54 protein-coding genes and 1 tRNA gene (2 of these 55 cut by a window edge) are annotated in these 57,671 nt (G+C 54.8%); 20 read left to right on the top strand and 35 right to left on the bottom strand.

Annotated features, from left to right (window positions below; genetic code table 11):
• Positions 1-172, top strand: partial view of a CheF family chemotaxis protein gene (locus tag N5098_RS11420; RefSeq protein ID WP_267638000.1) — the 3' portion only. 707 nt of this gene lie to the left of the window's left edge; 172 of the gene's 879 nt are visible here — the last part of the coding sequence; its start codon lies off the left edge, out of view; the stop codon is at positions 170-172.
• 63 nt (positions 173-235) lie between these two features.
• Here N5098_RS11420 and N5098_RS11415 read toward each other — a convergent pair whose 3' ends face one another.
• Complete coding sequence (locus tag N5098_RS11415; protein WP_267637999.1) at positions 236-1,105, bottom strand: CheF family chemotaxis protein; 870 nt, start codon at positions 1,103-1,105, stop codon at positions 236-238.
• A gap of 171 nt (positions 1,106-1,276) precedes the next feature.
• Complete coding sequence (locus tag N5098_RS11410; protein WP_267637998.1) at positions 1,277-3,550, bottom strand: heavy metal translocating P-type ATPase; 2,274 nt, start codon at positions 3,548-3,550, stop codon at positions 1,277-1,279.
• Between the two features lie 162 nt (positions 3,551-3,712).
• Between N5098_RS11410 and N5098_RS11405 the strand changes: the two genes are divergently transcribed.
• The 3 genes from N5098_RS11405 to N5098_RS11395 all read left to right on the top strand — a co-directional run bounded on the left by N5098_RS11405 (position 3,713) and on the right by N5098_RS11395 (position 6,242).
• Positions 3,713-4,138 (top strand): HIT family protein, encoded by a 426-nt coding sequence (locus N5098_RS11405; RefSeq protein WP_267637997.1) that lies wholly within the window; start codon positions 3,713-3,715, stop codon positions 4,136-4,138.
• Between the two features lie 116 nt (positions 4,139-4,254).
• Complete coding sequence (locus N5098_RS11400) at positions 4,255-5,019, top strand: SDR family NAD(P)-dependent oxidoreductase (protein WP_267637996.1); 765 nt, start codon at positions 4,255-4,257, stop codon at positions 5,017-5,019.
• Positions 5,020-5,078: 59 nt separating this feature from the next.
• Positions 5,079-6,242: a phenylacetate--CoA ligase family protein gene (locus N5098_RS11395; RefSeq protein ID WP_267637995.1), complete on the top strand. Its 1,164-nt coding sequence runs from the start codon at positions 5,079-5,081 to the stop codon at positions 6,240-6,242.
• A gap of 106 nt (positions 6,243-6,348) precedes the next feature.
• Here the strand turns inward: N5098_RS11395 and N5098_RS11390 are convergent, their stop codons facing one another.
• Positions 6,349-7,500, bottom strand: a complete 1,152-nt coding sequence (locus tag N5098_RS11390; protein ID WP_267637994.1) for a CaiB/BaiF CoA transferase family protein — start codon at positions 7,498-7,500, stop codon at positions 6,349-6,351.
• Between the two features lie 94 nt (positions 7,501-7,594).
• Between N5098_RS11390 and N5098_RS11385 the strand changes: the two genes are divergently transcribed.
• Complete coding sequence (locus N5098_RS11385; RefSeq protein WP_267637993.1) at positions 7,595-8,500, top strand: phosphotransferase family protein; 906 nt, start codon at positions 7,595-7,597, stop codon at positions 8,498-8,500.
• A 16-nt stretch (positions 8,501-8,516) separates the two neighbouring features.
• Here the strand turns inward: N5098_RS11385 and N5098_RS11380 are convergent, their stop codons facing one another.
• The 17 genes from N5098_RS11380 to N5098_RS11300 form a co-directional block, all read right to left on the bottom strand.
• Complete coding sequence (locus N5098_RS11380) at positions 8,517-9,371, bottom strand: amidohydrolase family protein (protein ID WP_267637992.1); 855 nt, start codon at positions 9,369-9,371, stop codon at positions 8,517-8,519.
• 87 nt (positions 9,372-9,458) lie between these two features.
• On the bottom strand, positions 9,459-10,496 hold the full coding sequence (locus N5098_RS11375) for a branched-chain amino acid ABC transporter permease (protein ID WP_267637991.1): 1,038 nt from the start codon (positions 10,494-10,496) through the stop codon (positions 9,459-9,461).
• Between the two features lie 72 nt (positions 10,497-10,568).
• On the bottom strand, positions 10,569-11,489 hold the full coding sequence (locus N5098_RS11370; RefSeq protein ID WP_267637990.1) for a branched-chain amino acid ABC transporter permease: 921 nt from the start codon (positions 11,487-11,489) through the stop codon (positions 10,569-10,571).
• Positions 11,482-13,494 carry an AMP-binding protein gene (locus N5098_RS11365; protein WP_267637989.1) on the bottom strand — a complete coding sequence of 671 codons (2,013 nt, stop codon included), beginning with the start codon at positions 13,492-13,494 and terminating at the stop codon, positions 11,482-11,484. The genes N5098_RS11370 and N5098_RS11365 overlap by 8 nt, the downstream gene beginning before the upstream one ends.
• Position 13,495: 1 nt before the next feature.
• Positions 13,496-14,329, bottom strand: a complete 834-nt coding sequence (locus tag N5098_RS11360) for an ABC transporter ATP-binding protein (protein ID WP_267637988.1) — start codon at positions 14,327-14,329, stop codon at positions 13,496-13,498.
• A complete protein-coding gene (locus N5098_RS11355; RefSeq protein ID WP_267637987.1) occupies positions 14,330-15,148 on the bottom strand; it encodes an ABC transporter ATP-binding protein in 819 nt (272 codons plus the stop codon).
• A 1-nt stretch (position 15,149) separates the two neighbouring features.
• Complete coding sequence (locus N5098_RS11350) at positions 15,150-16,412, bottom strand: ABC transporter substrate-binding protein (protein WP_267637986.1); 1,263 nt, start codon at positions 16,410-16,412, stop codon at positions 15,150-15,152.
• Positions 16,413-16,562: 150 nt separating this feature from the next.
• Positions 16,563-17,258 (bottom strand): class I SAM-dependent methyltransferase, encoded by a 696-nt coding sequence (locus N5098_RS11345; RefSeq protein ID WP_267637985.1) that lies wholly within the window; start codon positions 17,256-17,258, stop codon positions 16,563-16,565.
• Between the two features lie 6 nt (positions 17,259-17,264).
• A complete protein-coding gene (locus N5098_RS11340) occupies positions 17,265-18,302 on the bottom strand; it encodes a tyrosine--tRNA ligase (RefSeq protein ID WP_267637984.1) in 1,038 nt (345 codons plus the stop codon).
• Positions 18,303-18,361: 59 nt separating this feature from the next.
• A complete protein-coding gene (locus tag N5098_RS11335; RefSeq protein ID WP_267637983.1) occupies positions 18,362-22,753 on the bottom strand; it encodes a DUF7289 family protein in 4,392 nt (1,463 codons plus the stop codon).
• A gap of 208 nt (positions 22,754-22,961) precedes the next feature.
• Positions 22,962-23,825 (bottom strand): DUF7289 family protein, encoded by an 864-nt coding sequence (locus N5098_RS11330; protein WP_267637982.1) that lies wholly within the window; start codon positions 23,823-23,825, stop codon positions 22,962-22,964.
• Positions 23,822-24,286, bottom strand: a complete 465-nt coding sequence (locus N5098_RS11325; RefSeq protein WP_267637981.1) for a DUF7266 family protein — start codon at positions 24,284-24,286, stop codon at positions 23,822-23,824. Before N5098_RS11325 ends, N5098_RS11330 begins: the two co-directional genes overlap by 4 nt.
• The gene (locus N5098_RS11320; RefSeq protein ID WP_267637980.1) at positions 24,286-25,161 is read right to left on the bottom strand and encodes a hypothetical protein; all 876 of its coding nucleotides are present in this window, start codon (positions 25,159-25,161) and stop codon (positions 24,286-24,288) included. Before N5098_RS11320 ends, N5098_RS11325 begins: the two co-directional genes overlap by 1 nt.
• Entirely contained in the window at positions 25,155-25,778 is a 624-nt protein-coding gene (locus tag N5098_RS11315) for a DUF7288 family protein (RefSeq protein ID WP_267637979.1), read from the bottom strand. The genes N5098_RS11320 and N5098_RS11315 overlap by 7 nt, the downstream gene beginning before the upstream one ends.
• A 2-nt stretch (positions 25,779-25,780) precedes the next feature.
• Positions 25,781-26,236: a DUF7287 family protein gene (locus N5098_RS11310; protein ID WP_267637978.1), complete on the bottom strand. Its 456-nt coding sequence runs from the start codon at positions 26,234-26,236 to the stop codon at positions 25,781-25,783.
• 8 nt (positions 26,237-26,244) lie between these two features.
• Positions 26,245-28,437, bottom strand: coding sequence for a type II secretion system F family protein (locus N5098_RS11305; RefSeq protein WP_267637977.1), 2,193 nt, complete (start codon positions 28,435-28,437; stop codon positions 26,245-26,247).
• A 6-nt stretch (positions 28,438-28,443) separates the two neighbouring features.
• Complete coding sequence (locus tag N5098_RS11300; RefSeq protein ID WP_267637976.1) at positions 28,444-30,951, bottom strand: type II/IV secretion system ATPase subunit; 2,508 nt, start codon at positions 30,949-30,951, stop codon at positions 28,444-28,446.
• A gap of 319 nt (positions 30,952-31,270) precedes the next feature.
• Here N5098_RS11300 and N5098_RS11295 point away from each other — a divergent pair, with 319 nt between their 5' ends.
• The 5 genes from N5098_RS11295 (at position 31,271) to N5098_RS11275 (ending at position 34,731) form a co-directional block, all read left to right on the top strand.
• The gene (locus tag N5098_RS11295) at positions 31,271-31,582 is read left to right on the top strand and encodes a hypothetical protein (RefSeq protein WP_267637975.1); all 312 of its coding nucleotides are present in this window, start codon (positions 31,271-31,273) and stop codon (positions 31,580-31,582) included.
• Between the two features lie 89 nt (positions 31,583-31,671).
• Positions 31,672-32,259 carry a thioredoxin family protein gene (locus N5098_RS11290; RefSeq protein ID WP_267638131.1) on the top strand — a complete coding sequence of 196 codons (588 nt, stop codon included), beginning with the start codon at positions 31,672-31,674 and terminating at the stop codon, positions 32,257-32,259.
• 10 nt (positions 32,260-32,269) lie between these two features.
• Positions 32,270-33,079 (top strand): BtpA/SgcQ family protein, encoded by an 810-nt coding sequence (locus tag N5098_RS11285; RefSeq protein WP_267637974.1) that lies wholly within the window; start codon positions 32,270-32,272, stop codon positions 33,077-33,079.
• A 157-nt stretch (positions 33,080-33,236) separates the two neighbouring features.
• Positions 33,237-34,433, top strand: coding sequence for an SPFH domain-containing protein (locus N5098_RS11280; protein WP_267637973.1), 1,197 nt, complete (start codon positions 33,237-33,239; stop codon positions 34,431-34,433).
• 118 nt (positions 34,434-34,551) lie between these two features.
• Complete coding sequence (locus tag N5098_RS11275) at positions 34,552-34,731, top strand: hypothetical protein (protein WP_267637972.1); 180 nt, start codon at positions 34,552-34,554, stop codon at positions 34,729-34,731.
• A 313-nt stretch (positions 34,732-35,044) separates the two neighbouring features.
• Here N5098_RS11275 and N5098_RS11270 read toward each other — a convergent pair whose 3' ends face one another.
• The 4 genes from N5098_RS11270 to N5098_RS11255 form a co-directional block, all read right to left on the bottom strand.
• Positions 35,045-37,096 (bottom strand): sensor histidine kinase, encoded by a 2,052-nt coding sequence (locus tag N5098_RS11270; RefSeq protein ID WP_267637971.1) that lies wholly within the window; start codon positions 37,094-37,096, stop codon positions 35,045-35,047.
• 208 nt (positions 37,097-37,304) lie between these two features.
• Positions 37,305-37,379: transfer RNA gene (locus N5098_RS11265), tRNA-Met, on the bottom strand.
• A gap of 77 nt (positions 37,380-37,456) precedes the next feature.
• A complete protein-coding gene (locus N5098_RS11260) occupies positions 37,457-37,921 on the bottom strand; it encodes a GtrA family protein (RefSeq protein WP_267637970.1) in 465 nt (154 codons plus the stop codon).
• Positions 37,918-38,682 carry a glycosyltransferase gene (locus tag N5098_RS11255; protein WP_267637969.1) on the bottom strand — a complete coding sequence of 255 codons (765 nt, stop codon included), beginning with the start codon at positions 38,680-38,682 and terminating at the stop codon, positions 37,918-37,920. Before N5098_RS11255 ends, N5098_RS11260 begins: the two co-directional genes overlap by 4 nt.
• A 100-nt stretch (positions 38,683-38,782) precedes the next feature.
• Here N5098_RS11255 and N5098_RS11250 point away from each other — a divergent pair, with 100 nt between their 5' ends.
• A complete protein-coding gene (locus N5098_RS11250) occupies positions 38,783-40,096 on the top strand; it encodes a cobyrinic acid a,c-diamide synthase (protein WP_267637968.1) in 1,314 nt (437 codons plus the stop codon).
• Between the two features lie 20 nt (positions 40,097-40,116).
• Here N5098_RS11250 and leuS read toward each other — a convergent pair whose 3' ends face one another.
• The 3 genes from leuS to pyrH all read right to left on the bottom strand — a co-directional run bounded on the left by leuS (position 40,117) and on the right by pyrH (position 45,208).
• Complete coding sequence (leuS, locus tag N5098_RS11245) at positions 40,117-42,789, bottom strand: leucine--tRNA ligase (RefSeq protein ID WP_267637967.1); 2,673 nt, start codon at positions 42,787-42,789, stop codon at positions 40,117-40,119.
• A 74-nt stretch (positions 42,790-42,863) separates the two neighbouring features.
• Positions 42,864-44,516, bottom strand: a complete 1,653-nt coding sequence (gene lysS / locus N5098_RS11240) for a lysine--tRNA ligase (protein WP_267637966.1) — start codon at positions 44,514-44,516, stop codon at positions 42,864-42,866.
• On the bottom strand, positions 44,513-45,208 hold the full coding sequence (gene pyrH, locus N5098_RS11235) for a UMP kinase (RefSeq protein ID WP_267637965.1): 696 nt from the start codon (positions 45,206-45,208) through the stop codon (positions 44,513-44,515). The genes lysS and pyrH overlap by 4 nt, the downstream gene beginning before the upstream one ends.
• A gap of 317 nt (positions 45,209-45,525) precedes the next feature.
• Between pyrH and N5098_RS11230 the strand changes: the two genes are divergently transcribed.
• Both N5098_RS11230 and N5098_RS11225 read left to right on the top strand, forming a co-directional pair.
• Positions 45,526-45,771 carry a DUF7123 family protein gene (locus N5098_RS11230; protein WP_267637964.1) on the top strand — a complete coding sequence of 82 codons (246 nt, stop codon included), beginning with the start codon at positions 45,526-45,528 and terminating at the stop codon, positions 45,769-45,771.
• A 65-nt stretch (positions 45,772-45,836) separates the two neighbouring features.
• Positions 45,837-46,997 (top strand): site-2 protease family protein, encoded by a 1,161-nt coding sequence (locus N5098_RS11225; protein ID WP_267637963.1) that lies wholly within the window; start codon positions 45,837-45,839, stop codon positions 46,995-46,997.
• A gap of 1 nt (position 46,998) precedes the next feature.
• Here N5098_RS11225 and thiL read toward each other — a convergent pair whose 3' ends face one another.
• On the bottom strand, positions 46,999-47,865 hold the full coding sequence (gene thiL, locus N5098_RS11220; protein ID WP_267637962.1) for a thiamine-phosphate kinase: 867 nt from the start codon (positions 47,863-47,865) through the stop codon (positions 46,999-47,001).
• A 108-nt stretch (positions 47,866-47,973) separates the two neighbouring features.
• Here thiL and N5098_RS11215 point away from each other — a divergent pair, with 108 nt between their 5' ends.
• Positions 47,974-48,435, top strand: coding sequence for a 30S ribosomal protein S19e (locus N5098_RS11215; protein ID WP_267637961.1), 462 nt, complete (start codon positions 47,974-47,976; stop codon positions 48,433-48,435).
• A 2-nt stretch (positions 48,436-48,437) separates the two neighbouring features.
• Here the strand turns inward: N5098_RS11215 and N5098_RS11210 are convergent, their stop codons facing one another.
• The 6 genes from N5098_RS11210 to N5098_RS11185 form a co-directional block, all read right to left on the bottom strand.
• Entirely contained in the window at positions 48,438-49,571 is a 1,134-nt protein-coding gene (locus N5098_RS11210) for an NAD(P)/FAD-dependent oxidoreductase (RefSeq protein WP_267637960.1), read from the bottom strand.
• Positions 49,572-49,615: 44 nt separating this feature from the next.
• Positions 49,616-50,026 (bottom strand): DUF4440 domain-containing protein, encoded by a 411-nt coding sequence (locus N5098_RS11205; protein ID WP_267637959.1) that lies wholly within the window; start codon positions 50,024-50,026, stop codon positions 49,616-49,618.
• Between the two features lie 32 nt (positions 50,027-50,058).
• Entirely contained in the window at positions 50,059-51,018 is a 960-nt protein-coding gene (locus tag N5098_RS11200) for a phytoene/squalene synthase family protein (RefSeq protein ID WP_267637958.1), read from the bottom strand.
• Positions 51,019-51,158: 140 nt separating this feature from the next.
• Entirely contained in the window at positions 51,159-51,827 is a 669-nt protein-coding gene (locus N5098_RS11195; protein ID WP_267637957.1) for a translation initiation factor IF-6, read from the bottom strand.
• 1 nt (position 51,828) lies between these two features.
• Positions 51,829-52,107 carry a 50S ribosomal protein L31e gene (locus N5098_RS11190; RefSeq protein WP_267637956.1) on the bottom strand — a complete coding sequence of 93 codons (279 nt, stop codon included), beginning with the start codon at positions 52,105-52,107 and terminating at the stop codon, positions 51,829-51,831.
• The gene (locus N5098_RS11185) at positions 52,104-52,256 is read right to left on the bottom strand and encodes a 50S ribosomal protein L39e (RefSeq protein ID WP_267637955.1); all 153 of its coding nucleotides are present in this window, start codon (positions 52,254-52,256) and stop codon (positions 52,104-52,106) included. Before N5098_RS11185 ends, N5098_RS11190 begins: the two co-directional genes overlap by 4 nt.
• A gap of 359 nt (positions 52,257-52,615) precedes the next feature.
• Between N5098_RS11185 and N5098_RS11180 the strand changes: the two genes are divergently transcribed.
• Positions 52,616-53,119: a hypothetical protein gene (locus N5098_RS11180; protein ID WP_267637954.1), complete on the top strand. Its 504-nt coding sequence runs from the start codon at positions 52,616-52,618 to the stop codon at positions 53,117-53,119.
• Here the strand turns inward: N5098_RS11180 and thpR are convergent.
• The gene (thpR, locus tag N5098_RS11175; protein WP_267637953.1) at positions 53,116-53,667 is read right to left on the bottom strand and encodes an RNA 2',3'-cyclic phosphodiesterase; all 552 of its coding nucleotides are present in this window, start codon (positions 53,665-53,667) and stop codon (positions 53,116-53,118) included. The two genes, N5098_RS11180 and thpR, sit on opposite strands and share 4 nt — an antisense overlap.
• A gap of 53 nt (positions 53,668-53,720) precedes the next feature.
• Between thpR and N5098_RS11170 the strand changes: the two genes are divergently transcribed.
• The 5 genes from N5098_RS11170 to N5098_RS11150 form a co-directional block, all read left to right on the top strand.
• Positions 53,721-54,497: a tetratricopeptide repeat protein gene (locus N5098_RS11170; RefSeq protein WP_267637952.1), complete on the top strand. Its 777-nt coding sequence runs from the start codon at positions 53,721-53,723 to the stop codon at positions 54,495-54,497.
• Between the two features lie 3 nt (positions 54,498-54,500).
• The gene (locus N5098_RS11165) at positions 54,501-54,800 is read left to right on the top strand and encodes a DUF424 domain-containing protein (RefSeq protein WP_267637951.1); all 300 of its coding nucleotides are present in this window, start codon (positions 54,501-54,503) and stop codon (positions 54,798-54,800) included.
• Between the two features lie 114 nt (positions 54,801-54,914).
• Entirely contained in the window at positions 54,915-56,162 is a 1,248-nt protein-coding gene (locus N5098_RS11160) for an aminotransferase class V-fold PLP-dependent enzyme (protein WP_267637950.1), read from the top strand.
• Between the two features lie 117 nt (positions 56,163-56,279).
• Entirely contained in the window at positions 56,280-57,278 is a 999-nt protein-coding gene (locus N5098_RS11155; protein WP_267637949.1) for an aldo/keto reductase, read from the top strand.
• Positions 57,279-57,285: 7 nt separating this feature from the next.
• On the top strand, positions 57,286-57,671 hold the beginning of the coding sequence (locus N5098_RS11150) for a dipeptide epimerase (RefSeq protein ID WP_267637948.1). The gene runs 667 nt beyond the window's last position; only the first 386 of its 1,053 coding nucleotides appear in the window; the start codon lies at positions 57,286-57,288; its stop codon lies off the right edge, out of view.

The raw sequence follows: 57,671 nt of genomic DNA, 5'->3' as shown, positions 1-57,671 counted from the left end.
CGAAAAAGGATTGTCGCTCCCACAAGTCCTTGATATGGACCCATCAGAGGTGACGTACCTCCTAAACGAACTCCAAGAGCAAGAACTTGTGGTAGATTCGAGCGACGGCACGAAGCTTACGCCAAAGGGGCAAGTGCTTGTCAACCGCCACCTCGAAGACGTCAACGCCTGAAATAGCGTGTGACTGTGCCGACATGCTTCTATCACGTCACACACTCCGTGTTCGGACCACAGCTTACTCTTCGTCCATCGCTTCGCTTGCAATGTTTCGCCCGCGTGCTTTAAGCTGTACATCGCGACGAACTCGCTGTTCTTGGAGAATTCCGGCGTCGATGAGGTCGTCGTAGATTGCTTCGACAGTCTCGATTTCCATGCCCACAAACTCCGGAATCTGGAACGGTGAGACACCGGAGTACAATGCCATCAACACTTCGTTTTCCTCCTCGGTAAGCTCAACGTCAACCTCGTTTTGTTGCTCGTTCTTTCTGAGCAATTCTTTGAGTATTGTTACTTTCTGTTTAGGGCCCGAAATGTACGTCTGCACGGCGGCTTTCTCCTGTGTGTGTTCGACCTCGATAAAAAACCGCTCATCGCCGAGTACGTCTCCTTCGTTTTCTTCGACCATGCCAACATCGTTGAGTTCAACCTGGACAAACTGGCCACTGGTCATTGCCAGCGAAATTGTCTCTTCTTCAAGCTCGGGGACGAGACGAGCCTTCTCCCAGCCTGTATTCTGGACGACGCCCCCTTTGACTGCGGGGTGTTTGACAGCGATAACCTGTTGATCGAGGACAGCATTGTAGAGTATCTGCTCAAACTGCTGGTGGTGCTGTGGCGAGATGAGGGTAACATCGCTATCGACCTGCAACGAAATATAGCTCGATACTTTGGCTAGCGGGTTTTCAGCGTCCTCCCTGCTTTTGATGCTACTGAGCTTTGGGAGGGGAATCATCCGCTTTCCCTGCTTGCTCGCGAGGATAAGCCGCTTATTCGAGAGCAGAATGCGGCCCGGAACCCATTCGATGTCCGGGACTTTTCGGCCGTCATTGACGACCTGTGCGAACTTCCCTTTTTGATCTGTGAGCTGTGTTTCACCCTCTTTCATCGCTGTAGATAGTTACTCATGTGTTGGCTTGCCCGGGTATTAACGATTCGGCTCCTCGCCACAGCGTTCCGGACCTCCACTTGGCTCGGGTTTCCGTAACTGGTATTCGTTCTAGTCAACCAAGAGATGGGTCCTGTAGACGGTTTGTAGAGTGGCTGGCACTGGGTCGTACTAGGGTTCAATTTGAGAGAGACGCATCGCGTTTCCAGTGACGCTGACGGTCATCCCGGCGTCGCCGACCAGTACAGCGACCCATATCGGCACAATCCCGAATGGAACCAACACAACCAGCAACGCTTTCACCCCGAGGCTCGCCCAGATATTCTGCCTGATGACGCCGTTGGCTTGCCCCGAAAGCGAGCGCAGATAGCCGAGCTTCGATATCTCGTCACCCATCAGCGCGATATCTGCTGTTTCGATTGCTGTATCCGTTCCGGCAGCTCCCATAGCCACTCCAACGGTTGCGGTTGCTAGTGCTGGGGCGTCGTTGATTCCGTCACCGACCATGGCAATGCCGTCGTACGTCTCCGACAGCTCTTCGAGCACCACAGCCTTGTCTTCGGGGAGAAGTTCAGCCCTCACCTCGTCGACACCGACCTCGGCCCCGATTGCAGTCGCTGTCCGCTTGTTGTCGCCTGTGAGCATGACGACATGTTCGACTCCGTATTTACGAAGCTGGTTGACCATCTCTAGCCCACCTGGACGGATTTCATCAGCAACCGCGACGACACCCTCAATCTCGTCCTCGGTTCCGACGAGAACGACTGTCTTCCCGTCTTCCTGTAGCTGTGGCACCGTCTCGGCGAGCAGGTCGAGACAGTTGTTGTGCTCACATAGCTCCCGTGAACGCGTCGTGATAACACCGCCGTCGGTTGCGGCATGAACGTGTGTCAGATCGAAGCCTAACTCTTCGAACAGTGCGGGCTTTCCAGCGTAGTGCTGACGACCACGGACGGTTGCTTGCACGCCCTTTCCGGTCAGAGCCTCGAACTCGCTCACCTCCGTTTTCGGGACGTCTCTGTCGTCGGCGCGGTCGACGATTGCCTCACCGATTGGATGCTCGCTGCGCCGTTCGAGCCCGCTTGCACAGCGGAGGACATCTTCCTCGGAGTTCCCGTTGAGCGGAATCACGTCAGTAACAGTCAATTCGCCTTTCGTCAGTGTTCCTGTCTTGTCGAGCGCAACTGCATTGACCTCACCCATGGCCTCTAGATGCGAGCCACCTTTGATGAGGACGCCGTTGCGGGCAGCGCTGGTGATTCCCGAGACAACAGAGACGGGCGTACTGATGACGAAAGCGCAGGGACAAGCCAGAACCAACAGCGTGAGTCCCCGAACGAACCAGGTCTGCCATCCACCCAGTATGAGCGGTGCGCCAACGGCTGCGAGTATCGCGAGACCAACCACAGCGGGCGTATAATAGCCAGAAAAGCGGTCGACGAACTGTTCGCGCTCGGTCGTTCCGGTTCCCGAGTCCTCGACGAGGTCAACGATGCGAGCGAGGGTGTGCTCGCCTGCACCTGCTGTCGTTTCGACCTCGAGATACCCCGACTCAGCGAGTGTGCCTGCATAGACCTCGCCCCCGGTTGTCTTGTCGACTGGGACGCTCTCGCCAGTCACCGGTGATTGGTCGACAGCACTTTCACCGTCAAGTACCTCGCCGTCGACGGGGATTTTCTCTCCCGGCTTGACGATGACTGTCTCGCCGACTTCGACGTCCTCGGCCGGCACTGTCACGGCTTTCCCGTTGTGACGAACCCGTGCCTCATCGGGCGAGAGGTCCATCAGCTCCCGAAGTGAGTTCCGAGCGCGGTCCATCGAGTAGGATTCGAGCAACTCCGCGATATTGAACAGGAACGCAAGTGTCGCCGCCTCAAAATAGAGTGCTTCCCCAAAGCCGAGACTTGCTGTCACGGCACCGAGAAGGGCAACGCTCATCAAGAAGTCGATGTCGAGTTGCCGATTTCTTGCCGACACCACTCCGTTTCGAAGGATGACCTCGCCGCCGACGGCCGCCCCCACAACAAAGAGCATGTCACCGATCCTATGTGGCGTCCCAAGTACCGTCACCAGCTCGACATCGAGTGTAGGGATGACAACTGCAGCTAACCCTGCAAACAGGAACAGGCCACTCACCCACGTCTTAATGGCGCGGGGGCTCAGCCAGATATCCCTAAATCCCCGGGCCGCGTCCGTTCCCGATGCATCAACCACATTGTAGCCGGCTCCTTCGATGGCCGCGACGACTGTTTTCTCCTCGACGGTGTCGGCATCGTACTCGACAGTGACTCTACCGGTTGCAGCCGCCGGCTGAACCGCCAACACACCGTTACGGTCGACGAGGACTTCCTCTACTGTCTCGGCACAGGAGGCACAATCCATGTCAGGAACACTCATACGGACTGTTGTCACCTCCGGATCCGTTGTCTCGGCTGATTCTGTCATTACGAGAGGGTATGTTTTCCATAGTTATTAACTCAACTGTTTTAGAGGCGGATGTTTATGGTCATATTTGGTAAATACACCACTCTATTTTAATAACACACGCAGGTAACGCTGAGTCTCTCGGGGAAAATATTCATTGGGCCGGAGAGCGACCACCCGGATATGAGCGAAGAAACAATCTTTACACGGATAATCGAGGGTGAGATACCGAGCTATACAATCTACGAGGACGAGACAACCTACGCGTTTCTCGACGCGAACCCGCTCGCGCCGGGTCACACGCTAGTTATCCCAAAAGAACCCTACGAGCGACTGAACGACATGCCACCCGACGTTATCGGTGACGTGTTCTCAACAGCGGGCAAGATTGCTGACGCCGTCGAGGAAGCAACGGATGCAACGGCGACAACACTTGCTATCAACAACGGTGAGGATGCCGGCCAGGAGGTACCACACGCTCACCTTCACATCGTGCCCCAGAGTTCGGAAGGAGGTCCGAAATCAATCCACCGACTGTTCGATATGGAAGAAGTGCCTGACGACGAGATGGCTGCTATCGCCGAACGCATCAACGAGGCCCAGCAGTAACGACGTGTCTTCTGTCTTAATCTGGTGTCAGTATAGCAATAGCACAAGCTTTCGACCCAGACACAACCTCTCGTTGAGCCCGTAGGACTATATGATGACGCGCCGATATCGTGGGCATGCGCGGCTTAGACTCGAAAACAGCACTCGTAACGGGCGGTGGTGGTGGGTTTGGCACGGCAATTGCTCGTCGTCTTGCTGAGGAGGGTGTGACAGTTGCGGTGAATGATATCGACGAACAACGGGCCAACGAAACTGTCGACACCATCCGCGCTGAGGGCGGCGACGCATTCCCAGCAGTTGCTGACGTAACTGACCTCGATGCTGTCCAATCGATGGTTACAGATGTCTACGAAAAACAGGGGCTGGACGTACTGGTCAACAACGCGGGCTGGGACCGTATCTCTTGGTTTCTCGATCAGGACCCCGACAAGTGGAGACGGATTCTTGATGTCAACCTCAGGGGGCAGATTAACTGCGCTCGCGCTGCTGGTGAACTGTTTTCGGCACAGGGGGGTGGCACTCTCATCGCCGTCTCATCGGACGCTGGCCGGGTTGGCTCTTCGGGAGAAGCGGTCTACGCCGGGACGAAAGGAGGGGTCATCGCGTTTACAAAGACACTGGCCCGAGAACTAGCCCGTGACGGTGTCACCTGCAATGTTGTCTGTCCCGGGCCGGCAGACACGCCAATGACACGCAGAATGCGGGACGAATCTGACCTCGCTACGTCGATTTTTGACGCGATGGAAGACCAAACTCCGCTGGGCCGCATGACTGAACCCGACGATGTGGCTGGGGTTGTTGCCTTCCTTGCTAGCGATGATGCTGGCTTCGTGACAGGGCAGGTACTCAGCGTTTCTGGTGGGCTGACGATGGTCGGCTGAGCCGGCAGTGGTGTCTGGCCGGGGTGGTTTTAAGTACCGATTCGCCGTATGGCTGTGTAATGTACGATAGTAACGTGCTAGCTGACCTCACGGACCAGCTCGAACGGGCGTCCGAGCACGAACTGTATAGTCAGGCGTTTGCGGACGCTGGTATCGACCCGACAGATATCGAGAGCTGGGAAGACTTCCAGCAGGTCCCGTTCACTGAGCCGAGCGATTTGAAAGCAGATTTTGACGACTACGGACCGGAGGGATCCCTGTACACGGAGGGTGCGATGATTTCGTTCTCACCGCTGGGCGACGACCTCGCCCCGATGTTTGACACGCAGGCTGACCTCGACTACGAGGCTAAAGTTAACGCTGATGTGCTTGCGGATATCGGCATCGAGCCGGGAGATCGCGTAATCAACACCTTCGGGTATCACCTGTTCGGTACGGGGTATCTCCTCCACCGCGCGCTCGAAGAGTTGGGTGCCGAAGTGTTTCCTATCGGTCCAGGTGACTCCGAGCAGGCCGCCGGTACTATCGAGCAGTTCGACGTCGATGTTCTCATCGGCAATCCCAGCTTTGCAATGAAAATTGCCGAGGAAGGAGCCACCGTCGAGACGTTTGTCGGCGCGGGCGAACCGTTCACGTCGATTCCGGGCTTTCGCGAAGAGATGAAAGCAGCTCTCGACTGTGAGACGGCGGTGGATTATTTCGGTAGCCGACAGGTATTGCCAATCGCTAGTGAGACCGCCCAAGAGGACGGCCTTTCGGTCGTCGAAGAGTACGCTATTGTCGAACTCGTCGACCCGGATACTGGCGAGCCCTTAGAACTCGGCGAACGTGGCGAAGTTGTTGTCACACACCGTCATAAAGAAGGGTTCCCGCTTGTCCGGTACCGGACCGGCGATCTTGCGGAACTTGAGCGTCGCGACGGCGACCTCGTGTTACCAGACGGCGTCATCGGGCGGACCGATGACCGTCTCAAAATCAAAGGCGTGAAATTTTACCCCGAGGCGGTTCCCGCAGTACTGGCGGGATTCGACGGCTTAACCGGCGAGTACGCCGTCCGTGCTACTCGGCCCGACTCGACGGACCATCTAGAAATCACATGTGAAGGGAAAGCCGATGAAGACGACCTTGACGCGGCGCTGTCCGAACGGTTGCTCATCTCACCCGACGAGGTCACAGTCGTCTCCGAACTGGACGAGAGCGGCGTCGTCGACGAGCGGTACTGACGGGCTGTGAACAGTGCGATACCCACGCCAAAAGAGAGACACGAATACGTACGAGCGGACGTTTTTTTCAGGCCACGAGAGGCCGGTCCGGACGAGAGTGTAACTCCTACACAACTGTGCCGTTCTCGCGCAACTGAGAGATTATGTTCTCGTCGTACCCGGCCTCGTGGAGCACCTCGTCGGTGTGTTCACCATGGACAGGAATCGATTCGTCGCTTTCAGGAAGGCTTTTTCCACAGGCTGGAAAGCCGACACGTGGCGGCGCAGCTTCTGGACGATTCACGACTCGGGTGGCTATCTGTGGATGCTCAAGAGCCTCCGCTGGCGTGAGAACTGGTGCAGTTGTTGTGTCGTTGCTCAACCGTTTGACCCACTCGTCACGGGGCTGCTGGGCGAACAGGTCAGCCAGTTCGGCTCGTAAGGCCTCACGCTTGGCGGGGTCTTCGGTGCCGTGAACAGCGACGAGGTCATCGCGGTCGACTTCGTGACAGAACTGCTCCCAGAACACTGGTTCGAGCGCACCGAGAGTGACATACGCTCCGTCGGCCGTCTCGTAGCTGTCATACCACGGCAACGCGCCGGTGAGTGGCGTTTTGCCGGGGCGAGGATTCCCTTCGCTTAGTGCTTCTGCGGTAAGTGTCTGTGAGAAGGAAGCGACGACATCAGTCATCGACACGTCGATATAGCCACCACCGTTGCCAAGTGCCTGCGAGAGGATGCCTCCGAGAAGTGAAAACGCAGCAAACAGCCCACCAGCCATGTCGGCAACTTGGTAGCCGGGTATCTGTGGGTTCGCTGCCTCGTCCTCACGAGTCACGTCAAGGAGTCCCGCGAGGCCAACGAAGTTGATATCGTGGCCAGCACGGTCGGCGTAAGGACCTGTCTGTCCGTAGCCCGAAAGCGAGCAATAAACGAGATTGTCAGTGTGGTCGGTGAGCGTCCCGTAATCGATGCCAAGCCGGTCGACAACACCAGGACGGAACTGTTCAAGAACAGCGTCAGCGTTACCGACAAGCGAGTAAAATATCTCCTGCCCCTCTCTGGATTTGAGATCGATTGCGACGCTTCGCTTGCCGCGGTTGACTGTCTCGAATAGGCTCCGGTCTCCATCCGAAAACGACAGCGTCCGTGCCGGATCACCGGTTGATGGTTTCTCGATTTTGATTACGTCGGCCCCAAAGTCAGCGAGCAACTGGGTCGCGTATGGGCCCGGGAGCAGCTGTGAGAGGTCGAGTATCGTGACACCCTCCAAATCCATAGCGTAGCAATCGGGCGAGGGGGTAATAGAGCTTTGTCACACCCAGAGACGAGAATCACTAAGTAAGCGGTCGCCGTGGGTGTTATCACGCTCAATGGATTCGGTTCCAGCGCACGTCGAAAGCCTGATTGCAGCTTCGCTTGATTGCTCGGTTTCCTCCGTTGAGGTGCCAGCGGACGGCCGGATTGGAGAGACCTACCTGTTAGAGCTAGCTGACACCCCCTGGCAAGCCGTCTGCAAAATCGGTGGGCCGAGTGTTCGAACCGGTGACGTGATCGAACCGCTGGCAACGCAACTAGTGAATTCGACGACTGAGTTGCCGGTGCCGTCTGTCCTCGCAACGGGTGTCTTCGACGAAGAAACGGGGTTTCAAAAACACTGGGCGGTCTACGAGCATCGGGAAGGAGTGACACCGACGCCGTTTGATGCGCGTGCTGTCTCTGTTCGTCGCCGGATTCTCTCGGAGACGGGCGCGATACTTGGCCAGCTTCATGCGAAACACCAGTTCGACCGGCTTGGCGGACTCGGGCGGAGCGCCGACACGCTCTGTATCTGTGACCCTGACGGACTGAACTTCCCCAAGCGTGGGCGAGAACTGGTCGGCATCACTCCCACATATCGCGACCGCGACCGGGTACCTGTTCTGTCTCACGGCGACCTGTTTCCCGGAAACCTGCTTGTAGACAAAGACGGCACGGTGACGGCGCTTCTTGACTGGGGAAATGCACAGGTCACGACGGCTAGTTATGCACTAGCTCGCGCTGAGATGCGCTTCGTCGACTGGTTTCAGTTTCCCGCTAAGGAACGCAAGCGCCTTCGGAGCGCGCTTAGGAGAGGATACCGACAGCATCGGCCGCTCCCGGCCGAGTATCCCGAACTCGCGTCTTTCTACAAGGCTGTCTGGCTCGCACAGTCGGCCGACCGCGTCTGTCGACACCTGCTCTCACGTCGCGGTCGCCAGCAGATGAAACGCCACCTTGCCAGTCTCGTTCCCGTCTGAAGTGGGCTTTATGATGTTACTCGTCTAGTCCGAGATACTCGGCGGCAGTCCGGTAAAACAGATCTCGATACGTCTCCTTTTCAAGATCACGCGCCAGTAAGCCGGCGCGTTCCTCGCGGTACGGGTACGGAATGTTCGGCAAGTCGCTCCCGTACATAATCGACTCGGAGAGCTCGATAAGTCTCTCATCAGGTATCGAAGCAGGCTCAAAACTCATCGTTTCCTCGGCCCGAGTGGACATCGCGAATGTCGTATCCAGATAGGCGTTGTCGTACTCACGGGCAAACTCGATGAACCGGTCAGTTTCGTACGTGCCCATGTGGGCACAACAGACCCGAATCTCGGGATACGAATCGAGCAACTCTTCGAACAGGTCTGCACCAACATACGGATTATCCTCGAACATCGGAGCTGTGCCACCGTGATACGTAATCGGTGCGTTGTACTCGGCGGCGACCGACAGCGCAGGCTCGATACGCGGGTCTGCCGGGGCACACTCCTGTACCGGGCAGTGAAACTTCAACCCGCGAGCGCCGGATTCGAAGGCATCTCGGACGATTTGCTTGGTATTTTCGTCTTCTGGGTGGACCGTCGCGAAGGGAAGCAATCGTTCCGAGCCGGTAGCCTGCTTACAGAGCCATGTGTTCAGGTCGGCTGCCATGCCTGCTTCGTGGACGTACGGCAACGCCACGTAGCGTTCAACACCTGCAGCGGCCAGAATTTCTTCGATGCCAGCCCGTGTGACAGGGTGGTCGAACTCCCAGCCAGTTTCCTCGGTCAGTGACCCCCGAATCGCATCCATGAGTCGCTCGGGAAACTGGTGAGTGTGCGGGTCGATTGCGGGTTCGAATGGAGTTCTTTCTGTGGACATTGTGTGGCAATATTTAGTCTGCGCTTAGACCGTCACACTGGGTAGATCGGCCGTCTGAAAACTATACACTGGGTCGATGCCTACGTCTTAGTAGGCGTATGGCCACTTGCGTAAATACTCCTTTAATTGCCCGAGTGCGGCCATGATACCTTTCGGCTCAACGATAAGTACGACGATGATGATGACACCGAAGAAGACCGGTTCAAGCGCGGTCGCTTCGGGGAACGCGTTGATAAGCGTCTCTAAGAGGTAGTGGTTAAGCAGTTCGACGGTGGTGACACCGAGGATGACACCCCAGACCCGTCCCATCCCACCCAGCAACAACATCACGTACTGCAACAGGGTAATGTCAATAGAGTAGAACTCAGGCGTGATAAAGCCGATGTAGATGGCATAGAGTGCTCCGGAGACACCGACCATGAACCCGCCGATAGCGTAGGCCATGAGTTTGTTCCGGAAACGGTTGATGCCAAGCACCTGTGCCGAAAGGTCATTCTCGTGGAGCGCACGGAACATTCGGCCGATGCCAGTTCGACTGAGATTCATCGTCAGTACCGCAAAGACGACCATCACTACAAAGGCGAAAAAGTACTCTTCGGTCGCTGAACCGATTGTTATCACGTCAGTCACAAGACCGATGTTACTCGGTAGTGACTGTTGGGTTCCGCCGTGGATAACTGCGAACTCTGAGCGCCGGAAGAAAAACTGGATAGCGATAAACTGCAACGCCAGCGTCGAGATGGCGACGTAAAACCCTTTGACACGCCAGGCTGGCAGCCCGAATACGAGAGCGATAAACGCTGTAACGAGGCCGGCAATGAGCATCGCTGGCAGGATACCGAGCGCGAGTTCGTTGATAATACGCGAGGCTGTGTACGCGCCGATACCCATAAATACCCCTTGCGCGAGGACAATTTCGCCGGCGTAACTCAACATCACGTGTAACCCGAGCACGCCGATGATAAAGATAAACACCAGCGTGAATACTGAGACAAGCTGGCCCGTCATCACGAACGGCGCGAGCAACGGAATCGGCAACCCGAGCGCGAACGCGACGTACTCGATACGCCAGCGTAACAATCCCATCCGGTCTTCGTAGGAGGTGAAATACTCACCACTTGGCATCACACACACCTCCTGTTGGGACAGCGACAGTTGATTCCTGATTCGTCCATGAGCGATATCGTTCCTTCATGATTACAACCTCTCGATTCGTTCAGTTCCGAACAGTCCGTAGGGCATCACCATGATGACCACGAGCAGGAACACCATCGGCAACACAGAATCCAGCCCTGGCATCAGGAACTCTTCAAGATACACGCCAAACTGTCGGAGGACACCGACGACGAGGCCGCCGATGAACGCTCCTGGAATGCTATCGAGACCGCCAAAGACGACGGCCGCAAAGACGAGAATAGTCACGTCTCCGATGGTAAATCCGGCACCACCAGAAGACATCGCGAGCAGAATGCCGCCGATAGACGTGATTGCAATCGACAACGCCCACGCGACGACAATCGTTCGCTCGATGGAGACGCCAAGCACCATCGCTGCCTGCTGGTCGCTTGCGCTTGCCCGCAGAATTGAGCCCATGACGGTGTATCGGAAGAACGCCATCAGCCCGGCCACCGTTAAAAGCGCTAGCACGACACCAAGAACAAACGGTGCCTGCACCGCTGTATCGAACGGTAGCGATACACTCCAGTCCGGCTGGAGTGCATCAGGATACGCTCGGTACTGCGAGCTGATGAAAAACCGCACACCGCCGTCGATGATGCTGAGAAATGCTAGTGTGACGATGATGACCGACAGCACCGGTTCGCCGATGAAATACCGGAAGACGAACCGTTCGAGCAACAGGCCAAGAGCTGCACCGATGAGCACTGTCAGTATCAGCGCCGCAACCACTGGAACCTGCACGTCGAACATCCAGAGCGGCAGCGAGGTCGACAGTGTTACAACGAGAAACGCGCCGAGCAGAGCAAATTGGCCCTGAGCGAAGTTCAACACGCCGGTAATCTTGTAGATAAGCGAGAACCCAATCGCGATAAGAGAGTACAGCGCTCCGACACCGATACCGGTAACCAGCACGCTGAACAGCGCACCTACATCAACCATCGACACCACCTCCGTCGGCGATTGCCTCTGTAGCTATCGGGACGTCAACGACCGTCATTTCGCCATGCTCGACCGACTCTCGCCCGTCTTGGTAGGTGATTGTTACATCCATCTCGACTGTCTCCTGTCCGGCGTACATGCCGTCGATAATCTCTTGGTACCGGTTCGTGACGATTTCTCGCCGAATTTTTCCGGTTCGTGTCATTTCTCCGTCGTCGGCGTCGAACTCCTTGAACAGGATGACAAACCGTTCGATTTTGTGCTCGTCCAGTTTCTCGTTGGTCTCTTCGATGACCCCTTTGAGCAGGTCAAGCACTGGCTCTTTCTGTGTCAGGTCGCGATAGCCGGCGTACTGGATGTCTCGCTGGTCGGCCCACTCTGAAACGTTGTCGAAACGGATATTGAGCACTGTCGCCAGTGACTCTCGCTTGTCACCAACGACTAGTGCCTCCTTGATGTAGGGGTTGAATTTGAGCTTTGTCTCGACGCTGATTGGAGCAACAGCTGACCCGTCGTTTAGTTCAAGCACGTCGTCCATCCGGTCGAACACTTTGATGTGGCCATCGTCGGTGATTGCGCCGAAGTCATCGGTATGGAGCCACTCGCCTTCGAGAGCTTCCTCTGTCTTTTCGGGCTGATTGTAGTAACCCGAGGTGACGACTGGTCCTCTGACGAGCAACTCCCCGCCCGGCGTAATACCGACTTCGACGTTTGGGAACACCTCGCCGACGGTGTCGACCTGGATATCGTTGTCACGGTGCATCGTCACGAACCCACAGACTTCGCTTTGTCCCCATATCTGTTTGAGGGGGACACCCAGTGCGTGGTAGTACTGGAAGTGGTCCTCGCCGAGAGGACCACCGCCCGTGTAGACGTTCTTTGCCCGCTTGAGGCCGATTTTGTCGAGAATCGGGCGATACGCAACCCAGTACGAGGCCCAGTGTTTGAACTTGAGCCACGACGAGGGTTCCTCGTCGCGTTTGTCACCGCTTACGTACTCGGCGTACTGTTCGCCGATGTTCATTGCCGTCTCGTAGACTTTCCGTTTCAGCCAGGTGGTGTTCTCTATTTGGGCCTTAATATCAGCCACCCAGCCTTCGTAGGCACCCGGCGACGAGAAGATGATTTCTGGACCGATTTCCCGGAGGTCCTCGCTCTCTGTTTCAGGTTCTTCTGGGAAGTTGGCAGTCCAGCCGCCAAGGAAGGCAGCGGCCATCAATATCATCTGCTCGCCAATCCAGGCCATCGGAAGATACGAGAAATAATCTGAACCTTCGGGTAGCGGGTCGATTTCGATTGCCGCGTTCGCCAGATTGACGAAATTAAAGTGCGAGAGCTTCACTCGCTTTGGCATCCCGGTTGTCCCCGAGGTCGGGGGCAACATCGCTGGCGACTGGGGGTCGAGCGATCGGATACGCTCCTCGAACTCGGTGTCGGTTACTTCCTTGCCTGCTCGCTCCCGACCACGGTCTTCGATTTCCTCGTAGCTCATAACCGGAACGACCGTGTCGTCGTAGCGGAACATCCCCTTCTCGTCACGGTAAACGATTGCTTCGAGTGAGGGTGCACGGTCGGCAACCTGGAGTAGCTTGTCGACCATCTCTTGGTCCTCTGCGTAGGCGACTTTCGGCGACAACAGCTCAAGTTGGTCGCCAATACCTTCGGGCAGGGTATCCTCGTAGTTCGGAGCCGCCATCCCACCCATCGTCTGTGCGGCCAGCCATGCCCACAGTTGATGGGGACGGTTGTAGCCGATGGTAAAGAGGATGTCGTCGGACTCGAACCCGAGTGTCTCCAGTCCAAGCGTGATGTGCTTGACGCGCTCGTAGTATTCGTTCCAGTCGTACTCCTCCCAAATGCCGTACCGCTTCCACCGGAGTGCCACCTCATCCCCGTGTTCTTGTACGTGGTTGAGCATGATTTCAGGGAGCGTGGTATCGTCGATAATTTCGGTGTCTCCATCCGGTGCGCTCACAATCTGGTCAATTGAGATCTCTGTTGCCATCTTATTCTACCCCCGTGTAGATACGCTGGACCTCGGGGTCGTCGACCACACTGTCGGGTTCGCCCCGAGCGATAATCGCTCCTTGGTCGAGGACGATCATCCGCTGGGAGACATCCGTGACGACTTCGAGGTCGTGTTCAATCATGACGAGCGTTAGCCCCTCTTTCTCGTGGAGGTCGGCGAGAAACCGGACCATATCGTACTTCTCGTCGAAGGTTAGTCCGCTCATCGCCTCATCAAGCAACAGGACATCTGGCTCCAGTGCGAGCGACCGCGCGAGGTCGACTCGGCGTTGGATACCAAGCGGGAGGCTCCCGATGGTGCTGTGACGATATTCCCACAGCTCCAGATAATCCAGAATCTCCTCGACACGGCGCATGTTCTCGGCCTCGGTCCGCCGTCCACCGCCGACATAAAACAACAGTGCGGACAGCAGGTTCGGTCGCTGCTTGACCGCTCTTGTCGTCATGATGTTTTCGAGAACGTCTTCGTCTTCGAACAGCTCCAGTCCCTGAAATGTCCGACCCAAGCCCTTCCGGGCGCGCTTATACGAGGGTTCGGTTGTCACATCTTCACCACTGAGATAGATGTTGCCACCCGTATCAGGGTCGTAGAACCCGTTCAAGACGTTGAGTAACGTCGTCTTGCCGGCCCCGTTTGGGCCGACAATCGATACCCATTCACCTTGGTCGATGCCAATCGAGACATCGTCAACTGCTGTGATTGCGCCAAACGTCTTCGTTACGCTCTGACAACCAAGTGCAGCCACAGACGGGTCGATTGGCGGCCCAGTTCGGAGTCCCGTTTCGGGTGGTGGAGCGTGTTGTCCGCTCATCTATTTCCACCTCTTGCGGATTTTGTAGTGCCGAATCTCCGAGTACCGACTTTCTTCGGAACTCGTGCCAAGATAGAACTCCTTGATTTCCTCGCGGTCCATCAAGACCCCTGCCGGGTCGTGTAGTTCGACCTGCCCGTTTTCGAGAACATAGCCGTAGTCGGCGATTTCCAGCGTCTCCTTGGCGTTCTGGTCGGCGATAATCATCGTGATATTCTCCTCACGGTTTATCTCTCGAAGCGTATCGTAGATATCCACGACCAACTTCGGAGCCAGTCCCAGTGATGGCTCATCGAGCAACAGCAGGTTTGGGCGATGAATGAGTGCCCGCGCGATGACGAGCATTTGTTGTTCACCGCCGCTGCAGTAGCCCGCTTCGGTGTCGAGCAGTTCCTCTAGTTGCGGAAAGTACTCGAAGGCGATGTCATAATCTGACTTGCTATAGCGGACCCGCCGGCCGCCTCGATAGAGGCCACAGCGGAGGTTTTCTTCGACAGTCAGGTCCTCAAAGACACGCCGCCCTTCAAGGATGTGAGTGACGTTTCGGTCAACCATCTCGTTGGTATCGGCGTTTGTCACTCCCTCGCCTTCGTAGTAGACTGAGCCGCGAGTGACTTCGCCGCGCTCGCTGCGCCCGATACCTGAAATCATTTTCAGGATTGTCGACTTGCCTGCGCCGTTTGGGCCGAGTAATGCGACGATATCGCCCCGCTCTGCTTCCATCGAGACACCTTGGACCGCCAGAAAGTTCCGGTCATAGACGATTTCGGCGTTATCCAACTCGATGACCGGTGGCTCTTCCTCTTGTGCCGAACTCATATTATGGCAACCACTCCTCGCGGCGGTCCAGCTCTATGTTTTGATCGGGAACCATGTTGCCGTCGCTAACTTCGTATGTCTGACCGAACATTGTCGCTCGGCGGTCGCCTTCTTGGTAGTCCAGCGTAACTGGCAGGAGTCCTCGGGCATCGAAATCGTCCAGTTCGAGGAGTTTCTCGCGGACTGCAGCGCCTGACCGGATATCTCCACCGTCATCGTCGACTCGTTTGATTGCTTCGACGGCCAACAGTGCGTGGGCAACGCCCCGAACATAGTTGACATTCGCAATCTCGGGATTGCTCATATCGTGACCTTCCCGTTCGAAGGAATCCTGGATGATTTGCCAGCCATCAGGGGCTGCTTCCTCGACTTGGCCCCATGTCTTGTTGGTGTTGACGTATCGGACGCCCTCGAATGCGTCCGCGGCTGATGTTGCCCGGAACTCATCAACAGTCCAGGTTAGGCCCATGACTGTCAGGTCTGCTTCGAGGTCGCTGACTGAACTCAACAACACCTGCATCGGGGCGGCCGTGTTCTGATGAATGAGATAGTCGATATCATTGTCCATCGCTCGTTCGACCTGCGTGTCGGCTGTATTCGCCGCGAGTTCGAGCGTGATGTTATCGCCGACATCAAGCCCAAGCTCCTCAGCGTAGGACTCTGTCCCATCGACAGGCGACTTCCCGAACGGCGTGGTGTTGTGAATCATCGCGACTTTGGCGTCAGGGTCGTTGTCTGCAATCCATTTGGCGTGAGCGCGGCCCTGACTCGTATAGTCGAGATTGATAAAGAAGTTGTACTGTGTATCCTCGGCCAGCAGTTTGTCCGAATACGACGCTGAAATGTAGACGATTTCGTCGTTGGCAACGTCCGGAGCCAGCGCTTCGGTGTCTGCTGTTCCCCAGCCGATAATAACCGGTGGATTATCGCCCGACGTCAGGCTGTCGTACTGGTTTTGAGCCTGTGGAACCTCATAGGCGTAGTCGACCCAGTCATGGTTGATATCGAAACTGAGGTCCTCGTTTTGGTTTACCCATTTGAGAGCATCCCTTGTCCCGCGTCCGGTCGGCTGGCCCACGTCCGAAGTTGCGCCACTCAAATCGTGAATCCCGCCAACCTGGACCCCATCGCTGTCACCACTGTCTCCGCCGATACAGCCTGCAAAGCCAAGCATTGCGCCTGCAGATGCTACACTCAATCCACGAGTGAGAAACTGCCGTCGGCTCTGCGAATCTCTCCCAAGTGTTTTGTCACCATTTCTCATGGTCTACTCCAACTATCTAATGAGTGTTATTTATATTATTCGGTCCCAGCCCTTCCACTATCTCGAATTTTTATAAAATATTCACAAAATATATCCAAATTGCTGTTTTAACAGCTTCGCTCTGAGTCACGAAAGAGACAACAGCCGTCGCTACTGTCGATTAGCGGTGGCTCGTACCGTCGCGTAGCAGTTCCCACTTGAAACAAACGAATCGTCGACTGCCAGACCGCTCGCTTCGAGATCACGTTCGAACTCTGTCGGTGTGTAAATATAATAGAAGCGTGGCACCGTCTCACCGCCGGGAAGCGTCCAGTCGACGGTAGTTTCGAACCCTGTCTTGGCATCAGCGTCAGCATTGAACCGGTCGTGTGCAGTGCTCCATGCACTCACGAGTGCACGCCCACTGGCCGAGAGAACTCGGGAGAGTTCCCGTAAGCTTTCAACTCGTGTCTCCTTGTCAGGAAGGTGATGTAGCGTCGCCACGTACACTCCCACGTCGACTGTGTCCGCGTCGAGTGGCAGCGTAGCGGCGTTGCCGTGAAGCAGTTGGCCTTCCCAGTTGTTCTCAGTCATTTTCGTCATCGCTTCGTGAAGGAGTCCACGGCTCACATCGCACCCAACAGCCCGCTTGACGACGGTATCGAGCAGTTCTGTATGCCGCCCGTTTCCACAGCCAAGGTCAAGCCCGACCGCTCCGCCCGAAACTGAGTCGAGAAACGTTTCGACCTCTGGCCAGGGATACGCACGCGTCTCTGAAAAGTGGGCTGCGATATCGTCGTAGACTGCACGGAGACGGGCTGGCTGGCGGTGGTCGTCTATCGTGTCTTGTTGCTGGTCGTCTTTCATTGTCTCCTACTCGTGGCTTTCGGGGTAGGCTTTGGCGAGTAGGTCGGATTGGCTGGTCAAACGCTTGCGAACTGGGTCGATAACCTCGGAGATATAGCTTCCAGTCGCGCTTTTGAGGTCTGCCGGGTGGAGTTCCTCGCTTTCGAAATCGGCTTCGAGCTCTTCATAGCGCTCATAAACGAGGTCGCCGCCGTACTGTTCTGGGCGCTCGACGACAAACGAGTCGTCCCACTCGTCGAGCACCGGAAACACAAGATAACGGACGTACTCAAGAACACCGTTGTCCTCAACTTCACCCATCGGACAGTACGCGTCGTCAATTTTCGACTCGACAGTATCGGGGTCGTCGGTGAGGTTTACCTTTGAGGCGTCTTTCGAAGAACTCATTTTGTCACCAGTCAGGCCGGCCAGCAGCGGGGCAAACAGACAGACTGGCTTATCATGACCATGTTCTGGGAGCATCTCGCGGCTGAGCATGTAGATACCACGCTGGTCGATACCTCCATAGGCGATATCGGCATCCAGTGATTTCACGTCGAGTGACTGCATAAGTGGGTAGATGACGCCGCCGAGGTTTGGACTCTCACTTTCCCGGACGACTTCACTGGCCGCGCGCTGTGAACGAGCGAGTGTCGTCTCCGCCGCCATGCGATACAGTTCAAGCGAGTACTCTTCATCAAGCTGATAGTCCATGCCACGGACGAACGAGATATCGTCGGGGTTGGCTCCCGCGGCCTCGACCATCCCTTCGATTGCTTCTTGGTAGTACTCGGTTCGTGCGTCGAGCAAATCGAAGGGGCTTTTCTCATCATCGAGATGTGCATGGAGGTCTGCGACGAGAACGGTCACGTCGAGGTCGGCCTGTAGAAAGTCGGCCAGTTTCCGAATCGTCGTGAAGTGGCCGATGTGCATCTCGCCCGTGGGTGCGTATCCGATGTACACTGATGGGTCGTCTTCGGCCTCGAGCAGTTCCCGTAACTCATCCTCCTCGATTACCTCTTCGGCGTACTGTGTAACGAGGTCCAGACGCTCGGCTGTGTCCATACAGTCGCTTCCACGTTGTCTTGAATAAATGATTTGAAACCGACCGGGACGTACAGCCTTCAGTCAGCGACCTCGATGTCCTCGATTCCAAAGCTAATTCCCGAACCACCGTTCCCGAACTGAGGACCACTAAGTGGGGGTCCATCCGCTTCGTTGACCCAGACATCGACCGTGTCTGCCTCGGTCTCGACTTCAGCAGTGAGCACCCACGGGTCGTCCTCCCAGCCATTGCCAGTCGTATCCCACTCGACATCCACAAAGATGCTATTTCCAGCTCCGATATTTTGTGTCACCGTCGTAATGTTTGCCAGCGATTCCGGGCTGCCAGCAACATCGAGTTGTTTGTAGAGGCTAACCACGAGATTGTCCGTAATTGAGGTGCTGGCGGTGTTCGTTATATTGACCGGTACAGTGACAGTTTTGCCGGCGTCGACCGCCTGTGAACTATCAGTTGGCGGAATATTGTTCGGGTCGATACTCACCGTAACGTTTGTGGCAGTATTCGTTGTGATGTTAACGGCCTGTTTTTCGACGCTGCCGTCCTCGGTTTCGACGACGAGCTTCGTGGTGTTTGCCACTATCTCGGCCGACGAAATGACTGTCCCATTAACCCAGGAAGTCTCGCCAGGGATGAACGTTTTCGTTTTGTTGGTCGTAATCGGTAGTGGACTCCCTATATTCGTATCGTTCCGTTTGAATATCAGGTCCTGTTTCTCTGTCTTTGAGCCGGCATTGGTGACGTTGACATCGACGACAAGGTCCTCACCGGATGTAATCGAATTTGTGCCGTCGTCGGCGTTTGTCACAACGTCGTTGACGACGAAACTCGCTAGGGGGTTCTCGACGGTTATTGTTGTTCCATCTTCATTCTGCGGTGATTCGACGACGATACCGTCGGTCACATTATTTCCGGGGTCAACTGCCCCGGTGGTATCCCACGACAGATTGAATGTCTCTGTACTCCCTGGAGCGATATCGACGCTCGTCGCGTTGACTGGGATGCCGATGCCGGTGGTAGTGAGTTGCTCACGGAGCATGATCGGAACTTTTCCCGTCCCGCTTCCGACGTTTTTGACCTCTACCTCGACTGTGAGCGAGTCACCTTCTTTGATTGTGCTCCCGCCGAGGGGAGTCATGTCTGTGATTTTGATTTTGGGGCGTTCGGAGGTGACGTCTTTGATGAGTCCCTCGAAGATACCTGCGATATCTTCTGGATTATCTGCCCAGGTGAAGTTGCCTTGGCCGTTGCCAGCGATGTTGGAAACTTGCTTGAGCTGTCCCTCGTTGGCGTTTCCGAAACCGACGGTGTATACCGACAGGTCGAGTGGATCATCGCCGTTCGTCACATTCGTTTCCTCTGCGACCGACACCGGGTTCGTCCCATCGTTGTGCTGTCCGTCGGTGAGCAGAATGACGACCTGCGCTCTATCCTGGTCCGGGTTTCCAACGTCAAGGGCTGTTTCATCGACGAGTTCGGTCATTGCGGCACCCAACCCGCCACCAATATTCGTACCACCTTCTGGGTCGACTCTGAGCGATTCGTTCAGTGCTGTCAGGTCCGAAGTCAGGCTGTGGTGGAACGACTGTTCGGTATCGAACTGCAGGGCTGCGCCCCGATCCAGCGAGGTGTTCATCGCCTCTATTGCGGTCCACATTGCCGGAATCCGTTCGATGTCTTTGTCCTGATCGTCCCAATCGTCCGGGTAGCCGTATTTGATAACTTGCACCGCGCGGCTGCTGTCGGCTACGTTGTACTCGGTGAGATTGACAACTTGCCCGGTGACAAAGAACTTGTCTGTGTTGACTTTGTTGTAGGGACAATTACCATTACCATTACACGGCTTTTCATAAACCTCAACCTTCCACATCTCGTCATCTGGAACGACCTTTTTGACTGGCGTTGGTGGATTATAGAATACCACGTCGTCCTGATACCCTCCCGGTTCTCCCATCGATCCAGTTTCGTCGATAGCGAACACCACGTCCGCTGGTTTACGAGTTGGCTCCCGTGGTTCGATGGTGACATTCTTTTGGGCAGTGTCGCTGCCGACTTCAACTTTTACGTGCGTGTCTCCTGATGAGTCGTTGACAAATGTATACCACGTGAGCGTTGTACTCCAGGTATTTCCATCCGCGATTTTGGGAGCTTCCACGCCGTCTACGGGCTTGTCCGCTCCGGCAGTCGAGTTATACAGCACTGCTGTAGGCTTCCCCGGCGCATCACCTGTGTTCTTGACCTTGATATCGACTGTGAGTTGTTCTCCCTCCGTTACGCTCCGCGTCGGCGCAGTCGCGTTCGTCCCGAGTATTGTCACGTCGAACTTGGGCCCATTTGGCGGCTTTTGTACGTCAAGCGGGACAGTGTCGTTGTTCACCGAATCTTTCGATAATGGCGCACTTGCAGTTATTTTCGTCCAGCTCGCTTCCCGGCCCACCTCGGTTTTCCAAGTCAATGATGTAGTATTAGATTGTCCAGGATTCAACGAGAATTCCGACGTTGTGAGCACCTTTTGGTTTTCTTTTTCTCCCCAGATGAACACCGTCTGGTTGTCCTTAATTGGCCCCACGTTGGTCACATTGAGACCAACGGAGACAGAATCTCCTTCGATAGTGTTTGAGCCACCGACCTTGTTATCTGTAATCGTGACGTTGAAATTGCTTTTTGTGACTACTTCAACCGTGTAGTTGTCTGCAAAGCCAGCAGCATCGTGTGGCGTGCCAGCGCCGACGCCGAGGAAGTACTGGTCGTTTGCGTCGTTTACATCGAAGGTGTAGCTTCGCGAGAATGTCTCTCCCATGTTCGTCCCCAACCGAGTTCCGTTGATTATCCGGGGGTCCTCGGCTATCTTTGCTTTACTGGTTGAATTCTGGCCATAGAGGACACCAAGCGGTATTTCGTTGCTAGTCGCGTTACGGTACCCCTCGTTTTTGCCCTCCACGGTCATGTTGAGCGTGTACCCGGGTTGGAGATAGTCGTTTTTCGGGTCAAAGGTTGACAGTTTGTTCCCGTTTTTATCTTTGACAGTTACGTCGAACCCTGTGATGTTGAAATCTGTCTTGAAATCTCCAACATAATCTTTCCAGCCGTCGTTTTTCGTAATGTTGATTCCAGCAGGTCCAGCAAGACAACCGTTCGAGACTGACGTGCTCTTGTACTCTGTTTCGTTTGGAATGAACTCCCTGAAATCGTCGGGGTCGTGTTTATCTGCAGTGGCGGCGACACAACTCCACGTCTCTGAGGAATTGAACTCAAATTCGTTTCCGCTCCCTGTCGGTGCCCTGTTTACTGCAGAGAAATCGGGTAAATCTAGCGGCGCTGCGTGTGGGTCCTCGACATTTCGCCAATGTGACCCGTTCCAGGCCCACCACTCCGGCCCATTTCCGCGGCTCTCGTTGTTGTGCAACACTCCGACGGTATACTCGTTGGTATTCCATCCCGGTTTTGTGACGTTGAACGTCTTTGCTGTACTATTTGTGATGTTAGCGTTCCACGACGAACTGGTGTGAGCAGTACCGTTATCGTAGAGGTCCTGTGCAAACTCAGTGTAACCGCTGTAGGTGACGTTCGTATCGTACGTACGATTACCGTCGACGTTTGCAAGCCCATCACCGTACGTTCCAATCGTAATTTCCACTTTATCAAGGTCTCCAGCAACCTCACTTGCATCGTGGAGTTCTGTACCCGCGACTTCAAGATTCGAATCTGCGTACTGCTTCCACCCTTCGGCAAACTTGCTGGTGATGTTCATCGAAATGGTCGCGTTTGCGACGTTCCGGCCATCGGGGTAATGGCTCAAGAGTTGTTGCTCAACGATTTGCATCACTGACTCTGACCGGACAGCTGACGCTTTGGGGTCTTTCTTTAGCGCAACCTCTTGTCCTTCCTGTACTAAATCAATTGCCGAAATATTGACAAACGAGAAGTCAACGGTTCCGTCGCTGACATGGAGGTCAGGTGGTGAGACCATCGTTACGCTGTCTCCCTCTTTTTGCCAGACTGCACCGCCCTGAAACGCGGTCATCTGCCCATCTTTGTTCTCGTAGACAAGACTTCCCAGCGTAATTTCGGTCGTATTCTGCTGGCTACTCGCATTATCGAGAAGCGTACCGTTGGGGTTGGTGATATCCCAATACATATCGCCCGTCTTGATTGAGATATTGACTGTCCCATGGTCTGGTTGTGCATCGATTTTATCCGCGGCTCCCTCCGGGAACTCCATCGTCACGGTTTCACTTACATCAGCTTCACTCAATTCGTTTACACGGCTATCGAACTCCTGCATCGACTGCTTGACCAAGTCATCGTCTACGTTATCGGTACTATCATTGAACGCGAGAAATCCTAATCCCACTATAAGAACACCCATTACCACCACAATCGAAATGATAAGGAATGCCCCGTATACTTCTGATACACCACGTTCATCATCAATGATGTGGCGAATATCCATTCTTACTGAAATTAGCGTTCTTCAACTATTTAATACTATTGAGTCTTCAAATTGCTCTAGGCTCTGGCCGTTTGGACCACATTACTGCGATAAAATGCAAATTCTTAATGCCAGTATTATCTATGGTACCGCTAATTGCCGGCCTGTACCAACTATTTTCAGATGCGATATCTGCAGCCACAAACTCTTCGGTTCTACACTGCGATCGTCAGTTTGAGAACCGCGGCTCGATAATCTCCACTTCGATAGTCACTACCCTGATAAGAGTCTGGTCAACATCACACTTGTGAACGTGCTCTGGGTTCGTTTTTGACTCCCAGCTTTCTTTATTTTCGAAGTAGATATCCCACTGGTCAGGACCAGCGGTCTGACTGGTGTTCACATAGAGTTCGGTATCGCTCTCCGAGCGGTTTGCTTCTGTACTGACCAGTGTTGCGTCGAAATTCAATGTTTTATCGGTATTTGACACTGGTGCTTCATCTGTTCCAGCAAACTCATTGAACCGAACGTTCGGGTTATATCCCTGAGAAATATAGAGTCCATCTCGCTCTGCCAGCGTGAGATTTACTACTGTCACAATCGCGGTGTTCGTTCCCCCCGGGCCCTCTCGACACGTAAACATCGGGTCATACGCAGGAATTGCGTTGTCTCGGAAGACACCACCACCCTCGTAGCGGATGGTTATATCTCCATTTGACCGGTCAAACCGTTGTTCGAACGAACTGATATCCAACGCTGGATAGTTCACCGAGTTATCAGCCGCCGTTATGTTTAGTGTACTCTGGTTCATCCAGATGTTACTGTTAGAGAATGCAAGGCTGAAACTCCGCTGTAGGTCACCGTTCGTCGCCATTGGCTGAAGAGTCGCTGCCGTCGATTGCATCCCGCGTTCTGCACTGTGTAGCTCTTCGGCATCGCTCAAGTCCGTGATTTGGGTCCCGCCTGCAAGCGAAATCAGTCCAACCCCGACGATGATTATCGAGAACATCAAGGTAAACCCAATCGCATCAGAGACTCCACGCTCTGTGGTTTGCTTTCCGTTCCCGTTATTCGGCGGCTGTTGTCGATTCATGAGCACTCACCAAACGTAATCTCGCCGTTGCAGAGGCTGATAACTGGCTTGTAGCTGTTTGCTGGCGTGCCATAGTTGATACTGGTACTGTTACTGAGCGGATACTCGATTGTGCGGTCATGGCTTGGTGATTCGATTCGTATGACGCTCGCTGTTGTGTATGTGGAACTCTCGGAGCCACTTTGCAGTTCAAGATTCCACCTCCCACTAGCGACCTGTTCGGGATACTCTGGCTGGACTGTGACGTTGACCTCGTCGCCGGTGCTATTGAGACGGTCGAGCGTGTTCAACTGTGCGACAAGATCGCCTCCAATTTCGTCGAACTGTGCCTTTGCAGCCCGTTGTTCCTGTGCCTCAAGCAGATCGCCTGCCCCGAGGAGCAGCCCTGAAATGAGAATCGTCGTAATCGCAAGTGTCAATCCATGTGCGACGGCTATCGAGACTGCCCTGTTATCGACCATTACGAACCTCCTCCAAAGAGCGTACTGTTCCCTTCGTAGGTTACCTGCGAGTCTTGCATGGTGAGATGAATTATCGGATTGATGAGAACATTCTCTTTTTTGTATCTGTCCTTACTGGGGTCCTGTGCCATCTGCACGTTTCCATCGTCGGCCACAATGCTGAATGTTCCTTTATCATTGCCAACATTATCGAAGGTCACGTGCTTGTTGGTATTGTGATATGCGGAACCGAACGAGACTGTTGTACAGACCTGCTGGTCTGCACTGATTGTCCCTTCCCCGTGGGCTAGCTCTATCTCTACTGGATTATCAGCATCTACGCTGTATCCGTTACAGACGACTTCTCCGTCAATCTCGACTTCGTTATCCCGAACCGTTATCGGGAACGATCCACTGCCTTTGATCTCGATAGTAAATTCCGTGTCAATTTCTACAAAAGAGAATGACATGGCTGTCAAGTTCTCTGGGGCTCCGTTTACGATAGGCCCTGATGGAAATGTATTCGTCTCATTTTGCCATATCGCATTGCCACCAGTATCATCTGCCCCAGCTAGTGATACATTCATAAACCTTGAACTCTCTTTGATTGATAGGTTCAGATACTGCTCTTGATACTCTTGAATGGCCGACTTGAACGCGCTTTTGTCGGTGACATAGGGTAGACTCTCCTGTGAACCGTTTGCTAAAAAGAGTGTCTCCAAGTTTTCCTGTACCTGCGCGACGCTTCGCTCTGTCTCCGACAGGCCCTGTCGTTCCTGATAGGAGTTTACATCAGCAGAGGCATGGATGCCGTTCAACAGGATTGCGGAAGCGACGATGGTCAGTGAGACTAGAATCGCCGCAGTCAGAATCAATTGCCCCCGTTGGTTTACCATGCTACCACCCTGATTTGCACGACTGCGTAGAGTTCAGTATCCTCATTCTGGTTTTCGAGGTAAATATCACTGTCCGGGACATCTCCGAGGTCGTCGTACTGGGAATCCACAACACACGCAGGCGTGTTCGGATTAAATTCAAACATCGTGTCGGAGTCAAAAAGCGCAATCTCACGCGTCACGGTGACGGTTGACCCAGTTGGCTGTGAGCGGGTTCCCAGTAGCGTCCGATTAACGTTTCCGTTCGACGGGTAATCAACATAGATATTGTAATCTGTTGTCGTGCTTGCCGTTTGGTTCAGTACCGTTCCGAAAGGGTCCACTGCTGGATCAGCTGACACTACCCCAACGTGGGGTGTTCTTTCGTTCTCACCACCTAGGCAAAGTACTCCGGTCCGGAGCGCGTCTTGGTCTTCGAGTATATCGAGCGTGTCCTCCATTTGCTCTCGTATGTCAGTCCCCTGCTCGAAACCGCTGTCTGCCCACGGTGCGACGCTGACTGCCTGAAGTCCGAGTACAAGCGCACTGACGATGAGAATCGCACCAATAACGCCTTCCAACGAGTACGCCTGTCCTCTATCCGTTCGCGTCTGTGTACTGTCTGGTTCTTTTGCCATCGTCACCATACCCTCACAATTAGTCGACAGCCGTCATCACACACACCAGGTTGTTCTATCCGGACGAACCGAATCGTCGTCGCTGCGGTTTTATCCCGCCAGACACTCCCATTTTGCAGGCGCTCGGAAGCTGATTCTACCACCATCCCAGTCCCGTTGCGGACTGTGGCGTTCCAGCGCAGCCAGTCGGGAATGCCGACTTGTGTGGCGTCATTTGCAAGCGAGTCCATGCTCCGATTGAGCGCGGCAAACTCGACTGTTCGCTCTGCCTCGGCAACCGAACTGTTCTCGACAAGTTCGGCAGCGATGTTTTCGGCCATCACCGATTCGTCGTTTCCAACCTCCTCCTCAAAGGGCATAAACACATTTGGAAAGTACCCAAAAACGAGGATTATTGAGACGAGGAAAATTGTAATTCCAAGCAGATAATCGTTCACCGTCTGGGCACGTTCGCTCATTTCCACAGTCACCTCCCCGTGTGGTTTGTGGCTGTGTTTGTTTCCTGCTCATCTCGCTGTCGCCACGCCAACTCAATTCGGTCTCGGACGGACCAGCCGACTGACCCGACTCCAAACACTAGCAACGCCTCCGCTGTCTCTTCTCCGCCACCGCCGGTTATCTGCTCGACAATAATCCACGTAATGAGGGCAATTGTCGACAGAACAACTGCATACTTGGCTCCTGAGAGCAACTCGACGTTGCGGATGTATCCTGCGATGAACGACGAAATAATCGCTTGCAGCGTGACTGCATGGAAGAACAGCATCGAGAGGAACTGGGTATCAATGCCGCCAGCGAACTCCCCAGCCCCCCCTCCAGTTGCTTGGGCTCCTTTTTCTCCGGCTGCTTGTCCGGTGCTTGCCAGCCCACCCATCGTCTCCAAGAACTGGACTTTTAGCAGTGCCATCACAGCAAGCAGTGTGAGGTAGGTCATAATAATAATGACTGTCTGCATCAACGTCCGTGCCTTGCGCTCGCGCTCGATTTCGTCTTGGTTTTCGGAGGCCGTCGCTGCCGTTGCAAGAACATCATGGATTTGGCTGGATGCCTCTTGAGCCTCGCTGATGAGTTTGATGCTGCGGGACAGCCGTGGAACGTGATACTTATTATTGAACTCCCGCATCGCATCTTTCAGGCTTGTCCCGTAGTTCACCTTTGAGTGCATCGTCTCGAACTCCCGTGATAGCTTGCCCGAAGACGTTTCAGAGACGACCTTAATCGAGTCTAGCAGCGTCATCCCGGTGTCGTTTGCGCTCGCAAGCTTTCGCAGATTCTCCGAGAGGTCGTCCAGAATGGCTTTGCGTGAACGGACGTTCCACTCGTAAAAAATTGCAAGCGGCAATAAATTCACGTACAGTGGGACGTACACCCACATTATCGTTCCCACTACCGGATCAGCCTTCATCGCGTCGATGGAAAGTGGCATATTTCCGCTCGCCAGCGCACCCAGCATGGCTAACAGTGTTAGCGGCAGCGTCAGAATCAAAACCAGCGTAGGGTGGTCCCGGAAGAACAAGTGTGGGGCTGTAACAATCTCCATCAACTCGTGGGTACCTTCTTGCCGTTTGATCTTGTCAAAGAGGTCCCGCTCGCCGGTGTATTCCTCGACGAGTCCCGGGTTGAACACGCCAATCCCCTCGTCAACGGTGAACTCCTCGCCTGCGTCAGGTCGAAGGTAGCCATCACCGACTTCGTCGTGGGTAACGGTCGAGACCATCACGAGAAAGCCCACGCCAATCAACGGAATCAGCCCATAGACGGTTCCGTACAGCAACGTCGTCTGGTCGCCACTATTCATCATGCTCATAATGACCAGAATGATGATGAGCAACAACGGGAACAACGATAGCGTCATGTACATTTCGCCGAACAATTCGAGGGTGTCGAGCAACTTACGCTGTTCTTGCTTTGCTGTCCGGAGGTGTTTGTCTTTCTGGTCTTCGAGGAAATTGGTCATATCTCCACCCGAGTCCAGAATAGAGAGCATATCAGTCAGGAACTGTGCAAGCTCGTCACTCGGGGTTGTCAATGCTTGGTTCCGGACAGCTGTCCGGTAGTCCGTATCGAAATACTCTGTCTCCAGTGCAATGGACTGGAACTCCCGGGAAAGCTCGCCGTAAGTGTCGTCAGCCTTTGCCATCGCTTTCAGGATTTCGAGCTGGTTCATGCCTCCGACCGAGAGCGCATACATGAACGCAATCCCGTCAGGCATCAATGTATTAATCTCACGCTCGCGGCCGCCAGAACGGAAGTACGGAATCGAGACAACTGAACCGAAGCCAATGGCAAAGCCAATTGAGCCAAAGAGAAGACCCGAAAAGAGCACGATAAACGGCGTCCGGAGCAGCCGGAGAAAGCTCACTGATTCGGGTAGTTGGATTCCAATAAGTGCGCCCTCGACAAGCACTTGGACGAATAGCCAGCCGATGAGCATCCCCAGAACCCACAGACCGAGCCCGGCGATGAGTCCGACTGCAAGCGCCCGCGAGAGAAACATCTCGACGTTGTCGGACATCCGTGACTGGGCCAGCTTTTCTTCGACGCTCGTGACAAACTCACTCTCGTCGTCGAACAGCCACTGGTACAGCGGATAGAACGCACCGCCAAGCGAGCTTTCTCCAGCGTTGACCTGCCTACCACGCTGTTTGTCAAGACTCATCTCTTATTATTCCCCATCATTTTCAGCCCCTGCCTTCGGAACAAACTGCCCAAAGTCGATATCATTCTGTTCGTCGGCTTCGACAGTGTTTGAGTCTTCGCCGCCCTGCAACGCCGAGACAAGGTCGCTCGTCTCCATCTTGCGGTACTGTTCGAGCAGCGGCTCTGCGCTTGTCAAGATATCCTCGGTTTCCTCGTGGACGGCGTCGGTCGGGTCGGGCCGTGGCACGAGTTCTTCTTTTTCGGGGTCGACTTCAATCTGAACCGACTCCATCTCGCGGAGGTCTTCTAGGGACCGTTCGAGGTGGTCCTGTGCGATAATGGCGAGTATGGTTTCGGGATCATTAATAAACGCCTGCACTGTCGCGGCTACCTCGGTGTATGAGTTTAGGCCGTTTTGGATGAGGTAGGACAAGACAACTTTCCGCTTGAACAGTTCCCTGTCGAGTCGGTCTTGGGACCAGCCTCGGTCGAACTTGATCTCTTGGAGCGTGCTCGATGACCCCATCTGGAGGTACTGGTCGGTTTCCGCGCGCCACTCGTAGACATCTCGAACGTTGATTTCATCATTTTCCGGCGAATACTCATTGATCTCGGTCAGCTTCTTGTTACGCCGGACCTTATGACCGCCGACCCGCGTTTGAGTCTGAATCGATACCAGATCTAGTGCGGTGAACAGTGTTTTTGAGACATTAATCGGGTCGGTGGTAAATCGCTTGATAACTTCACCGACAGTGTCTGCGTGGAACGTGGTGTAAGTCGTGTGGCCTGTTGACATCACCTGGAAGAGAACACGCCCTTCCTCACCACGAATCTCACCCATCACGATATAGTCAGGACGTTGACGCAGTGCGGCTTCCAGTAGGTCGAACTCGTCAACATCTCCCTTGTCATCCTCACCGAAGGAAGGACGGGTGACACTTGCGACCCAGTTTCGCTGTGGCAACTCAACTTCCCGTGTATCCTCAATGGAGACAATCTTGGCACTAGATGGAATAAACAACGAGACCGCATTGAGGCTCGTCGTTTTCCCTGACGCTGTACCGCCGGCAAAAATCAGTGACTTATGATTCTCGATACAGAGCCACAGGAATGCCATCTCATCGAGATTAAATGTATTCCAGTTGATAAGGTCAACCGGCGTGAACGGCACATCTTTGAACTGACGGATGGTGTAATTTGTTCCGTGGTCAGAAACCTCTGCTCCGAGAGTCAACTGCGCACGCGACCCGTCTGGTAGTGTCGCGTCTACCTGTGGCTGACGTTTCGAGATACCTTTGCCTGACCGCTGAGCGAGTTTCACAACGAAATCGTCGAGGCCCTCTTCGCCGTGTTCGATGTTTGTAATAATCTGCTCGTAGTCTGTGTGATAGACGAAGACGCGGCTGTTGTACCCATCACATGAAATATCTTCGACGTTGATATCGTGTTTAATCGGATCGATATTTGCATACCCGATGAAGTCTCGCTTGAGCATGTACAACATCTTCTCGACTTGATACTCGTTGAGGGTGTCGCTGTCCTCTTTCAGTACCGCCGGTTCGGGCCGTGACTTGACACCATCCAGTTCCGGAAGCTCCTCCCAATCAGCGTCGTCGTCATCACCAGCACCAATCAGGCTCTTAACTGAGTCAAGGAAACTCTCATCGGAGCCATCGTCTTTGACTGTGCGCTCGCCGGTGAAGATGTTGTACCGCCGTAGCAGGCGCTCTGACTCGCGCTCGATAACCTCGGCGCGGTCCTGTTCGCTCCCTTGAACAATGACATCATCTTCGGAGTACTTGATTGCGGTTTTGAGTTTCCGTGAGAGGAACTCACGGAGGTCCGCCTCGATATCGTTGAGATGTGGTTCAATAACGTAATACTTGATCTCGTTTTCTTTCTGTGATTTGAAAACGATAACACACGCGTAAGGCTTGTTGACCCAGTAACGATGCTGTTCGATGAAGTGGCTCTTCTTTTCAATCGGGACGGCCTTTTCGAGGTCGTACCGGTTGACCACTGTTGCTGTCTCGTCACGAGTCGAGAAGAATTCGTCCTCGTCAAGCTCGGCGTTTACATCAACTGTCCGTTTGTCGACGAGGTTTGCGAGCGTGCTCGCTGCAGATTGCGCGCTGTTGATTCGACTCTCTGTCTCGTCGGGGTCGAAACCCAGATACTCTTCAGGATCGAACGGGTCGGCATCTTCGGGTCGCTCGCCGTCCTCGTTATAATAGTATTCCTGCTTGAAATGTTCCCAGGTGTAGCGTCCGACGACAATTCTCTGTCCACTTGGGTCGCGATACTGTTCAACAGCGTTGTGTAGCGTTTTTGCATGACCTGCGCCAGACGTCAGCCGGTCACTCGCTTCCCGTGGATCGAATTTCAGGTATTTGCTCCGATCAAACCGACCTTCTTCATGTTCTTCGCGGCGAAAGTCGCTCCACGAGTACTCTCCAACGACTACGCTATCGTCGAAGCTCACAACACCCCCAGTGCTAGTATTTTCTTCCCCCCCGGGGTCATCAATTGCCATTATGAACTCATTACTGTAAACACACGAAAAAAGTTTGTGCTGTAAGTATCACCTAACTGGTTGTCCTTGTTCCTGGTGATAGCAACCATCTCTCATCCCTCTATCTGTGCTGTTGTTTGGTTTTATCGCTTTAGCACGCTGCTTATGACGAACGTATACTCTCGTTACCTATCTTTTTCAGCACAGAGACTATCTATGTATCAAAGCATCGAGACTGTCCAGTTGTAACAGTCCTCTACCGTAGCCTCGACCAAACAGTGCCGTCCTGTCGCGTCCGGAACCACCCTACTTATTTTCGCCGGTTGCAAACTCTGTGGTGATGGACGACAAGACTGTAACATCGGGGTGGGAGCTGGTTGCTGCCGAGGATGAGGCGGCAACGGTTATTGCTGGACTACTTTCGGTTGATACGGCCAGAGAGTACACGAGGTCCGAAATCGCTGAGGCTGCTGGTGTCCCTCTGAAAACATTATACCTAATCGATATTTTTGACGATCTCGAATCTGTCGGAATGCTTGACCGTGTCGATAATTCGGCAGCTGACTCCGAGGCAAGCTATCGCATCAACGAGGACAGTGATGTGTACCTGGCCGCAAAACAGTTTGACCAGGCCGTTGCGAGTCTAGAATAGGGCCACTGTGCGCTGTCGACTAGCTCGCCCTGACGCTGTGCCGTCACAATGCCAGAACGAGTAAGACGATGGCAGTCAAACTGCCGACTATGGTTGAACTCGAATCGGAAGCAGTTCTGACTGTTGGCGACAAGGCACCGGAGTTCGAACTCGATGGAACTGACGGCGAGTCCTACTCGCTTTCTGACTTCCAAGAGTATGAAGGACTACTTGTTGTCTTTACCTGCAATCACTGCCCGTACGCGAAAGCTAAGTTCGAAGAAATGAACCAGCTTACTATGGACTACGACGATGTTGCCGTCGTTGGCATCAACCCCAACGACGCCGAAGAGTATCCTGAAGACGACTTTGAGACGATGGTCGAACGCGTCGACAAGGGGACAATACAGTGGGACGCGTATCTCCGCGACGAATCACAGCAAACTGCAGCGGCGTATGGGGCGAAATGCACCCCTGACCCATTCCTGTTCGAACATGATGGGGACAGCTTTTCTCTGGTCTATCACGGTCGACTCGACGATGGGGTCAACCCTGATGATACGGTGACCGAACGTGAGATGGCAAACCACATCGAAGCCCTGCTCGCTGGGGAACTCGAAAGCGAGGAGTTCGAACCCGCTCGTGGCTGCTCAATCAAGTGGAAAGCCGATAACGAACCCGACTACTGGGAAACGTAACGTCCACAAGATGGTTTCTCAGCTGTTCGACACAAATACGCCGCTTGTCGGAATGGTCCACCTCCCATCGCTTCCCGGCGCACCGGGCTACGACGGGAGCCGTGAAGAAATTCGGGCGCATGCACTCGCTGACGCCAGAACGCTCGTCGCCAACGGTTTCGATAGCGTTCTCATTGAGAACTTCGGTGATGCGCCGTTCTACCCCGAGGACGTGCCAAAACACGTCGTCGCCGAGATGACTGCTATCACCCGAGAAATCGCGCTTGCCGTCGACGCGCCTCTCGGTGTCAACGTCCTCCGAAATGACGCCGAAGCTGCACTAGCTATCGCCGCGGGAGCTGGTGGCTCGTTTATCCGGGTCAACGTCCACACTGGCGCGCAGGTGACTGACCAAGGACTGCTGTCAGGAGATGCACACAAGACGCTCCGGCTCAGAGAACAACTGGACGCTGATGTGGCTATCCTTGCTGATATCGACGTGAAGCATGCTTCCCCACTTGGGACACGCGAACTGGCGGCGGTTGCCCGGGAAACAATCGACCGAGGACTTGCTGATGGACTCGTGGTTTCCGGGCCAGAAACCGGTAAGCCGGCCGATACCGAAGACCTCCGTACGGTGCTTGCTGCGCGCGACGAGGCAGACCGTGATGTCCCGGTGTTCCTCGGAAGTGGTGTTACTCTGAGTAACGCGGCGACGTTACTCGACCGGGCCGACGGGGCTATCGTCGGAACGGCGCTTAAACACAAAGAGGAGACCGAACAGAGAGTCGACGCCGAGCGTGTAACAGATATGGTTGACGCTGTCCGCTCTGTCGAGTAGCTCGGCAAAAAACGCTAACTCCTACTATTTTGTCGATAAATATCTTCTTTTGGTGTCTAACTGGCAGTTAATCGCGCTATTTGAAGTGAAACTGGACGCTTGTCAGAGACTGAGCGACCACGAGAGGGTTTTCACCTCACTACCGATTAGATTGTATATGGCTGCCGACCCACAAGACCCACGGCGAGCGTTCCTCCGACATATGAATTCACTGCTGGCCGGTGTTATACTGGTTGCCGTCCTCGCTGTCGTTGTCGGGATTCCGGTGTTCGGCGGCTCGATCGACACCAACCCTGGTGTCGTCATCGGAGTTCTCTTGCTTGGGCTGGCGCTCGTAACGGTTAGTTCGAGCGTCAAGATTGTTGAAGCATACGACAAGGAAGCACTGACAATCTTCGGCAAGTTCCAGAAGTTGCTCGACCCCGGTATTCACTTTGTCGTTCCGTTTGTCAACCGTACGTATCGGTTCGACATGCGGACACAGACGCTTGACGTTCCTCATCAAGAAGCTATCACACGGGACAACTCACCGGTGACAGCCGACGCTGTTGTCTACATCAAAGTGATGGACGCAGAGAAGGCGTTCCTCGAAGTGGACGACTACAAGCGCGCGGTGTCGAACCTTGCCCAGACGACGCTTCGGGCTGTGCTTGGTGATATGGAACTCGACGACACGCTCAGCCGACGTCAGCAAATCAACGCGAAAATCCGGACAGAACTGGACGAACCAACAGACGAGTGGGGGATTCGCGTCGAGAGCGTTGAGGTCCGCGAAGTCAACCCGTCGACAGATGTCCAGCGGGCCATGGAGGAACAGACCTCTGCCGAGCGTCGTCGCCGCGCGATGATTTTAGAAGCACAAGGTGAACGCCGGAGCGCCATTGAGACTGCCCAGGGTGAAAAGCAGTCGAACATCATCCGCGCACAAGGTGAAAAGCAAAGCCAGATTCTCGAAGCACAGGGTGACTCGGTTTCGACGGTTCTGCGGGCGAAAGCAGCAGACTCGATGGGCGAGCGTGCGGTCATCGACAAAGGAATGGAGACACTCGAAGGTATCGGCCAAGGCGAGTCCAACACGTTCGTGTTGCCACAGGAACTGACCTCGCTGGTGTCACGGTACGGTCGTCACCTGCAAGGCAGTGATATCAAAGAGAATGGACACGAACTCGAAAGCTTAGAGTTCGACGACGAGACCCGCGAGATGCTCGGTCTCGATGAAATCGAGGAGATTCTGGCCCAGTTCGATGAAACAAACCTCGGCGGACCGGAGTCGGAACGGCCAACAGCATCGGACGCGGAGATGAAAGACCCTGACGAGGTCATCAGCGAAATTGAGGACAACGCAGACGACTGACACTAACAGCTTTAGGCGGCAGTTTCTGCAACTGAAGCCAACTCCTCAAAGTATTGGAGTGATCGTACTATACCGAAGAGATAGCTATAACGTAACGTTTCTCGACAACAACGGAGTTTTGCTCGAACAGACCAGCGACGACCGCGCAGCCTTCGAGAATGCTTTCGACACTGTGTTTCCTACCCACAGCGTCGACACACTCAACCCCGATTATATCCGAAACTTCGTCTACGACGGTACAGTTTCTTACGTCGTTGCTGTCTGTAACTCGTTTGACTTCGATGTCGACGTGTCTTGATAGACGCGAGATACGGTCGACCGGTGACGGTTGAGAATTTATAACAACCGAATCCCGGGCCATGCTGTCGTGTCGCTGCGCTGGCGGAATTTAATTCCCAGAGTGCTCTCTGTCGGTAACTCAGCACACGAGACCATGTTTTTACACAATGCAGGCATCGACTTGACGTTCATCCGGTGCTCTCACAGCAGCGAGACATCTCTCTAACACTGACCGCCGAACATGGAATTCTCTCTGACATTCGAACAATGCCGGGAGAATCTCCGATTTCTATTCGACGTACAGTACAGCCATTTGCCTACCAACGGAGCAGTTATGACGGCTTCGGGAGCCAGATAGTTACGGTCGTTCCTTCCGGTGACACCGCTGCATCGACTTCGCCGTCAAGACTCGTCACAATCCAGAACACAAGCCAGAGGCCAAGCCCTTCTCCGTGTACGAGTTGTGTCTCTGTGTTTGATTCCAGTACGTCCCGTTCCATCTCTGAAATCCCCGGCCCGTTATCACTGATTGCAACCGCTATCTGCGTGCCGTCGACACGCATCTCGATATCGACTGACGGCGGGGTGTCGCCGTGTTTCGCAGCATTGTCAATAATCTCAGACAGGGCTGTTTCCAGACGCTTGTGTGTCTGTGCGACGACAGTTTCCGGCCCAGTAACCGTGACAGAGACATCCGGATACTGCATCTCAACCTGTGAGATTGTTCGGTCCAGCATCGGGCGAAGGTTGATTGGCTCCAATTCGGGCGATAGCTCTCGATTCTCTTCTATTTTTTGTGCAGATTCGGTGAGGTCGAGCAACCGGTCTGCGGTGTCTCTGATATGTGTCGCCTTGTCCTCATCATCTTCCTCAAGTTTTGCCTCGAGCATCTCCGCATAGCTGGTGATGATACTCATTTTGTTCCGCAAGTTGTGGCGTAACACGCGATTGATAACGCTGATGAGTCCTTCTCGTTGGCGACGTGCTGTTGCATCACGGACCATCAATTGAATCCCGACGATATCGTCGGGCGTCCGTTTCTCAACTGACACCTCTGCGTTGTAGATTGGGACGCCACGGACATCTGTGTACACTGTCCGCCCGGACTTTGTCTCCAGCGGGAACCCATGCACTCTGTTGGATTCCCCGCGCAGTATTGGTTCGATTTGGTTCCATGCACGTTCCGTTATCTCCTCGTCGGGATGCGTAACCGACATCTGCTGGCCTTCAAGTTCTACTGGGGTGTAGCCAAGAAAATCTTCAACAGAGGGGGAAATGAAGGTGAACATACCATCAAGATCAAGACGAAACACCGACGCGAAACTGGCGTCGATGACAGCGCGATATAGCTCGTTTTGCTCGTTGAGTTTCTGTTCGCGTTCGACAAGTTCCTGACGCTGGCTTTCGGTCTTGGTCACATCGGAAAGTTGTACGACCTGTGCACCGACATCTCCGAGTTTGACGGTGCTACTTGAAACGAAGTAGAATCGCTGCTTGCCTGAATTCTCACAATCTAGTATTTGGTTCTCGCTGTCCAGTGCATCTGTCACTGCCGGTAAAACATCATCCAGACGGTTTCCTGTCGCCCCCACAACTTCTGGGAGAATCTCTGCTGTCGCGCTTGAATAGTCGCGGATACTCCCGCTTTCGTCAAGATATATCGAGATATCGTCACCGCGTGCGGTTCGTTGTATTGCCAGAAAGCGGCGCTCAAACACGAAGAGAACACCGACGGCAAACGCTGCGACACCGATTGGCGCGTAAATAATCTCGATTACGCCCGGAATGAACAGTGCGGCAATATCGAAAATAACAGGGACGGCAATTAGCCCAGTCAGTACCCCAAGTGAACGCGTGTCGTAGCCTGACTCCTGAAACAGCTGAAAGAGCATGAACAGGCCAATCATCGACAGCGAGTACGCAAGGCCCGTCGCCGCCCAGTGAAGGAGTCCATGTTCGATTGCGAGATACTCAAAGGGTGTTGTCGTCTCAGTTGTTGTAAAGTACAGTCCGTGTATCCAGTTCGTGACTTTGACCGAGACCACGACAAGAAAAACGGCCGCACTGAGTTGTCGGAGTGACTTGTTGCGGTGGTAGTCTTGGCCAGTGTATGCTGAACAGAAATAGAGCCACGCCCAGACAGTTGCGAACCCGACGGCGAGTCCGATAATATATGACACCCTTTCGAATGGGGAAGGCAACACGAAATATGCGCTCTTGAGCAGTGCCCAACTGCCTGCCGTTGCAAGTAACCAGACGAGTCCACGCCGTACGTCTGGGTTGTCAAACTTCTGTGCCCGTCTAATAGCAGCGAAACAAACAATTCCACTGAGAGCAAAAATACTTATATACACCTGTCCGACAATTCCCAGCGACGGGGACATTTGTTATCTATTATATACCGAATTAGATAAACGCTTCTGGCAATTATCAAAATAGATATTTCAGAGAATATTACCGGGTGTAGCTGTAAACGACCTCGAAGTACTCTTTTCGTTCACTCTACGGCCCAGTTTCCATCACTGTGAGTGTTCTCTAAGGAACTCACTGTCGCTTTTGAGTAGCTATTGTCGTATAATTACCCTTGAGAAGTAGCGGGAAGTGGATTTGAACCACCGGTCTGCGGGTTATGAGCCCGCCGGAATCTCCTAGCTATCCCATCCCGCTACCTACTTTTAACCAAGGTCACTGTTTAAGCATTGCGTTTCGGGTCCCGTCTGTGAATTAGTACCAGGTTCTTCCTCTTAGTTATCAGCGTGTACCTGCCACGTGAACAGGCTCTCGAAGACATAGTTGACTGTCATCGCGAAAGCGGTGGCGACCGGACTTGCGGCAATAAACCAGAGGTCAGCCCCAAACACCTGCAGTTCGAACGTAAGCCGTTGTGTGAGCACCCAGTAGACCACGAGCTGGACTGACACACCACCGGCGCGGACCAGATGTGACTTCCCGAGTCGCTTGGCGAACGGTACGACACCCTGCTTACCCTGCTCAGCGAACGTCCAATGTTCGTTGACCAGAAACATCACCAGAATCGAGGTCTGAATACCAGCAACCTTCGCCAGCATCTCTGGAAATCCAAACAGAAGACCGAGCACCGCAAGCACAGAGTTATCGCTTACCGACCCGACGACACCGACCGAGACGAACTTACCGAGTCGTGCACGCGACCGAAGTGCATTCAGCGTCTCCATCGTGTTACTGCTCATTCCTGTTCGACAAGTGCGGGTGGCTGTTCACGATGCTCAGCGATTGCAGTATGTAGCCGGCTGTCTCTGAGCTGTTTCGCACGGTGTCGAGCATCGAGGAGTGTCTGAGCCAGTCGGAACGAGTCATTCACCGGTGACACCGTCGAGTTTGGCCTGTCGTGCCACTCGATGGGTACCTCTTCGACGTGGACGCCTTGTGCGCCCGCTATCGCGATAAGCTCAATATCCCAGGCGAACCCCGGCTTGTAGAGGTGGTCCCGTACCTGGGCCCACCCGTCTGCTGTAATTGCCTTTGCACCACACTGGAAATCGTGAATGTCGACAGTCAGTAGTTTGCGGGCAATCCAGGCAAACGTATCTCCGAGATGCCGTCGAGCGAACGTCTGGTGTGTTGCTACTGTCGACTCTGGGTGGCGGCGGGAGCCAACAGCGAGGTCACAGTACGGTTCGTTTACCGTGTTGACAACTCGCGCAAGCTCGGCTGCCGGCGTCGCACCATCGGCGTCGGCAAACGACAAAATGTCCGTTTCCAGTGCTTCGAAGCCGGACGTAACCGCCGCACCTTTTCCCCGACGATACGGGACTGATGCCACCTCTGCAGGGAGGGCAGAGAGCTGATTGACAGTCTCTTCAGTTGCCGCATCGAGCTCAATACGAACTGTCTCCGGCTCAATCTCCGAAACAATATCGTCGATGTAGGCAGAGAGCTGTTCGACGTCGGGCTTGTACGCTGGAACCACGAGCCCGATAGTAGATGCCATTGCCTGAAAGAACCGAACCTGGCGATAAAAACTTCGTGTTTTCGCGTGGCAGGCTATCCAACACATCTTTGCTTTCAGTTGTGCAAAACCAGTTGTACATATGGACGGGTTTGTGCTTGCGGGGACGGAGTCGGGTGTCGGAAAGACTGTCGCCACGCTTGTGACGCTCCAAGCGCTGGAGCAAGCAGGATACACAGTCCAGCCTGCAAAGGCCGGGGCAGACTTTATCGACCCCAGCCATCACGCTGCTGTCGCGGGAAAACCCTCTCGGACGCTCGACAGTTGGCTCGAAGGCGAAGATGGACTGCGCCGGAACTATCACCGCGGCTCAGGCGATATTTGTGTTGTCGAAGGCGTCATGGGAATGTACGACGGCGACCACTCAAGCACGGCTGCAGTCGCAGAGACACTCGACGTTCCGGTTATCCTCGTTGTCGACGGGAGCGGCGGGATGGAGAGCGTTGCTGCTACTGCGTATGGCTTCCAACAGTATGCTAGCCAGGCCGGCCGAGATATCGAGATGATTGGCGTCATCAGCCAGCAGACACACGGCGGCCGCCATGAGCGAGGTATACGGAATGCACTTCCCGACAGCCTCCAGTACTTCGGCCGCGTGCCACCGATGACTGACCTCTCGATTCCCGAGCGACACCTCGGTCTCCACATGGGAGCGGAAGCTCCGCTTGAGATGGCGACGCTCGACGAGGCTGCCCAGTATATCGATGCCGATGGAATCGCCGAGACTGCCCGTACACCACCCCAGCCTGAGGCGAATGGCTCGCTGCAAGCTGAAACCGACGACATGCCCACGATTGCGGTCGCACACGACAGCGCATTCCGGTTTGTCTACCCGGCTGTCCGCGAACGTCTCGACACGCATGCGGATGTTGTCACGTTCGCACCCGTCGACGGAGATGACCTTCCGGACTGCGACGGTGTCTATCTCCCGGGCGGGTACCCCGAGCTACACGGGCCGGAACTCACACGCAGCCCGGCACTCGAAACGCTGTCTGACCGAGCAGTTGCGGGACTCCCGATACTCGGTGAGTGCGGTGGGCTAATGGCTCTCTCAGATAGCTTGACGACTGCCGACGGGGAGTCCTACGAGATGGCTGGTGTGCTACCTGCTGCTGTTGAGATGCACGACCGATATCAGGCACTCGACCACGTCGAATTGGTTGCTCGAACGGAGACAGTGACAGCAACGACCGGTGATACCTATCGTGGCCACGAGTTTCACTACTCCAGTGCATCGGTCCCAGCAGATGCGAGCTTTGCGTTCACGATGCAACGTGGCGATGGAATCGACGGCGAGCATGACGGCCTCACCGAGTACGCGACGCTGGGGACGTACTCACATCTTCACGCAGAAAGTGGCGCGTTCGACATGTTCCTCGACCATGCCACACGCTAAGCCACGCAGCTAGTTTCGGGCTACTCCTCGATATTGATACCCGGACGGCCCGGCGTTGCTTTCGACGCAAGCGAGTCAGGACTCTCCGTTGGACCGTACACTGTAACGTCAGCATCGAACTCGCGCTCGATGAGCCACATCGCGCGGTCAAGCGCTGTTGACTCCTCGGCAGGTGAGAGCTGTTCGTCGAAGTGTTCCTGTCCAATAAACTCCTTGGCGAAGTCGGCGGCGGCCTCGCCGTGTTCTCTAAGGTCGCCGTCGCTCATCACTGCACCAACCACGTCGCCGTCGGTTTCTTTTGCGATTTCACGCACGCGATGTTTCCATTCGGGGGCGACTGCAATCTCAACACGGCTGGCATCGTCGATATTTGCAACATCGATGATATCGCGGATGTCCTCCTGTGTGTTCTCGATTAACTTGTCCGCCATCTCATAGTTTTCAGGCATCTCGACGGCGGGCCACGCTGCTTTTGCGACCACGGTGTCGTTACCAAGAGCCTGCCAGACCTCCTCTGCGAGGTGTGGCGCAGTCGGTGACAGCAACTTTGCAACCGTCGAAAGGCCGTGTTCGAATGTTTCGGCGTCCGGCTCGGTGTACTCGGCGTACTGCCACAGCAGTGAGACCAGGTCACGAACGGCTTGGAGTGCGTGGTTGTACCGCATCTGCTCGAACTCCGTGGTCGCAGTCGCGGCTGTCGCCTGAATTTCCTGTGTAATCTGGTCGTCGACAGTGCTACCGTCTCCGGTCTCAATGTCGCCTTCGGTAAACGATGTGGTCAGACGATAGACATTCTGCAGGAACTGTGATGCTGACTCGACGCCCTCAGGGTCCCACGGGAAATCCTTGTCGGGCTGGGCTGCCTCCATAATGAACAATCGAGCTGTGTCAGCTCCATACTCTTCGACGATACGAACTGGAGAGACGCCGTTTCCTTTACTTTTTGACATCTTATTCCCATTGGAACCGAGTACCATCCCCTGAGTCAACAGACTCTCGAAAGGCTCACGGCAATCTTCCAGTAGGTCGATGTCGTCGAGTACTTTCGTGAAAAAGCGTGCATACAGTAGGTGCATCGTCGCGTGCTCGATGCCGCCAACGTACTGGTCGACAGGCAACCACGTGCTTGCCTGTTCGGTGTCGAAGGGACCATCTTCGAACCCGGGTGAGATGAACCGCAGGAAATACCACGACGAATCGATGAACGTGTTCATCGTATCGGTCTCGCGCGTTGCTTTGCCACCGCACTCGGGACAGGTCGTCGCTTTCCATTCGTCGGCTGCGTCGAGGGGATTACCGGTCGTCTGGATAAACTCCGGCAGTTCGACGGGCAGGTCCGTTTCAGGCACCTGGACCTCTCCACAGTCGGGGCAGTTGACGAACGGAATCGGGGTGCCCCAGTAGCGCTGCCGGGAAATACACCAGTCCCGAAGGCTGTGTGTCGTCCGGAACTCGCCGTCAAACTCTTCGACGAACTGCTCGCGAGCCGCTTGGCTTGCCAGTCCATCGAACTCACCACTGTTGACCAGTCTGCCGTCTTTGGTGTACGCCTTACTCTGTACGTCAATTTCCTCGGCGTCGACCGCTGTGTCTTTGGTTGGCTCGACGACTTGTTGAATCTCAATATCGTGTTCCTCTGCAAACGCGTGGTCACGCTCGTCGTGGCCCGGAACTGCATACAACGCTCCCGTGCCAATGTCGTCGAGAACGTAGTCAGCGACGTACACAGGGATCTCTTCCCCAGTTGCAGGGTTGGTTGCGTACTCGCCGGTGAAGACACCTGATGTCTGCTCAATCTCGTCTTCGTCTGCATCTTTAACGCGCTCGACGTAGTCCGCTATCGCGTCGTTCTCTTCGGCAAGTTCCTGAGCGACCTCGTGTCCGGGTGAGAGGGCAAAAAATGTCGCGCCGTAGATGGTGTCTAGACGTGTCGTGAAGATATCAACACTGTCGCCTGTTGTCAACTCGAAGGCAACGGAGGCACCCTCTTGTATCCCGATCCAGTTGCGTTGCATCTCTCGGACGTTGTCCGGCCAGTTATGGAGGCTGTCAAGGTCTTCGGTAAGCTCCTCGGCGTAGTCGGTAATCGTAAAGAACCACTGGTCCATCTCACGTCGGTTGATTGGCGTGTCACACCGCCAGCATAGCTCGTCTTCACCCTCGACGTTTTCGTCAGCTAACACTGTCTCACAGTCCGGACACCAGTTGAGTTCGGCAGTCTGGCGTTCGACCAGCCCCGCGTCATGGAACTGCTGGAAGAGCCACTGGTTCCACCGGTAGTACTCCGGCTCACAGGTCGTAATTTCACGGTCCCAATTGAAGCCCAACCCCAGCATGCTCATCTGCGCTTTCATATCGTCGATACAATCCATTGTCCACGCACGGGGGTTCGTATCCCGGTCGTTTGCCGCGTTCTCAGCAGGCAACCCAAACGAATCCCACCCCATTGGATGGAGGACGTCTTCTCCTTGCATTCGTTTGAACCGGGCGTGTGCGTCGGTTATTGCGTAGTTTCTGACATGCCCCATATGCATCTCTCCCGAGGGGTAGGGGAACATCGCCAGAACGTACTCGGGGTCCGTGGCATCATCTTCGATACGAAAGACATCTGCTTTGTCCCACTCTTGTTGCCATTTTGGCTCAATTGCCGCGTGGTCAAAGCCGCGGTCCTCTGTCACGTCGGAGTTGCTCATATACCTTGGTGTGGGGCCGACTATGCTATACCTTTTTCTTTGGTGTGCGACAGCTTGTCAACGCACCCCAAAGGTTATTTTTCGCGGCGCAGGCGACCGACGACGAACTCTCTGTCGAGGTTTCCGAGGAATGTCCCGAGCTGTGGCCCCTCATCGTCATCGAAAAACAGCCGATACCCTGCGCTAAAGAACTCACTCATGTCGATGTCATGGCGCTTTGCTGTCTCGTATATCTCAGACTGAATCGCCTCACCATCGTGACCTGCTGCGACAAACTCCGCGAGTTCATCGAGTGCAGTTTCCATCGCTTCGCCGAAGCTCACATCAGGCATCTCCTGTCGCTTGAGTTTGTAATCGAACTCGTTGCCTGTCTCGCGTGCCCAGTTTCGCGCACGCTCGACCCGTGCCAGTGCTTCCTCGACTGCCCACTCCGGCGTATCCTCGGTGATGTGCCCTTGTTTTCGTGCAATGTCTTCCCGGAGTTGTTCGTCCTCTGTCATGCCAAGCACAGCAGCGAATGTGTATGGAATCCGGACACGCTCTTCGCGGACCTCGTCGACAACAAGTGGGTACGCCCGGTCGGCGAATGCACGTTCGCTCTCAGTCGCGTCGCGTTCACCGAAGTACGTCGCTTCGAAGCGGTCGAACTCGTCGACCAACTGGTCAATACGCTGGATACTGAAGTCGCGCTGCTTGAGTGGCTCTTTCACGAAGAAGTAACGAAGTACTTCGGGTTCAAGTAAGTCAAGCACCTCATCAACCCGAACGACGTGGCCGCTAGATGAGGAGAGAGCTTTCCCTTCGAGCGTAAACCACTCATAGACCATCGGTACCGGCGGCTCGATATCGACAACATTTTGTGCAACATCTACACCGCTTGGCCAGGACCCCTCGGCGTGGTCTTTGCCAAAGGGTTCGAAGTCGACGTCGAGTTCTTTCCATTGGGCGGGCCACTCGAACCGCCACGGGAGTTTTCCGTCGCGCACTGATGTTGTTCCCTCATGTCCACAGCCTGCAATGGTGTCGTCTCCGGTTTCGATGTCGGTACAGGTGTAGGAAATTTCGCCAGCTTCGATATTCACATCGGTTATTGTCTCTGTCAACTGACCACACTCCTCACAGATGGCAAAGAAGGGAACGTAGTCCTCGTCGACCTTATCCTGATAGGCAGTAAGTACCTCTCGTGCAGTCTCTTGGTTTTTGAGGACATGCTGTACGACTTCGTCGAACACACCCTCTTTGTAGAGACTAGTGTTCGAGACGAACTCAACATCGATATCGAGTTCCTGTACGCTTTGCTTGAGCAACTTGGTGAAGTGGTCACCGTATGAGTCGCTGACTCCAAACGGATCGGGAATCTCTGTGTAAGGACGGCCAAGGTTTCGGCCGAGCGCACCGGCGTCGACCTCTCCGAGGCTGACGATGTTGCCATCTAGGTCTGCGAGCTGTCGGGGAAGCTTCCGGAGGCGGTCGCGGTCGTCCGAAGTGAATACCTGCCTGACCTCGTAACCGCGCTCTCTGAGTACCGCGGCCACGTAGTAGGCCCGCAGAATTTCGTTGACGTGACCGATGTGTGGTATCCCCGACGGCGAGACACCCCCTTTGATAACGAGTGGCTCTTGGGGGTCTCGATCTTCGATTGCGTCAGCGACAGCATCAGCCCAAAATGCACGGTCGCTATCGCTCAGTACGGCGTATGGGTCAGTGTCTGGTATGTCTGATGTCATCGGTGTTCGGTGGAGTCGGGAACAATGTCAGTGCCACTGTGGTCTCCGTCGATAGCGGAAGCAAGGCCCTCTGGGTCACTCCCGTCAATAACGACTGCTGCCAGCCCCGAGCGTTCGAGCAACTTCGTCGCCAACAAATCGACCGGAGCATTGCTTCCTGCGTCGAGGTCGATTCCTGACACCACGTCTAATAGCTCTGACGCCGACAGCGAATCGTACTTGGTTGCTTCTGGGTCCTCGTTCGGGTCGGCATCGAAGACGCCTGGAACACTCGTGGCGTAGACAAGCAGGTCAGCGTCGACGTACTCGGCAAGCCCTGTTGCGACGGCATCTGTCGTGTGTCCGGCGACTGTTCCACCCATGACCGGGATATCATCGTGCCTAAACGCTTCGAGTGCAGTCTCGTGGTCGGTCGGCGGTGTCGGCGCCGCGCGGTTGTCGAGTGCAGCGATAAGCAGCCGGGCGTTGAGCCGTGTGACTGCGATGCCGAGGTTGTCCAGTTCCATTTCGTCGGCACCGAGGTCGCGGGCTGCGCCGATGTACTCGCGTGCAGTCGGTCCACCGCCGACGACAATACCGAGCTCGTGACCTGCATCTGATAGTGACTCTATTGCGTCCGCGTACGCGCCGACTCGCTCCGAGCCGACTTCCGGTGCGAGGACGCTCCCGCCGATAGAAACAATGACCTTCATTGTCTCGCTGTAGCAACGATTGGCTATTAAGGGTTGTCAAGACATTACCCCACAGAAAGGTGGTGGTCGGATAGAAACGGCAATCGTTTCTTGTTTTTACACCCTTCTCTAGCATTATTCCTTATTTGCAAAAGTGAAATTATGTGTGGCACTACTATCAGTGAAACTGTCTTAGGTACAGTAATAAAACGTCTAAATATCTAAGAGCAACTCGTAAATTCATTGAATTCTTCGTATTTCTCTGAAAGCAACCGAAGTCGCACAAACGTTCTTCCATTTATATGCCTACTGGGGTCAATGAGAGAAACGAGGAAACAATGAGCGCTACAACGCCCTCCCAAAACGAGACTCGCTCGAAAGAGGAACGTCTTTGTTCGTTTCTCCAGCAGAAGGCATCGGACGGAGAAATGTACTTCAAGAGCAAGTTCATTGCAGACGAAGTTGAACTTTCGCCCAAGGAGATTGGCGCCTTGATGGTCAAGCTCAAAGATTCGGCAACCGACCTCGAAATCGAAAAGTGGTCGTACACGAGCGCGACCACGTGGCGTGTCGAGCCGATGTAAGCTGTGCAGAGCCAGATTGCACCCGTAGCCGTGGATTTATCTCGACACACTTCCTACAGCAGTTGATGTCTGGTAGCCAGGAGGCCGGCCCGCCGCCAAACCCCGAGGAGTTTAGTACTCTCTTTGATGTCTACGAAATTCAGCGTGATGGTGACAAGGTGTTGTATGTCGGCGACCCGACACCACACAGTGACGAACTCGAACGAAAACTCTGGAAGTTCTTTGACAGCCATGGGTACAAGATTCGTTTCCAACGAGGATACAGCGGGGATGATGTCCAGTTCTCTCGTGGCGAGTTCGTCCTGATTGCGGAACCACAATCCAGTGACAGTGGTGGCGGTATCCCGCGAACGAATCTTCTCCTATTTGTTATGACTACCTTCTCTACGTTGCTTGCCGGTGCTGTCTTCTGGTATCAGGTTCCACTGACCGAACACCCTTTGCGTGTTTTCGAAGCGTGGCCGTTTGTCGTCGCTATCATGGGTGTCCTTGGTGTCCACGAGCTTGGCCACTACGTTATGAGTCGATATCACGGTGTCGACGCCAGTTTGCCCTACTTCATCCCAGTTCCGACTATCATCGGCTCGCTCGGTGCGGTTATTAAAATCAAGGGCCGAATCCCCAATCGGAAGGCACTGTTCGATATTGGCGTTGCTGGGCCGCTTGCAGGATTGATAGCGACGTTTATTGTCACCGCAATTGGACTCCATCTCGACCCGCTTGCAGTCCAAGAGCCCGCACAGGCTGCTGGTGACGAGCCTGTGGTGTTATTCAACCATCCGCCATTGCTCGAACTGATTGCCAGAGTTGTCGGCGCAAGTGGGCAACTTGAGAACCGTGTCGTTCATCCGGTTGTCTTTGGCGGTTGGGTCGGTATGTTAGTAACGTTGCTAAATATGCTCCCGGTCGGACAACTTGATGGCGGGCACATCGTCCGGGCCATGTTCGGCGAGCGACACCGGACAATCTCTACGTTGGTCCCAGGCGCACTTTTTGGCCTTGCAGTGTACGTGTTCGTTACCTCTAGTTGGCGGTCAATGACCATCTGGATTCTGTGGGGTATTTTCGCGATTGGTCTGGCCTACGCTGGCCCGGTTACGCCGATTGAAGACGCCAAAATCGACCGCAAGCGATTCGTGCTTGGCATTGTTACGTTCGTTCTTGCGGCGCTTTGTTTTACACCGATTCCAATAGAAATTGTCGACGCGGCGGAGCTTGCTGCCTGAGTTAATGCGAGTAGCCTCGGTCCGGAAGCAACTCGCCGTCCAATGTCACACTGCTCTCGGTTACTTTCCCGATTGGAGTTAGTGGCACCGAAAGCTCCGCCGATGCTTGTGTGACTGCCTCTTCGGGAAGTGTACAGACGAGTTCGAAATCCTCTCCGAAGTGCAAGCCGTGTTCCAGACGCTGCTCTGGGCTGTCAGCGACCTCACCGATGCGGTCGTCGAGGGGTAACGGTGTCTCGATTGCGAACCCACAGTCGCTCGCATCCCCAAGCTGATAAAGCGAGCGGGCTAAGCCATCGCTACTATCCATCATCGCAGTTGCATACGTTCGGAGTGTCTGTCCTGCAGCGGTTCGTGGCGTGAACTGGAACAGCTGGTTCGCCCGCTCAGTCTCTCCGCGCTCGAATAGTTCAAGCGCCACTGCACTCCGGCCAAGCGTTCCGGTCACACAGACTATCTCTCCCGGGGTTGCACCGGACCGACGGACTGGCTCGTCGGCACGACCAACTGCAGTTGTCGCCGTGGTAAACTCCTTGTGACTATCGAGGTCCCCACCGACGTACTCGCTGCCAACCTGCGCGCAGACGGCTTGTGCGCCGTCGACGAAGGCAGAAACCTCGTCCCACTCGAAGGCAGGCACACCGTAGACAGCAACCGCTGCGACGGGCACACCCCCCATCGCTGCAATATCGGAGAGTGAGGCACCCACAGCGCGCCACCCGGCCGTGTACGCTGTCGTTCCGTCTGGAAAGTCCGTCGTCTCGTGGAGCATATCTGTGGTGACGATGAGTCCATCGACAACGGCCGCGTCGTCACCCGCGTTGGGAACGACTTCGGAAAGTCGTCGAAGCGCCTCCGGTTCGTCCATACGCCACGTAGCACCCTCCCGTACAAAACATCGGTCATCATGGCCGGCGAGCCCTCCCGCAAGTCCGGTTCACAACAGTTAAATGACGGCATCGGGAAGAACGTGGCAATGACAAGTCTCTACGACGCGCCTGCCGAAGACGTTATCGAGGCGCTTACTGAAACGCTACAGGCACAAGCAGCTATCGAAGAACCGGAATGGCTTCAGTTTACGACCACCGGTGTCGACCGCGAGCTCCCGCCCGAACAGGAAGACTTCTGGTCGCGCCGTGCTGCAAGCCTTCTCCGCAAAGTCGCTATTGACGGACCTGTGGGTGTCGGTAGCCTCAAAGCCGAGTACGGCAGCGCAAAGCAGGGGACGACGCGATATCGCGTGCGACCACGAAACAAGTCCGACGGCTCCGGTAACATCGTCCGGACAATCCTCCAGCAACTCGAAGAAGCGGGCTACGTCGAAGTTGCAGAAGGCGAGGGCCGAACCGTCACTGCCGACGGTCACAGCCTGCTTGACGAGACTGCAGCCGATGTGTTAGAGTCCCTTGACGACCCTGCGCTCCAGCGCTACGCGTAAAATTAGGACTCTGTCCCGAAGGTGTCCTGAGCGAAATCGATTGCTTCCTCGACGGCACCGATACCAGCGAGATGCTGAATCCCAATTGTTGCCTTGAGTGTCTTTGCTGGCGTCCCCGTAAGAACGTTTGAGCCGACCTGTGCAACAGTGCCATCCCCAACTGTCGCTACCCACCCCAACGAGTCGTATACGTACCGTGACAAGCGCGGGTCGAATCCACCGCCATCTCTTCGGACCAGCGCCTCGATATTCTCCGCGGCGATAGCAGCTTGCCGTACGGCCGTCTGAGCGGTCGCTGGCGCCATTGTTCCGTTGTCATCGATGACACGGACCGCGTCGCCGACGCCGAACGTTCGCTGGCCGAGTCTGAGTGTTGACCGGACCTGTGGCCGTACATTCGAGAGCGCACCAGGTCCGGTAATACCACCTGTCCAGACGAGTTGGTCGTACGGTATCGACGAGCTATCGGCCACATCGAGTGTGCCATCCGTCGCTGATTTGACTGTCGTATCTGTCTTGATGCTGATACCGCGTTCAGTCAGCTTCTCGGCAATAGCGTCCTGAAACGGAGCGGGAAAGCCGGGTGCGACCGTTGGTTGCTGTTCAATCAGCTCGACTGCCACCGTGTCGTCGGCACGCTCATCATTGGCAAGTTCCGCGAGCTCGCCAGCCACTTGGATACCTGACAGCCCGGCTCCTCCGATTACCACGCGGCCACCGGTCTCACAGAGCTCAAGGAAGCGCTTACGGATGTCTTCAGCGTCTTCAGGGCGTTTTAGCGGTGTTCCATGCTCAGCCAGACCAGGCAGCCCGTAGTAGGCCGTCTGTGCGCCAAGACAGACAGCCCCGGCGTCGAACTCCAGGGTTCCATCACTGAGCGTGACCTGTCCAGCGTCATATTCGACAGCATCGACTGTTGCGTGCCGGACAGTGGCGCGCTCACAGCAATCGTCAAGCGGGACACACAGTTGGTCTGCTATTTCTGGTGTCCGAACAGCGCGGTGCAGGAGGTGTTGGACGAGATGTGTTTCACGTTTGTCAACGAGTGTAATCGCTGCTGTCTTGGGCAGTGTCCGCTCCAGCTTTCGAACCAGCGTAACCCCCGCATACCCTGCTCCCAGAACGACGACGTGCATACACGGAGTTACGACAGAGACAACATATCACTTGTCCCGACCTATCATTCGTCGAGCCATGTCTCTTGCAGATAGCGCCATTCGAGTGCTTGCTGATCGGCAGCTCCTGTCTGTACAGGGGCGAAAACAGCAGTACTGAGCCTACCCGTTACTTCTTCGTACTGTTGCCATTCTTCGTATCGCACGATGCTCACTTCGCTACGCTGAGAGATGATCTCGACGTTCCGAATATCGATATCGAACGAACCCGGCTCATATACTGCATGAGAGTCTCGAATACTCGACAAAGTTGCGTCTCTATCGTGAACAGCTCCTGATGGTGTCACCATCTCGTAATCCGGGGCAAGCGCTCGCTCAACCTGGTCGAACGCGGTGCTGTTGGCAACACCGGTAAACCAGTCAACAAAAAACGTGTGCAACGACTCGATTTCTGTACGGTAATCAACTGCGTCCATATTTCGAACTGGAGCAGGAGTACAATAGCTCTTTAGTCCGTTGACGCCGTGGTATGTTCTACTTCAGTTGTCGCCCCAGCAGGGGATTCTGCATCTTCTGGAATCGCGCTGACACGCTCAAAGACAGACACTGGGTCACGGAAGCGCCGCCAGTTCCACCAGGTTTTAGCAACCGTCCAGAGCTTTCGGCGGTGTGATAGGGATGGTCGCGTCGTGAGCACATCAAACTCCTGTGCCCGAATCAGGCGGTGGTGCTCTGCGTAGAGCACTGCCGCGAGCAGTACTGGAAACTGGCAGTCTTCAGGAAGATATTTGATACCACGAACGCCGTTCCGATAAAGTTGCTCGGCCCGAGACAGCTCAACCCGGATTGCCTGTCGGAATTCAGGGGTACACACTCCGCGCCGGAGCTGGTCAGACGTTACATCGTACCGGTTTAACGTTTCCATGGGTAGGTAGATGCGGTCCAGGTCCGTGATGTCCTCGTCTACATCTCGGATAAAGTTCGTTAACTGGAACGCTTCACCCAAGGCCATCGCGTGGTCACGCGCGGCATCAGGTTCGTCGGCATCCATGATGGCAAGCATCATATTCCCGACCGCGGCTGCCGAGCCACGTGTATATTCTCTGAGGTCTTCAAACGTCTCGTAGCGGTCTGTATCGACGTCGGTGAGCATCGCGTCGATGAATGCATCAACCTCGTGTTCGGAGATGCCTGTTTCGGCCCGAAGCTCGGAAAACGCTTCGACGACCGGGTCCTCGGCAGGCTGTTCGCCAAGGGCAGCCGCTCGGAGGGCATTCAACTTTTCTTCTTTGGCGTCTGGAGGCAACTCGGTATCGCCATCGACCACTTCATCGGAGACTCGAAAGAACCCGTAGAGGACGTAGGTCTGCTCCCGGATTCGCTCCGGTAACAGCCGAGTCGCATAGTAGAAGGTCTGGCCAGTCTGCCGATGAATGGCTTTCCCTCTTTTTCGCTGGGACTCGTTCACAGTATTCTTTCGTTGGGATTCATAATAAAGCCCCAACCTAACATTGTTATTTTTAGAGGGTTAATCATGGGTGGTCAGATAGCCGGACACTACGAATTGACAACTGAGTTATAGATATTTTCGACGGCCAACGACGAGAGCTAGTCTTCGATATAGTCCAGTGTTGACTCGATACGACCGAGCTCTGGACCAGTTGTTCGCTCACCAACAACGTAGCCGTCGTCATTTGCGAGGAGGCCAGAGCCGACAAGCGGGCCGCCGTAATTGATCGTCCCGATGTCAGCAGGCACGTCCAACACAGATTCGAGCTCATCAAGCTGTTCGTCCGGTGTTTTCGGATGACAGAGGACACCATCGTTAGTCGCAACAGCAGCTGTCCCGACGGTATCGACAGTGGCAACTGTGCCGCGGGTAACTGGGACGTTGAGGCCGGATTTCACAGCTTGAACTGCTTCTCGAGACAGGTCTGGGTGGACGTAAGCGCCGTTATCATTGACCAGAACGACATTTCCGGCAGCGTTGATACGGCCCGGCAGTTCAGTGACCGGGACATCGACTGCGTCCGTAATCTGTTTTCGCTCTCGGCTTGAGATACGGCTGCTCACCAACAGTCCATTACTATTGCCTGTCGCCAGCGCGCCAACAGTGCCCGAGCCGCCTACAGTCGTGGCTACGGCCGACACGCCAAGTTCGGCAGCACAGGAGTCGGACACATCCTCGTTGATGTCGGGACGGATGAGGAGACAGTTAGCAGTCGCCCGCGCGAAGACGCCAATATAAGGCGAGCCAGCAAAGGCCGTGCGGAACACGTTACTCTGCTGCTTCGGCTTCGACGACGCTTTCGCCGTCCTCATCGAAACGCGCCGCTCGAACCCGAATCTTGCTTGGCGGGTTCGTTCGACCGTTCGCCCACACAGCCTCGTTTATCGACGGATCCATCCGGACGGCATCTTCGTCGACCGAGTAATGCTGTGCGAGGTGTTCACGGATGGCCGACAGTGCTCTGTCGGCTTGGTCGCTTGACGACCCTGCGAGCGTACTCCGGAGCGGGACGGTCATGACCCGCTCGTCAATATCACTGGAACTCATTCGTCCGTATCACTCCTGCGCCAGTTGCGTCGTTTGGGGTTCCGAATCGTGTCCCGGTCGGTCTTCATGATAACCCATGCCGGCACTCGTGTGTTTTGCTCTTCGAGCTTTGCCAGCCGCTTTTTCTTGGCTTTCGAATTTTTACCCATAGTGTGCTTCCCTTCCCTGCCGTGACTTATATGTGTGTTCTTTTTGCGTCATCCGCCGACCACTCAACGCCTCTTCGGGGCTGTCGTCCTCTTCCTGTGAGTCTCAGGAATAAATATGGTGCGTACCACTCCGTCTTCGGTGGTTCATTGTTTCTCAGAAACAGCTACGCGACAAGCTGACTTCTTTAGATATATGTTTTGATATTCAGATAATGCTGTCGTTTTGATGGTATCAATAGACTGTAATTGCTAAACATCTTCTTTAATAGCACTACTGGACGTGTCTTTGAGCGACATCCGTTATCATTGTCTATAACTAGGCCGTCAAGCTCTATATAATGGGTATACAAATATCATATATGAAAAGACGGTCGTTTCTTGCTACGACCGCACTGGGTGCGACTGTGGGCCTAAGTGGGTGTCTTGATGGGAAACCAGTACTCACTCTCGATAAGAGTGAAATCGTCCCACCCGAGCGCGGATTAATAGAAAAGATCGAAGATGTTGATGGGTCCGGTGAAATCAAATATACAATCCGTTCGGAACATAATCGGTTCGAAGTATTTTATTTTAGAGACCCAGCAGCCTTTACCACGTACCAGAAGGTCACACTCGGTGGTGACGAGATGCCTGAAAAGCCTCCCACCGGATACCAACCGCTCCGAGCAGTCGCCGCGAAAAACAGCGAGCAAGGTGCGTACGAGGCAAAGATGCCGACCGACGGTGGCCGACATTCACTTGATTTTGATGGCACGCACTACTTAGTTGTCGACCACTCAAACTACGGTAATATCGAGGTGCCGGATATGACCGATGAGCTACAAGTCTTCGTCGGTCTGGAAGTTATCAAAGACCGATTCTAGAGGTTGAATCGCTCGATAGCCGTGTACTCCGGTCCTTGTTCCGTGAGCGTACTCTTGGTTAACTGAATCGCCTCAACTGTCATCGTTCCTCCGTCTGGATCGCTCTGTCGGACCTCGTCTTTGACTAGCTCTTTGTTGCCCGCGTGGTCCATCCGAGCGAGTGTCACATGTGGTGTAAAGTTAGAGTTGGCAGGTTCGAATCCAAACTTGGTCACTCGTTTTTCGATAGCTGTGTGTAGCCGCCTCACTGTCTCGCTCCCATTCCGGACACCAAGCCAGATTACCCTGATATAGTTGAGGTGCGGGAATACACCTAGTCCGCCAAACGATACTTCGAAGGGTTCGATGCCAGTGTCAGCAATGGCAGCGTCAACGCCATCAGTGAGTGCCCGAAGGCGCGTCTCCTCTGTCTCTCCCAGAAATTTCAACGTAAGATGGGCCTGCTCAGGATTGGTTGTCCGGAGACCGTCGACCCCGACGAATGGCTCTTGTATGTCGGCAACCTCACCGACTAATTCGTCGAGGCTAACGCTGACGAACAGTCGCATACATTTAGCTTGGTGACGCAGGCCTTAATTGTCCGCCACGCCTACAGAAACTCATGACAAACGACCCGCAGGACCACGAGTTTTCAGAAGGGCAAGGGTTTGATGACCCGTACGATGCGTTCGACCTCGACCCATCTGACCTAGCTGTTGACCCTGATGCAGTCGACCCAGTCGACTCTCACGTACTACCGGACGTACTTGACGAAGAGAACGTCGACACCGATTCAGTAGACACCGAGCAACTTCTCGGTATCGGACTAGAGTATATCCGACTCAATCGGTACGAACAGGCGACTGACTCGCTTGAACGTGTTGCCCGGTTCGCTGACGACGACCGCCTTGAACAGGAAGCGTGGGTGAACAAAGGAGTTGCACATGCCGAACTGGAGGAGTACGACGCTGCCATGGGTGCATACAAGGAAGCTATCGACATTGATGGTAGCTCTGACCACGCCGCGACCGCCGAGACGAACCTTGCCTATGCACTCTGGGAGTTCGGTCGGACCGAGGAGGCACTCGAACACGCTGAACGCGCCGTCGAAATTGACCCACGTTTCGCACAGGCGTGGTACAACCGAGGCGTGTTCCTCAACGAACGAGGTCTCGCGCAGGACGCGCTGGATGCGTTCGATAACGCAATCCGTCTGGGTCACCGCAGTGCTGACCTGCTCGAAGAGAAAGCTATCGCGCTTGAAGACTTGGGTGAAGACGAGCGCGCCGAAGAGGTTGCCGACGAAGCTGAGTCCATCCGAGAAGACCAAGACCAGCAAATGGTAGATGACCACAGTCAACAGATGACTGACGACCAAAACCAGCAGCTTTTCGAATAAGCTATGGCTGGGCTACTGTTGAACGAGCGTGAGACCGAGAAAGGTCAGCTGGTCTCCGTCTGTGATGCGGACGTACTCGGCGAGGAGTTCGAGAATGATGCTGCCTCGCTGACTGTTGACCCGGAGTTCTACGACGGTGAGGCAGCTGACGAACACGACGTTGTCGAGAGTCTCGCAAGTTGCTCTGTCGCCAACCTCGTCGGTACGACCGCAGTCGAAATCGCAATCAAGAACGGCTTTGTTGAGGAAGAGAATGTCCTTGATTTCGATGGGACCCGCCACGCACAGCTGCTGTGGCTATAAGATCGCTCTGTTTCAGGTTTCTTTTCTTGTACATGCGGCGGAAGTTGCCGCTGGCGGAAATACAGTTTTGGGAAACCGAAAAAAAGTTACTTACTCGGGCCTGAACACGATATAATGGCTACGCCTGAATCGGAAATTCTTGACGTCGAGAGTATTCGTGATGACTTTCCAATCCTCGACCGGGATATCGGTGGGAAACAACTCGTCTACCTCGACAACGCGGCGACATCACAGACACCGGAACAGGTTGTCGACGCGATTACCGAGTACTACTACGAGACGAACGCGAACATCCACCGCGGCCTCCACCAGCTTTCACAGGAAGCAAGCGTCGCATACGAAGATGCACACGACCGTCTGGCCGAGTTCATCGGGGCCAGCGGTGGGCGCGAGGAGATGGTGTTCGTCCGGAATACGACCGAAGCCGAGAACTTGATTGCCTACGCTTGGGGGTTAAACGAACTTGGCCCCGGCGACGAGGTCGTCATGACCGAAATGGAGCACCACTCTTCGCTGGTTACGTGGCAACAGATCGCCGAGCGGACCGGTGCAGAAGTCCGCTACATCCGTGTTGACGAGGAAGGTCATCTCGACATGGACCACGCTGCGGAGCTGATAACTGACGACACACAGATGGTAAGCGCGCTCCACGTCTCGAACACGCTGGGAACTATCAACCCGGTCGGTGAGCTTGCCGACCTCGCACACGACCACGATGCATACATCTTCGTCGATGGCGCACAGGCGGTTCCGACGATGCCGGTTGATGTCGAAGCCATCGATGCCGACTTCTATGCCTTCTCCGGCCACAAGATGGTCGGTCCAACCGGTATCGGCGGACTCTATGGCAAAAAACACCTGCTCGAAGAGATGGACCCGTTCATGTACGGTGGCGGGATGATTCGGAAAGTCGAGTTCGAAGAGACGACGTGGCACGACCTGCCTTGGAAGTACGAAGCAGGGACCCCGGCCATCTGTGAAGGGATTGCGATGGCAAAAGCCGCGGACTATCTCGACGATATCGGAATGGAACGCATTGAACGCCACGAGAACGCGCTGGCTCAGTACACCATCGAACAGCTCTCAACGTTCGATGATATCGACATTCTTGGTCCATCGGCGGGCGAACAGCGCGGTGGGCTAGTGTCGTTTACACTCGACACTGTTCATCCACACGACATTTCAGAGATTCTCAACGATTACTCCGTCGCGATTCGTGCGGGTGACCACTGTACGCAGCCGCTCCACGACAAGCTCGGCAAAACTGCATCGGCACGGGCCTCATTCTATATCTACAACACTCGCGAAGAAATCGACGCCCTTGTTGAGGCGCTCGACGCTGCTCGGGACCTCTTCGAGTAGTCGTCTGCGCTCCCTGTTTTCTCTCCCAGTCGCTCTTGCCGTTTTCACTCGTTTCAAATACATTTTCGAGTGAACGGTACCCCGAACCTTTCTATCGTCGGCGGCCGACTGACCGATATGGAGCTTGAGCTTGAGACCGTCTCGATGGGACGAACTGGACTAGAAGTAAGCGAAATTGCGTTCGGAACGTGGCGCTTTGGCCGCGAGACGGCCGCTGGGAACCTCGAAATTAGCCGGGAGCGCGGACACGAACTACTCGATACGTACGAAACAGCAGGTGGGCGGTTTATCGACACAGCAGATGTCTATGGAGGAGGCGTGAGCGAAGAATGGATTGGCGAGTGGCTTGCTGACCGCAACCGCGACGAGTACGTTATCGCCTCGAAAGTGTTCTGGCCGACGCGTGAAGACGACCCAAACGCTGGCGGCCTCAACCGCAAGCATCTGCGCAATCAGATTGATGCCATGCTCGACAGGCTCGGAACGGAGTATCTGGATGTCCTATACATCCACCGGTGGGACGATGCGACGCCAGCCCGTGAACTGATGCGGACGCTGAACGGATTGGTCGACGACAGAAAAGTCCACTACCTCGGTGCGTCGACGTTCCGACCCAACGGCTGGCGTATTTCGCGTGCCAACGAGATTGCCCGCCAGTACGGTTGGGAACCGTTTACTATCACCCAACCTCGCTACAATCTAGTCAACCGCGAAATCGAGGCAGAGTACATGGAAATGTGTCGCGAACTCGATATCGGTATCGCTCCATGGAGTCCTCTCGGACAAGGATTTTTGACCGGTAAGTACGAGCGTGACGCTGACATGCCTGATGACTCTACTGCCTCTGACTCTGACCGCTGGGAACAGAATTACTTGACTGAAGAAAACTTCGACGTGCTTGATGATGTTCGGGCTGTCGCTGCCGATACTGGCGCGTCACCAGCACAGGTTGCACTCGCGTTCCAGCTTCACCACCCAAACATAACAGCTCCAATCGTCGGTGCGCGGACAACCGACCAGCTTGAAGAGAACCTCCGGGCTGCGACTGTTTCGCTTTCAGACGAGCAGTTCGAACGCCTTGACGAATCGAAAGGCGACCCATACGGTGCAATCTAAGATAGCAATGACAGACACTGAGATCACTTCAACTGCATTCAAACGCCACACGCTCTCCCTTGCAGAGTCATTTACCATCTCTCGGGGCACAATCGAAGCGGCTCCTGTGGTAACCGTCGAAGTTGCAGACAATGCCGGGCGCGTCGGTGTTGGCGCCGCTGGCCCTTCCTCGTACTACAACGAAACAGCTGATAGCGTGGCGGCAACACTACCGACACTACTCGACGCTGTCGAAGCCATAGGCGACCCGCACGCACAGCAACTTATTGCAGACCGACTGGTCGAACTCGCGCCCGAAGAGGCCGCTGCCCGTGCTGCCGTCTCGATTGCTGTCCACGACCTTGCGTCGACACAGGCTGAAGAACCGTTATACCGTCGCTGGGGTCTCGACCC

Source organism: Halovenus rubra, from assembly GCF_026586665.1.
Taxonomy (GTDB): domain Archaea; phylum Halobacteriota; class Halobacteria; order Halobacteriales; family Haloarculaceae; genus Halovenus; species Halovenus rubra.
Note: the sequence above shows the minus strand (reverse complement) of the source record. Positions and strands in the feature narration are given on the sequence as shown.

Bases quoted from the DNA above. Each gene is read 5' to 3' on its own strand.
- N5098_RS11415 (WP_267637999.1), bottom strand. From the start codon at position 1,105: ATGAAAGAGGGTGAAACACAGCTCACAGATCAAAAAGGGAAGTTCGCA.
- N5098_RS11410 (WP_267637998.1), bottom strand. From the start codon at position 3,550: ATGACAGAATCAGCCGAGACAACGGATCCGGAGGTGACAACAGTCCGT.
- N5098_RS11405 (WP_267637997.1), top strand. From the start codon at position 3,713: ATGAGCGAAGAAACAATCTTTACACGGATAATCGAGGGTGAGATACCG.
- N5098_RS11400 (WP_267637996.1), top strand. From the start codon at position 4,255: ATGCGCGGCTTAGACTCGAAAACAGCACTCGTAACGGGCGGTGGTGGT.
- N5098_RS11395 (WP_267637995.1), top strand. From the start codon at position 5,079: ATGTACGATAGTAACGTGCTAGCTGACCTCACGGACCAGCTCGAACGG.
- N5098_RS11390 (WP_267637994.1), bottom strand. From the start codon at position 7,500: ATGGATTTGGAGGGTGTCACGATACTCGACCTCTCACAGCTGCTCCCG.
- N5098_RS11385 (WP_267637993.1), top strand. From the start codon at position 7,595: ATGGATTCGGTTCCAGCGCACGTCGAAAGCCTGATTGCAGCTTCGCTT.
- N5098_RS11380 (WP_267637992.1), bottom strand. From the start codon at position 9,371: ATGTCCACAGAAAGAACTCCATTCGAACCCGCAATCGACCCGCACACT.
- N5098_RS11375 (WP_267637991.1), bottom strand. From the start codon at position 10,496: ATGCCAAGTGGTGAGTATTTCACCTCCTACGAAGACCGGATGGGATTG.
- N5098_RS11370 (WP_267637990.1), bottom strand. From the start codon at position 11,489: ATGGTTGATGTAGGTGCGCTGTTCAGCGTGCTGGTTACCGGTATCGGT.
- N5098_RS11365 (WP_267637989.1), bottom strand. From the start codon at position 13,494: ATGGCAACAGAGATCTCAATTGACCAGATTGTGAGCGCACCGGATGGA.
- N5098_RS11360 (WP_267637988.1), bottom strand. From the start codon at position 14,329: ATGAGCGGACAACACGCTCCACCACCCGAAACGGGACTCCGAACTGGG.
- N5098_RS11355 (WP_267637987.1), bottom strand. From the start codon at position 15,148: ATGAGTTCGGCACAAGAGGAAGAGCCACCGGTCATCGAGTTGGATAAC.
- N5098_RS11350 (WP_267637986.1), bottom strand. From the start codon at position 16,412: ATGAGAAATGGTGACAAAACACTTGGGAGAGATTCGCAGAGCCGACGG.
- N5098_RS11345 (WP_267637985.1), bottom strand. From the start codon at position 17,258: ATGAAAGACGACCAGCAACAAGACACGATAGACGACCACCGCCAGCCA.
- N5098_RS11340 (WP_267637984.1), bottom strand. From the start codon at position 18,302: ATGGACACAGCCGAGCGTCTGGACCTCGTTACACAGTACGCCGAAGAG.
- N5098_RS11335 (WP_267637983.1), bottom strand. From the start codon at position 22,753: ATGGATATTCGCCACATCATTGATGATGAACGTGGTGTATCAGAAGTA.
- N5098_RS11330 (WP_267637982.1), bottom strand. From the start codon at position 23,825: ATGAATCGACAACAGCCGCCGAATAACGGGAACGGAAAGCAAACCACA.
- N5098_RS11325 (WP_267637981.1), bottom strand. From the start codon at position 24,286: ATGGTCGATAACAGGGCAGTCTCGATAGCCGTCGCACATGGATTGACA.
- N5098_RS11320 (WP_267637980.1), bottom strand. From the start codon at position 25,161: ATGGTAAACCAACGGGGGCAATTGATTCTGACTGCGGCGATTCTAGTC.
- N5098_RS11315 (WP_267637979.1), bottom strand. From the start codon at position 25,778: ATGGCAAAAGAACCAGACAGTACACAGACGCGAACGGATAGAGGACAG.
- N5098_RS11310 (WP_267637978.1), bottom strand. From the start codon at position 26,236: ATGAGCGAACGTGCCCAGACGGTGAACGATTATCTGCTTGGAATTACA.
- N5098_RS11305 (WP_267637977.1), bottom strand. From the start codon at position 28,437: ATGAGTCTTGACAAACAGCGTGGTAGGCAGGTCAACGCTGGAGAAAGC.
- N5098_RS11300 (WP_267637976.1), bottom strand. From the start codon at position 30,951: ATGGCAATTGATGACCCCGGGGGGGAAGAAAATACTAGCACTGGGGGT.
- N5098_RS11295 (WP_267637975.1), top strand. From the start codon at position 31,271: ATGGACGACAAGACTGTAACATCGGGGTGGGAGCTGGTTGCTGCCGAG.
- N5098_RS11290 (WP_267638131.1), top strand. From the start codon at position 31,672: ATGGTTGAACTCGAATCGGAAGCAGTTCTGACTGTTGGCGACAAGGCA.
- N5098_RS11285 (WP_267637974.1), top strand. From the start codon at position 32,270: ATGGTTTCTCAGCTGTTCGACACAAATACGCCGCTTGTCGGAATGGTC.
- N5098_RS11280 (WP_267637973.1), top strand. From the start codon at position 33,237: ATGGCTGCCGACCCACAAGACCCACGGCGAGCGTTCCTCCGACATATG.
- N5098_RS11270 (WP_267637971.1), bottom strand. From the start codon at position 37,096: ATGTCCCCGTCGCTGGGAATTGTCGGACAGGTGTATATAAGTATTTTT.
- N5098_RS11260 (WP_267637970.1), bottom strand. From the start codon at position 37,921: ATGAGCAGTAACACGATGGAGACGCTGAATGCACTTCGGTCGCGTGCA.
- N5098_RS11255 (WP_267637969.1), bottom strand. From the start codon at position 38,682: ATGGCATCTACTATCGGGCTCGTGGTTCCAGCGTACAAGCCCGACGTC.
- N5098_RS11250 (WP_267637968.1), top strand. From the start codon at position 38,783: ATGGACGGGTTTGTGCTTGCGGGGACGGAGTCGGGTGTCGGAAAGACT.
- leuS (WP_267637967.1), bottom strand. From the start codon at position 42,789: ATGAGCAACTCCGACGTGACAGAGGACCGCGGCTTTGACCACGCGGCA.
- lysS (WP_267637966.1), bottom strand. From the start codon at position 44,516: ATGACATCAGACATACCAGACACTGACCCATACGCCGTACTGAGCGAT.
- pyrH (WP_267637965.1), bottom strand. From the start codon at position 45,208: ATGAAGGTCATTGTTTCTATCGGCGGGAGCGTCCTCGCACCGGAAGTC.
- N5098_RS11230 (WP_267637964.1), top strand. From the start codon at position 45,526: ATGAGCGCTACAACGCCCTCCCAAAACGAGACTCGCTCGAAAGAGGAA.
- N5098_RS11225 (WP_267637963.1), top strand. From the start codon at position 45,837: ATGTCTGGTAGCCAGGAGGCCGGCCCGCCGCCAAACCCCGAGGAGTTT.
- thiL (WP_267637962.1), bottom strand. From the start codon at position 47,865: ATGGACGAACCGGAGGCGCTTCGACGACTTTCCGAAGTCGTTCCCAAC.
- N5098_RS11215 (WP_267637961.1), top strand. From the start codon at position 47,974: ATGACAAGTCTCTACGACGCGCCTGCCGAAGACGTTATCGAGGCGCTT.
- N5098_RS11210 (WP_267637960.1), bottom strand. From the start codon at position 49,571: ATGCACGTCGTCGTTCTGGGAGCAGGGTATGCGGGGGTTACGCTGGTT.
- N5098_RS11205 (WP_267637959.1), bottom strand. From the start codon at position 50,026: ATGGACGCAGTTGATTACCGTACAGAAATCGAGTCGTTGCACACGTTT.
- N5098_RS11190 (WP_267637956.1), bottom strand. From the start codon at position 52,107: ATGAGTTCCAGTGATATTGACGAGCGGGTCATGACCGTCCCGCTCCGG.
- N5098_RS11185 (WP_267637955.1), bottom strand. From the start codon at position 52,256: ATGGGTAAAAATTCGAAAGCCAAGAAAAAGCGGCTGGCAAAGCTCGAA.
- N5098_RS11180 (WP_267637954.1), top strand. From the start codon at position 52,616: ATGAAAAGACGGTCGTTTCTTGCTACGACCGCACTGGGTGCGACTGTG.
- thpR (WP_267637953.1), bottom strand. From the start codon at position 53,667: ATGCGACTGTTCGTCAGCGTTAGCCTCGACGAATTAGTCGGTGAGGTT.
- N5098_RS11170 (WP_267637952.1), top strand. From the start codon at position 53,721: ATGACAAACGACCCGCAGGACCACGAGTTTTCAGAAGGGCAAGGGTTT.
- N5098_RS11165 (WP_267637951.1), top strand. From the start codon at position 54,501: ATGGCTGGGCTACTGTTGAACGAGCGTGAGACCGAGAAAGGTCAGCTG.
- N5098_RS11160 (WP_267637950.1), top strand. From the start codon at position 54,915: ATGGCTACGCCTGAATCGGAAATTCTTGACGTCGAGAGTATTCGTGAT.
- N5098_RS11155 (WP_267637949.1), top strand. From the start codon at position 56,280: ATGGAGCTTGAGCTTGAGACCGTCTCGATGGGACGAACTGGACTAGAA.